Origin of the sequence: Actinoplanes sp. NPDC049265, assembly GCF_043197135.1 — a bacterium.
GTDB lineage: Bacteria > Actinomycetota > Actinomycetes > Mycobacteriales > Micromonosporaceae > Actinoplanes.
In genome coordinates, this window is sequence record NZ_JBICSP010000002.1 from 297,364 (window position 1) to 354,069 (window position 56,706).

Sequence of the window (56,706 nt, forward strand, 5' to 3'; positions counted from 1 at the left end):
GGCTGAAGTAGGCCCCGATCAGCGTCCGGGCGGCCGGCGACAGTTCGATCTCGGCCGGCACACGGTGGCTGACCAGCTCGTAGTGGTGGGCGAAGACGCCGGTGAGGTCGTGGTGGCGACCGGCGAACCGGGCCAGCACCTCTTCCAGCTGCCGGCCGATCTGGTCCTCGTCGAGCTGCAGGATGCGCTCGATCAGGCCGGACGCGCGGTTTTGCACCAGCTGCGCGTCCTCACCGGGCACGAACAGCTTGATCACCACGCGCCGGTCGTCTGGAGCCATGGTGAGGTCGAGCCGGGTGGCGTACTGAGGGGAAGTCATCGTTGCGGTCATGCTAATCCGCCTGAGGGTCGGGTGGCGCTCCTGCGGACGGCCAGAGCGCGGGCGTGCTGAAGGGTGGACAGCAGGGCCAGGGTCGATTCGGCCCCCTGGTTCAGATTAGGACCATCCGGGGTCAATCCGTCATAACCTCCACCGGTTTGGGGGTCGTACATCACCGTGCCGGTGTCGTTGTCGCCCAGAAACCATGCGATCGCCTGGAACAGCCGGCTGTCCCAGCCCTCGTCGCCGGTCACCGCCGAGGCGGTGGCGCAGGCGTCGGCGGTCGCCGCGACCTCGATCGCCTGCTGGTCGAACCGATGCTTGGGTACGCCGGGCCGCCAGCCGCCGACCGGAACCACCGACAGGTGCCCGTCGTTGTCCTGCTCGGCGCACAGCCAGGCGAGCATGCGCAGACCCTCGGTCAGCAGGTGCTCGTCGCCGAGCAGGTCCCCGGCCGCGATCACCACCTCGGCCAGCGCCGGGTTGGCGTAGGTCAGCTCCGGCTCGGGCCAGGCCCACTCCCCGCGCGCCGGCACGCCGATCACGGTGGCCGCGTCGGCCAGCAGGGCGGCGGCCTCGGTCCGGCGCGGGTCGGCCCGCAGCACCTCGGCCGCGCCCAGCCCGGCGAAGGCCATCGCCCGCGACCACGGCGACCGCTGCCGGACCCCGATCAGGAAGGCTGCCATCGCCTCGCGGCGGATCCACGGCACCGTGCTGCGGGCGGCGGCCGTGCCCAGGCCCCACAGCGCGCGGCCCCACCAGTCCCCGGTGGACGGTTCGTCGATCCAGCGCCGGTCGTAGCCGAACCGGTTGCGGCACCGGCCGTCGAGGCCCAGGGCGTGCGTGCAGAAGGCCAGGTAACGCTCGGCCAGCGTGACCACGGCACCGGTGGGCTGCCGCTCCCGGCAGGCCACGAGCAGGCCGCGGGCCACGTCGTCGACACAGTAGCCGTGTTCGCGCCGGGGTGTGGCGTTGCGGGCGTGTTCGAGCAGGCCGACGTCGTCGGACAGCCGGGCGATCTGGGCCCAGCTGGGTGCGGGCGCGTCGGTGAGCCGGGGAGGCGGCGGAACCAGCCGCAGAGTCTGTGTCATGCCGGGACACTCGCCGCCGCAGCGGCGGGGGTGCGCGTGGTCAGCAGTTTGGCCGCCAGGGCCTGGTAACGGGCGGCGACCGCGGGCCAGCGCAGCGTCGGGCCGCCGGCCAGCCCGGTCAGCCGGCTGGTGACATCCGGATCGGCCAGCAGCCGCCGGACCGCCGCCGCCATCGCCGCCGGATCCTGGTGCGGCACCAGCAGTCCCGGACCGTCGGCGAGCAGCTCGACGGCGTGCGGGAACTCGGTCGCCACCACCGGCACTCCGGCCCCGACGGCCTCGATCAGCACGCCCGAGGTGACCTGCTCGGTCGAATCGTAGGGCAACACGACCACGTCGGCCGACCGGATCAGCGCGCTCAGCTCGGCCTGGTCGAGGTACTTGTCCTCCCAGCGCACGACGGCGGCCACGCCGAGGTCGGCGGCGAGCTTCTTGAGCCCGTCGCGGTAGACGTCGCCGCTGTGTTCCAGAACCTTGGGATGGGTACGCCCGGCCACGGTGTACTGCGGGCGCGGTTCGTCCAGCTCGGCCAGTGCCCGCAGCGCCCACTCGATGCCCTTGCCCGGCCCGAGCAGTCCCCAGGTCAGCAGGTGCGGCACCTCGGTGCGGCCGCGCACTCCGGTGCTGGGACTGTTGGTGCTGTGGCTGTTGGCGCCGTGCGGGATCACCGAGATCTTGCGCGGGTCGACCTGGTAGCACTCGGCCAGCCGGCGGCGGGCGGTGTCGGTCATCGTGACCACCGCGTCGGCCACCGCCACGATGCGTTCCAGCACCACGCGTTGCATCGCGTCGGGGTTGGCCAGCACCGTGTGCAGCACCACGATCTTGGGCTTCTTCAACGCCCGCAGCAGCGGCAGCACCTCGTCACCGGCGTCACCGGGATAGATGCCGTACTCGTGCTGCACGATGACCACGTCGTAACGGTTCAGCGCGTTGGCCGCCGCGGCCCAGCCGCCGGGCTGGTCGGTCGGCCACGTGTGCACCACCCGGGGCGCCGCCTTGTCCACCGCGAGCCCGCCCTGGTCGTCGCCGGCCACCAGCCGCACCACGCCGTTACCCAGGTGACCGTTCAGATGGGTGGCGAGGGCCGCATTGAACGTCGCCAAACCGCATTGGGTCGGCGGATAGGTGCTGAGAAAGCCGTAGGACGCGGGCATGACGGGCCCTTTCTGGACTCGAGGCTGCCTCCCCGCAGCAGAATTTGTGTCCGATTTGAGCTGATTTTCAGCGTACCAAAATAGTTTGTTAGCGGATTACTTTTCGATAAACGCGCAGGTAATCGTCGACCATGCGATCAGCACCGAAACGCTCCCGCGCCCGCACCCGGCATCCGCCCCGGTCAATCGCCTCGATCCCGTTCACCGCGGCCACCGCCTCGTCCACCCCGCCCACCAGCCGTCCCGTGACACCCTCGTCGACCACCTCGGGCATCGACCCCAGCGGGTACGCGACCACCGGCGTCCCGCAGGCCATCGACTCCACCACCGACAGCCCGAACGGCTCGGCGAACGCGATCGGATGCAGCAGCGCGGCACTGCCGCCGAGGATCCGCCCGCGGTCGGACGGCCCGACCGACCCCAGGTAGACCACCTGCTCACCGTCGATGTGCGGCTCGACCAGCTCCCGGAAGTACGCCTCGTCGTGCACGATCCCGCACAGCGTCAGCCTGCGGCCGGAGCGCCGGGCGATCTCGATCGCCGCGTGCGTGCCCTTGTCCGGATGGATCCGGCCGAAGCAGACCAGCCCGTCGCCACCGTCCGGGTCGAACGGCAGCGCCTCCAGGTCCACGCCGTGATAGACGGTGGCCACGTAGTCCAGGTCGGGCGAACGGTCGCTGTCCGAGATGGAGACGTACGAGCTCTCCGCCTTGCGGTAGGCGGGCAGGATGTGGCTGCCCGAGAAGCCGTGGATCGTGGTGATCATCGGGGCGGCGCAGTGCTGCGAGAAGGCCAGCGGCAGCCAGTCCAGGTGGTTGTGGACCAGGTCGAAGGAACCCGACCGGCGCAGCGCGTGGGCCACGTGCATGGCCTCCCAGACGCGGCCGTCCAGGTCGTCGCTCTCGGCGTACCCGGAGGGGCAGACACCGTCCAGGGTGGCCTTGGTGTGCGAGTCCAGGGTGGCGAACAGCGTCACGTCGACCCCGCGGGCGGCCAGGCCCTCGGCGAGCAGGCTGGTGATCAGCTCCCACGGGCCGTAGTGCAGCGGCGGCGTACGCCACGCGATCGGCCCGAGCAGGGCAATCTTCATCTCGCCTCCCTAAGCGGCTTAAAACACCCAGCCAGTATGTGACGCCACGATCTTGTTACGAGGGGCTTTCGCCGACTTGCTGTGTTATCGAAGAGGCATGACGTGGTGGAAGAACGCGGTCGTTTACCAGATCTATCCGCGCAGCTTCGCGGACTCCGACGGCGACGGCATGGGTGACCTGCGCGGGATCATCCAGCATCTGGACTACCTGGCCGGGCTGGGCGTGGACGTGCTGTGGCTGTCCCCGATCTATCCGTCGCCACAGGACGACAACGGCTACGACATCAGCGACTACCAGGACATCGACCCGCTCTTCGGCACCCTGACCGACTTCGACGAGCTGCTGGCCGGGGTGCACGAGCGCGGCATGAAACTGGTCATGGACCTGGTGGTCAACCACAGCTCGGACGAGCACGCCTGGTTCCGCGACCCGGCCAAACGGGACTGGTACTGGTGGCGGCCGGCCCGCGAAGGCATGGAACCCGGGACGCCCGGGGCCGAACCCAACAACTGGGGCTCGGTCTTCGGCGGCTCGGCCTGGGAGTACGACCCGGCCTCGGGCGAGTACTACCTGCACATCTTCAGCCGCAAGCAGCCCGACCTGAACTGGGAGAACCCGGCCGTCCGGGAAGCCGTGTACGAGATGATGCGCTGGTGGCTCGACCGGGGCGTGGACGGGTTCCGGATGGACGTCATCGACCACATCTCCAAGGACCCGGCGCTGCCCGACGCCGAGGTGTCGGTCGGATCGTCGTACGCCAACGGGGCCCCGCACTACCTGAACGGGCCGCGCAACCACGAGTTCCTGCACGAGATGCACGAGAGGGTGTTCGCCGGACGGGACTCGCTGCTGACCGTCGGTGAGACGCCCGGGGCCACCGTCGAGGAGGCCAAGCTCTACACCGACCCGGCCCGGCGCGAGGTCGACATGGTGTTCCAGTTCGACCACGTGTGGATCGACCGCGGTGCGGACCCGTGGCGGCTAGTACCCTTCGAGCTCACCAAGCTGAAGGCGATCTTCGGGCGGTGGCAGGCCGGGCTGGCCGAGGTGGGCTGGAACAGCCTCTACTGGAACAACCACGACCAGCCGCGGGTGGTGTCCCGCTTCGGCGACGACGGCGCCTTCCGGGTCGAGTCGGCCAAGATGCTCGGCACGATCCTGCACCTGCACCGCGGCACGCCCTACGTCTACCAGGGCGAAGAGATCGGCATGACCAACGCGCCGTGGGACAGCATCGCCGACTTCCGGGACATCGAGGCCATCGGTGGGTACGCGCAGGCGGTCGAGAAGGAGGGCCGGTCGCCGGAGGACGTGCTGACGGTGCTGCGGGCGCGGGGGCGGGACAACGCGCGTACCCCGATGCAGTGGGATTCCTCGCCGCAGGCGGGCTTCACCACGGGCACGCCCTGGCTCCGGGTCAACCCCAACCACACGAAGGTCAACGCCGCGCTGGCCGTGGCCGACAAGGACTCGGTCTACCACCACTACCGGAAGCTGATCGAACTGCGGCACACCGAACCGGCCGTGGTCGAGGGCGACTTCACCATGCTGGTCCCCCACGACGAGCAGGTGTACGCCTTCACCCGGCGCACGTCGGCCACCGAGCTGCTCGTGGCCGGCAACTTCGGCGGCACACCGGCCGCCCTGCCCGACCTGACCGGCTGGGACGGGGCCGAGCTAGTGCTCAACAACACCGCCCAGCCACCGTCCGACGGCATCCTCGGCCCGTGGCAGGCCGTGGTCTATCGGCGCGCCGTCAGCCGGTGATCGTGTCCCAGCTGTACCCGAGCAACGCGAAGGCGGCGCCGAGCAGCGCCAGGGACACGCCCCGGGTGCCGATGGGCAGCGCGGCGAGCACCAGCAGAATGACCGCGATCAGGTAAAAGACGCCTTGAATGGCCATGGAGACTCCTCGATCGGTGGGGTAGCGGCGCGTCAATACCCCACCGTCGAGGAGTGCCAAACCCCGCCCGGCCGCTGTGATCGCCCACCACGATTCCCGGGCGTCTAGGGTTTGCGGTATGGCAATCGTGGAGCTTGCGGACGGGCGGTCGCTGGAGTACTTCGTGGCCGGGCCCGAGGGTGGGACGCCACTGGTGTTGCACTCGGGGACGCCGTCGGCGGCGGTGATCTTCGAGCCGCTGGCCGCGGCGGTCGGGCGGCACGGGTTGCGGCTGGTGGTGTACAGCCGGCCGGGGTATGCCGGGTCGACTCCGCAGCCGGGGCGGACCGTGGCGTCGGCCGCGGCGGATGTCGCGGCGGTGCTGGACGAGGTGGGGGCCGAGCGGTTCTACGCGGTGGGGTGGTCGGGTGGCGGGCCGCACGCACTCGCCTGTGCCGCCCTCCTGCCGGGGCGTTGCCTCGCCGCCGCCTCGATCGCCGGAGTCGCGCCGTACACCGCGGACGGGCTCGACTGGGCCGCGGGCATGGGGCCGGAGAACGTCGAGGAGTTCGGCGCGGCGGTGCGAGGGACCGAGGCGCTGACGCCCTACCTGGAGGCGCAGGAGGCGGAACTCGCGGCGGTGCGGGGCGAGCAGGTGGCCGCGGCGCTGGGTGGGCTGGTCTCGGAGGTGGACCAGGCCGCCCTCACGGGGGAGTACGCGGACTACGTGGCCGAGTCGTTCCGGGCCGCCGTCTCCACCGGGATCGCGGGGTGGCTGGACGACGATCTGGCGTTCGTGCAGGAATGGGGATTCGACCTCGAGGGGGCCGCGGCGCCGGTGTCGATCTGGCAGGGCGGCGAGGACCGGATGGTTCCGTACGCGCACGGCGAATGGCTGGCCGCGCGGGTGCCCCAGGCCGCGGTGCATCTGCATCCGGGCGAGGGGCACCTGTCACTGATGTTCAACCACCTCGACGACATCGTCACCGAGCTGATCGCGCGGGGCGGCTAGCTGCCCGGCTGGGTGTCGCCGGCGCCGGTGCGCTGCTGAGCCGCGTCGACGCCCTTGTCGATCTGGTCCGAGTGCTTGGTGCCGGTGCGCTGGTCGACCTGGTCGCCGGCCTTCTCGAGGCCCTGATCGACCTGCTCGTCGTGCTTGTCGGCGAAGTCCTTGGCCTTGTCCGCGAAACCCATGTGAATCCCTTCCTGAAACTACTGGCTGCTCACTGCTGTGCGGCCTGCTTGGTCTGCCGGGCGGCGTCCTGCGCGGACGACTGCGCCTGGCTCTTGGTGGTCTGCGCCGCATCCTGGGCGGTCTCCTTGAGCTGGGCGGCGGCGTCCTGGGCGGTGCCCTTGAGGTCGTCACCGAGCTCGCTGGCGGCATCCTTGACCCGGTCGGTCAGCTCGCCCGAATTGTCGCGGATCTGCTGACCGGCACGCTGTTCGGCGTCGGTGACCGGGATCAGCGTGGCGGCCAGCAGCCCGACACCGAAGGCGATGACGCCCGCGGCGATCGGGTTGCCCTGGGCCTGCTGGGCCACGGCGTGGGGCGCGTTGCGTACCGCCTCGGTGGCCGTTCCCGCCGCGTCCTTGACCGAATCGGCGGCCGACCCAGCGGTGTCCTTGACCGATCCGGCCTTTTCCTTGACCGATCCGGCCGCCGAACCGGCGCTGTCGCGGGTCGTGTCGGTCACGCCCATCACCTTCTCCCGTACGGTGGTCCATCGGCGCCGCGCGATCTGCCGTGGGCTCGCCTTCTCGGCCAGCAGGTCCACGTCCCGGGTGAGCTGGCCACGGGTGCCCTCGATGTCCCGCCTCAGCCGGTCGGGTTCTTCAGCCATTGCGCATCCTCCTTGATCGTGTCGACCGTGCGTCGCGGAACCGGATCAACGGTCTTGAGTCGTTTGCGGCCGTTGGCGTACAGGACGCCGCCGACGATGGCCCACAGCGCGGCCACGATGAGCGCCGCCCAGCCCGGGTCGATGACGTTGGACAACCCGAAGACCAGGGCGAAGCTGAGCAGTACGACGGCCAGGTAGCCGGCGAACGCGGCACCGCCGAGCATGCCGCCCGCCTTGCCGGCCTTGGTGGCCTCCTGCCGGATCTCCGTCTTGGCCAGCTCCACCTCTTGGCGGAACAGCTGCGACAGGTCGTTGCTGATGTTTCCGATCAGTTCACCGATCGACACGTCGGCCGGGTCCGGGCGGGTGGTGTCGGGGTAGGGCGCGCTCACAGCGGGCCGCCCGGGCGGGTGGTTGTCGGCGGCACGATGACCTCGGGGGTCCCGGTGCCGGTGGCGGCGTACTCGGTGGCGATGCCCTCGCCGTAAGAGGTGGGCGGGGTGGCGACCGGGGGCGCCTCGTGGGAGACGTAGGCGTCGGACGCGGGTTTGGGCGTGCCGGCCGAACCGTCGGCCTTGGCCACGCTCTTGCCCAGCCGGCCGACGACGAATCCGGCGGCCAGCGCGGTCGCCAGGAACGCGCCGGGGCGACGCCGGGCGAAGTCCTGCACCTCGCGCAGCACGCCGTCCGGGCCGTGCCGGTCCAGGTAGTCGGCGACCTGGCGGCCGCCCTCGGCGACCCGGGACACCACCGCGGCGGCGGGGCCGTCGGCACGGTCGCCGCGCATCTCGTCGAGCTGGTCGGCGGTCTGCCGGATGGTGCCGACGAGCTTGTCGTTCTGGCTGCGCGCCTGCTCGCCGACCCGGTCACGGACGTCCGAGGCGAGGTTGCGGGCCTGCGTACCGGCCTCGTGGAGGACACGCTGGGTCTGCTCCTGGGCGGTCTCCTTGACCTCGCCGGCGGCGTGGGCGGCGGACTGCGTGCCCTCGTGGGCGACCTGCTTGGCCCGGTCGCCGGCGGACGGGGAGCCGCCGGTCGAGGATGAGGGGTCGGCATAGGACCCGGATGCGGCGTACGGATCCGGCGGCGCGTCGAGACGGGCGCCGGGCGGGACGTCACTCATGGTGCCCCTCCAGGGGAATCGAAGTGCTGTGACGCACGTCGGCTACCCGGCCGCGGTCGGCGCATTCCCGATGTGCCAAGGATTTAATGCGTCGTTCGGGTACGAATGACCAGGGCTTTTCCGGGTACGGGCCGGCCCCGGGGCACCACCGACTCACTTACGACATCTGGTTTCGGAAGAGGATTGACGGCATGAGCGTGATCGTGGTTTCGGGGGCGACCGGACGGCTGGGTGGGCGGGTCGCGCGGGCGCTGTCCGAGCGGGGTGTGGAACAGCGCCTGCTGGTACGCGACGCGGCGCGGGCGCCCCGGCTGGAGAGAGCTCAGGTCGCCGTGGCCGATTACGCCGACCGGGAGGCCGTGCGGCGGGCGCTGGACGGGGCTGAGACCGTACTCATGGTGTCGGCGGCCGAGAGTGCCGACCGGATGGACCACCACCGGGCCTTCATCGACGCGGCCGCCGACGCCGGCGTGGGGCACGTCGTCTACACGTCGTTCTACAACGCGGCGGCGGACGCGACCTTCACGCTGGCCCGGGACCACTGGGCGACCGAGGAATACCTGCGGGCGAAGGGCCTGACCCGCACCAGCCTGCGCGACAACCTGTACGCGGACTTCCTGCCGATGTTGGTCGGCGACGACGGGGTGATCCGCGGACCCGGTGGCGACGGCCGGGTGTCCGTGGTGGCTCAGGACGACATCGTCGACGCCGCGGTCGCGGTACTGGTTGATCCGGCGGGCCACGCGGGGCGGGTCTACGACCTGACCGGGCCCGAGGAGTTGTCGTTCGCTGAGATGGCCGCGGTGATCACCCGGGTGACGGGACGCGCGGTGCGGTTCCACGACGAGACCCTGGACGAGGCGTACGCGTCCCGCGCGGGCTACGGCGCCCCGGGCTGGCAGGTGGACGCGTGGGTGAGCACCTACACCGCGGTGGCGGCGGGCGAGCTGGCCGGCGTATCGGCGGATGTCGAAATACTCACCGGGCGCCCGGCCACGTCGCTCGAAGCCGTCCTGAAATCGACGTGATCAATTATCCGACAGTTACCTTGCGCTGATCCCAAAGGCGACTCTTGAGAAGAATCTTCAAATCTGGGGTTACGCGGAGTAATGATCAGTGGGAGACTGAGCGTCACCGGAAATCGGGTAGCGCGTAGGTATTTCACCCGTGTCCACTGGAGAGCGCGCGGCCCATAGTGGTAGCCGGAAAGGAGTGATCATGTGCGAGCACCTGCCGCCCTGCCCCCAGGCGGCCGAGCCCGGCCACGATGCGGCCCGGGTCGTGGCTGCTCACCCTGAGCAGGGCTGGAGCCTGCTGTGTAACGGTGTGGTGACCTTCGATGACACCGGCGAGCTGATGCCGGACGGTAGTTCCGTGGCACCGCACCCACCCAAGATCAAACTAACGAGCGCCGTACCCGCGTGATTCCAGCCATCCCGGACGGGGTGCGCACCCACTAACGTGCTCTCCTATGAGCACTGCCACGACCGCGCGTGGTTCCCTCGGCAACCTGCCCGCCGAGGTGACCAGTTTCGTCGGCCGTCGGCAGGAGGTCACCGGGATCCGCCGGCTCCTCTCCACCAGCCGCCTGGTCACGCTGACCGGCGGCGGCGGGGTCGGCAAGACCCGCCTCGCGCAACGCGTCGGCGCCGAGATGCGCCGGGCCTTCCCGGACGGCGTCTGGTTCGTCGAGCTGGCCGAGTTGCGCGACCCCGACCTGGTGGCCGTGACCGTCGCCGAGGCCCTCGGCATCCGCGAGGAATCGATCAGCGCCGACGCCCCCGGTCTGGCCGAGTTCCTGTCCGACCAGCAGGCCCTGATCATCCTGGACAACTGCGAGCAGCTGGTCGCCGCCTGCGCCGACCTGGCCGCGCTGCTGCTACGCACCTGCCCGGAGGTGCGCATCCTGGCCACCAGCAGGCAGGCGCTGCGGGTGGCGGGCGAGGCGACGCTGGCCGTGCAACCGCTCTCCGTCCCCGACCCGGAAGTGCCCGCCACCCCGGCCGAACTGGCCCGGAACGAGTCGGCCAGCCTGCTGGTCGAGCGGGCCACGGCCGTGCTACCGGACTTCGCGGTGACCGAGGAAAATTCGGCCACCGTCGCCCGGCTGTGCCAGGCGCTGGAGGGTCTGCCCCTGGCGATCGAGCTCGCGGTGGCCCGGCTGCGGGTGCTGTCGCTCGATCAGATCCTGGAACGCCTCACCGACCGTTACCGGCTGCTGACGAGTGGAACACGGAACGCACCCGCGCGGCAGCAGACGCTGCGTGCCCTGATCGACTGGAGCTGGGACCTCTGCTCGGACGCGGAGCGCACCCTCTGGGCCCGGGTCTCGGTCTTCTCCGGCGGGCTCGAACTCGACGCCGCCGAGCACATCTGCGCCGACGACCAGCTGCCGGCCGAACAGATCCTCGACCTGATCGCCTCGCTGGTCGACAAGTCGGTGCTCAACCGGATCGGCGACGGGCCCCGGGCGCGGTACCGGATGCTCGAGGTGGTCCGCGAGTACGGCGCACTGCACCTGGCCGAGGCGGGCGAGGTCGACCAGATCGCCCAGCGCCACCTCGACTGGTTCGCCAAGCTGGCCACCTACGGCGACCGCAACTGGGTCAGCCCGCACCAGGCCGCCGTCATGCAGCGGCTCAAGGACGAGAAGGCCAACCTGCGGGTCGCCCTCGAGTACGCGGTCTCGCACCAGCTCACCAACGTCGCCTGCCGGCTCGCCGCCGACCTGGAGAACCACTGGTTCGTCCGCGGCTTCCTCTCCGAGGGGCGGCACTGGCTGGAACGGGCGCTGGCCCTGCCGCCGCAGAAGCACTGGACCCGGGTCAAAGCGCTGCGGGTGGACGCGTTCATCGCCACCGTGCAGAACGACTACGTCCGGGGCGAACGCCTGCTGGACGAGGCGCGCACCCTGGTGCGGGAGTTGCCGCCGTCCATCGAGCTGGCCTACGTGCCGCTGATGGAGGGCCAGATCGCCATGTTCAGCGGCGACCACGCGCGGGCCCTGGAACTGTTCGGGCGCTCGCTGGTCACCTTCGAAGAGTTCGGCGCGACCAGCGGGGTGATGTGGACGCTGTCGTGCCTGGGCCTCATCAAGGGACTCTCCGGAAAACCCTCCGACGGGTACGCCGACCTGCTGGCCTGCCGCGACCTCAGCACCGAGAGCGGCGAGGTGTGGTGGCGCTCGTTCGCGCTGTGGGCGTTGAGCGTGCTGCGCTGGCTGGACGGCGACAACGCGGGCGCGGCGGCCGCGGCCAAGGAGGGTCTCGAGGTCCGCAACCTGGTCGAGGACGAGCAGTTCGGGGTCGGCCTGTCGCTCGAGTCGCTGGCCTGGGTGGCCGGGGTCGAGCGGCGGGACCAGCGGGCGGCCCGGCTGCTCGGCGCCTCGCAGCGGCTGTGGCACGCCATGCACACGTCGCTGGCGTCGTTCCGCCGGCTCGGCGACTTCCACGATCAGATCGTGTCGGACGTGCGTACCCGGATGGGTGGTCGCTCCTTCGACGTGCAGTTCCAGCGGGGCCTGACGATGAGCGCGGCCGACGCGGTGGCGTTCGCTCTGGAGCGTACGGTCGCACCCGCCCCGCGGCCCGCCGCCGAGGAACCGGCCGGGCTGACCAACCTGACCAAACGCGAACGCGAGGTGGCCGCCCTGATCGCCGAGGGGCTGAGCAACCGCGACATCGCCGCGCGGCTGGTGGTCGCCCAGCGCACCGCCGAGGGCCATGTGGAAAACATCCTCAGCAAGCTCGGCTTCACGTCCCGCGCCCAGGTGGCCGGCTGGCTGGCGGCGCAATCCTCCGAATCCTGACGTTCCCTGTCAGCTTCTCGTAGCAGTCTGTCTCTCGACAGAAGGGATCTGACATGTCTGGATTCGCCAAGCTGGCGATGCTCAACCTCGACGCCGAGGACCCGGCGCGGCTGGCCGAGTTCTACGGCAAAGTGCTGGGCTGGGAGGTTCTGCACAGCGCGGACGAGTACGCGATGATCGGCGACGGCTCGGTCAGCATCGGCTGGGGCAAGGTGCCCGGCCATTCGGCCCCCGGCTGGCCCGACGAGGCCACGCCCAAGCGCTACCACCTCGACCTCTACGTCGAGGACCTGGACAAGGCCGAGACGGCGGCGCTGGAACTGGGCGCGACCAGGCCGGACACCCAGCCACAGCCCGGCCGGTGGCGGGTGCTGCTCGACCCCGGCGGCCAACCGTTCGACCTCTGCCTCAAGAGCTAGCTTTTTTACTCTCCAGGAACGCGCGCTCGGTGTCGTTGCCGGCCAGGCTGATCGCCGCGTCGTACTCCGCGCGCGCCTCCTCGGTGCGGCCCAGGCGGGCCAGCAGGTCCGCCCGGGTCGCCGGGAGCAGGTGGTAGCCCGGCAGGTCGATGCCCTCCAGCGCGGCCAGCGCCATCGCCGGCCCGTGCACCTCGGCCACCGCCACCGCCCGGTTCAGCGCCACCACCGGTGTCGGGGTCACGACCAGCAGCTGGTCATAGAGGGCCAGCACCTGGGGCCAGTCGGTGGCCGGCCCGTCGGTGTGCACGGCGTTGATCGCGGCCTGGATCTGGTACGGGCCCGGCTGGTTGCGCCGCAGGCATCGGCGGACCAGCGCGTGCCCCTCGGCGATCAGCTCCCCGTTCCAGAGCGACCGGTCCTGCTCGGCCAGCGTCACCAGCTCGCCGTTCCGGCCGACCCGAGCCGGCCGCCGCGCCTCGATCAGCACCAGCAGCGCGAGCAGGCCGAGCACCTCCGGTTCGTCCGGCATCAGCGCGGCGAGCTCGCGGGCCAGGCGTACCGCCTCCACGCACAGGTCGGTCCGCACCAGCGTGCCCGTGGTCGACGCGTACCCCTCATTGAAAATCAGGTAGAGCACGGTCAGCACCGGCTTGAGCCGCGCCGGCAGTTCCGCCGCACCCGGCACCCGATAGGGGATGCCGGCGTCGCGGATCTTCTTCTTGGCGCGCACGATGCGCTGGGCGATCGTTGCTTCGGGTACGAGGTACGCCCGCGCGATCTCCGGCACCTCCAGCCCACCCAGCAGCCGCAGCGTGAGTGCCGTCTGCGCGAGCGGTGCCAGCGCCGGGTGGCAGCAGGTGAAGATCAGCCGCAGTTCGTCGTCGCGCACCGGACCCACCTCCCGGGGTTCGTCGGCCTGGTTGAGCAGCATGGCCTGGGCGTGCCGGGCCTCGCGGGTGGACTCCCGCCGCAGCCGGTCGATGGCCCGGTTGCGGGCGGTGGTCACGATCCACGCCCCCGGATTCGGCGGCGTCGTCTCCCACTTGGTCAGCGCCTGCGCGAACGCGTCCTGCACGGCCTCCTCGGCGAGGCTGATGTCACCGAGGAGGCGGGTCAGCGTGGCGACGCAGCGGCCGTATTCCGCGCGATAGATGCCGTCCAGGGCCGTCCTTTCGTCCGCGCTCGGCATTCCCTGGGCCGCCCTTCCGTCCGCACTCCGCATTCCCCTAGCCGCCCTTCCACCCGCGCTCGGCATTCCCTGGCCGCCCTTCCGTCCATGCTCGGCGTTTTGTGGTCGGTCGGCACCGGGCTCAGGCCTCGGGCTCGTCCTCGAACGGCCGCACCTCGATCGGCCCGCGGCACGCCTCGGCGCACTTCTCCGCCCAGGCCAGCGCCTCGTCCAGGTCGGCGCACCGCAGCACCCAGAACCCGCCGATGGTTTCCTTGGTCTCCGCGTACGGCCCGTCGGTCATCGTGGTGGCCCCGTCGACCACCCGCACGACGGTGGCGCTGTCCGGTCCGAGCATCCCGCCCCCGAACACCCACACGCCGGCCTTCTGAATCTCCTGATTGACCCGTTCCACGTCGGCGTACATCGTCTGCATCTGATCCTCGGGCGGCAGCGGTGCGCTGTAGTCGAACTGCACGGCCAGCATGTACTGCTTCATGATCGTTTCTCCCTCTGCGGTTCTGGGGTTTCCCAGGTGGATCTCGGGCTTCTTGTTGAGTTGGAGCTCGCTGTCACTCGGGCGGCCGCCGCGGGTTGCTCAGTTGTCGCCGCTTGTTGCTCGTGTGCTGCCGCCGGTTGCTCGTGCGGCCTCCACCGGTTCCTCTGGGAGCACCGCCGACCGCTCCGGGGCGCCGCCGGCCGCTCCAGGGCCGCCGCCAGTTGCTCAGGGGCCGCCGCCAGTTGCTCAGGGGCCGCCGCCAGTTGCTCAGGCGGCCAAGCGGCGGGCGACGACCGGGATGACGATGGCCGCGGCCACCAGGTGGGTGACCATCAGCAGCACCTTGGTACCAGAAGCGGCGTCGGCCAGAACGTCCGGCACGAGCGACAGCGCGGTCAGCACCACGGTGGTCCGCACGAACGCGACCCGCGGCCGCCGGGCGAACCGGGCCAGCCCCGCCGCGAGCACCAGCCCGGCCACCGAGAAGATCGCCGTCAGCGTGGCGAACCCGGTGACCGGAATCGGCGCCCCGGCCACATCGAGGCTGATCCCGGCGGCGTGCCCGGCCGCCGCGATGGCCGATGTGGCCACGCTCGCACCGAGGGCGGCCAGCAGCCCATGCCCGAGCATCCGGCGAATCGAGGCGGCCGGGGCGACGGAACGGGTAACAGTGGTGGTCATCGCAATCTCCCGATGGCGCGGCGACCGGCCCTGTGCCGGTCTTTCACCAGGGCTACGAACTCCCCCGCCCCCAATCGACACCCGGCCCAACTTTTATTTTCCCGCCCGCCAGAGCGTCGTGACCGCGCTGCCTGGCCAACCCAGCCAGCCCCGCGGCCAGCGGGAGCCCTCCTTGAAGGGCCGGGAACGCCCAAGGAGGGGTCAGGAGCAGGGGTTGTTGTCGATCTGGCAGCCGGCGGGAGCACCGTTGAGCAAGGTGGCGCCGCGGACGTCGAAGCCGATCGTGACCGACTTGCCCGCCGGGACGCGGGACGTGGTCTTGTCGGGCGTGAAAGTCCAGGTCGAGCCGGACTGGCTGGCGGTCGCCCCGGAGACCGCGGCCACCGCCAGGGTCGGGCGGGGCAGGGTCACGACCAGGTGCCAGCCGTCGCGGGCCTTGCTGCCGGGGTTGGTCACGGTGGCTGTCACGCGGTAGCCGAGCAGGCCGACCAGCAGGGACGACGTTCCGTAGTGGGCGGTCAAGGGCGGGGCGCCGGCCTGCGACGACGGCGGGCGGCCGGCACCACCGGGCAGTGTGAAAGCGGGGCCGGACGCCGTCGGGGACGTCGAGGTGACCGACGGGAGGGGCGGCATCGACGGGTTGGCGAGGTGTTCGGGGGTGTCCGTCGGGGACTGGACGACGACCGTGCCGGGCGGGGGTGACGGCGGGCCGGGCAGACCGGCGGCGGCCTCCGGATGCAGTGGGGTCGTCTCGGGCGTACGGACCAGGGCGGTGATCAGCATGGCCGTGCCGGCCATGGCGGCGGCCACCCCTATGGCCAGCAGGGAGCGCCACAGGCGGGAGCGGGCCGAGAGCGGGGTACGCACGCGCGGCTGCGGGGTCGGACCGGCCTGCAGGCGGGTGCCGAGACTGAGCAGCGCGTCGAGGACGACGACCGTGATCGTACGGCGGGCCATGAGTTGCCTCCGGATCCTCAGAGCGAGCGCAGCCCGGCGAGCAACTGCTGCAGGACATCGGGGGACGAGTCGCCGTCCTGGGACGGGCGCCGGACGATTATCAGGCCGGCGTCGGTGAGGCCGCCGAGCAGGCCGCGCATCTCGCCGATCGGCAGGTCGAGGCTGGCGGCGATCTCGGACAGGGACACCGGGCGGCTGGACAGCCGCAGGATCGCCGACTCGGTCGAGGACAGGCCGGCCGGCACGACTTCGTCCGGGATGCGGCTGACCAGCGCGTTCAGCTCCAGGTCGTCGCCGACGACGGTGCGCCCGCCGATCCGGGCGTAGCGGCGGACCAGCGGGCCGCTCTCCTCGTCGTACCAGGTCTCGGTCCAGAGCGTCATGACAAGGTCACCATCTCCCCGGTCGGCTCGTCGAGGACGGCCTCGGCGGCGAGCAGCTCGGCCGGCACCGTGACCGAGGCCAGCAGTCCGCCACCGGGTGCGTTGTGCAGCTGGATGCCGATGCCGAGCTGGTCGGCGAACCGGCCGGCCGAATACAGGCCCCACCACGTGCCGCCGGGCCGGGGCGCCGGGTCGGTCAGCACGGCGTGTGCGGTGGCCAGGTCGTCGTCGGTCATCCCGGGTCCGACGTCGGCGATGGTGATCTCGTAGCCGGCGGGCGCGCGTTCGCCGGAGACCCGGACCCGGGTCTGGGCCGGCGCGAAGGTGGTGGCGTTCTCGATGAGCTCGGCCAGCAGGTGCATGGTGCCGGTGACGGCCTCACCGGCCAGGTGCACCGGCTCGATGCGGGAGGTGGACACCCGCTCGTACTCGGGCACCTCGGACGCGGCGGCGCGGACGACGTCGGCCAGCGCGACCGGGCGCCTCCAGCGGCGGCCGGGCAGGTCGCCGCCGAGCATGACGGCCTTCTCGAGGTTGCGGCGCATCCGGTTGGCGAGGTGGTCGGCCCGGAACAGGTCGCCGAGCCGCTCGTCGTCGGTCTCGTGCCGGGCCAGCCCGTCGAGCTGGCGCAGCAGCCGGTGCACGAGGCTCTGGTTGCGGCGTTCGAGGTCGCGGAAGAGGGCGTCCAGGCCGCCGGTAGGCGGGGACTCGCCGGCGGTCGGCGCGGTCCGCACACCGGCCGGGCCCGGCTCGCGGCGGGAACCGCGTCGGGCCAGCATCAGCACGGCCACGAAGGCGATCAGGCCGCCTCCCGCGATCAGCGCGGCCCAGGTCACCAGGGCAACCGCGTACGGCGTACCCGTCAATCTGCGGTTCTGCTCGGCACTTGTCTCGCGTTCCCACAGCGCGCTGTTGACCTGGTTGAACGCGGCCGACCAGCCGTCCGGCACCGCGCCCGGGCGAAGGATCAGCGTGTCTTCCATGGTGCGCAGCCGGGACTCGCCGGGAACGGTGGTGCCGGTGCCGGCGAGCAGGGTGCGGCGGGCGCCGGCCAGCTCGGCCAGCCGGGCGCGGTCGTCGTCGGCCATCCGGGCGGTGCCGGCCACGGTCGCCAGCAGCGCGTCCTCCTCGGACAGGAGCTCGCGGGACCGGCTCAGCGCTCCACGTCCGTCGCCGGTGCTTTCGATGATCCGGGTGTACGCGGCCAGCACGTCGTGGCGGTCCATGCGCGCGCCGTCGACCGCCGCGCGGATCGCACCGAGCCCGCTCATCCGTTGCACCAGCGCGTCCGCTTCGCGGGTGGTGCCGGTCTCTCGGAGCCGGTCGAGCAGCCCGTCGCCGGCCTCGCGGAGCAGCCGCCCGGCCTGGTCGGTGCGGGTCCGCTGGGCCGCGAGCCCGGCCGGGGACGCACTCTTCCCCGGCCGGGCGGTCTCGGCCACCGACAGCCGGCGTTCCGCCTCGAGGGCCAGGACGGCCCGCCCGAGCAACGGTTCGAGCCGGTCGGCGGAGGCGCGGTCAGACATCACCCAGACCGCGGCTCCCACAGCGGGCACGGCCGCCGCCACCCACAGCACCGCGAGCAACGCCACCACGGCCCGCCAGCGCCCGCGACTCACGACCGCCTCCCCGACGCACCCAGCACCCGGCCAGTACGAGCCCGTCCGCCGACCGAGCGCGCGACCGGCCCGACCCCAGCACCACCGCCGACCGGCCCGAACCCAGCGCCACCGCGGGTCGAGCGCGAGGGCAGCCCGGCGAGAGCGCCGCAGCCGGATAAGCGCGCGGCGCGGGCGCGGATCACGGCCGGGTCCCGGGTGGCGGGGTGGATGCCGGCTCGGCCGCGCCGCCGATCAGGGAGCGCAGGCGGGCGAGCAGTTCCTGGCGGTCGGTGCAGCCCAGGCGCTGGCGGATTCGGGCCATGTGATGCTCCACGGTCTTGGCCGAGAGGTAGAGGCGCTCGGCCACCTGCTTGTAGGTGAGTCCCTCGAGGACCAGGGCGGCGACCTCGTGCTCGCGCTCGCTGAGCAGGTGCTGCCCGGCGTCGGCGGCCCGGGTGCGGGTGCCGGCGCCGCCGGAGTCGGGAGTGCCGCGGACCTCGGTGGGCGCCTGGAGCGTACGCGCGCAGTCGAGCAGCACGGTCATCGCCTTGCGGTCGGGCGTGCGGATCGCGGCCTGCCCGGCCAGCCGGGTCGCGTCCCAGGTGAGGCCGAGGGCGCCGAGCCGGCGAGCCGCCTCGATCACCGGGTCCGGTTCGATCCGCCCGGTCATCACCTGCTGCCAGGCCGCGCCCGCGGCGGCGACGGCTGCGGCGTACGGGCTGAAGTCGCGATTGCGGTCGAGCGCCTCGGCATGCCGCTCGACCGACGCGTGGTCCTCGGCCAGGATCGCCGCGTGCAGCCGGCTCCAGTGCAGGGGCGTGCTCCACAGCGCCGGGTCGCCGAGCGATGTCAGCAGCTGGTCGGCCTGGTCGAGGTGGTCGGCGACCCGCTGCTGCTCGCCCAGCCGGGCCGCGGCCACGGTCAGCTCGGCCAGGGGCAGCAGCCCGAACAGGTCGACCGGCTGGCCGATCAGGGCCTGGCAGGCGTCGGGCCAGCTGGCCCGGAGGGCGACCAGATCGCTGTTGCGACGGGCCAGGCCGGCCCGGAGCGCAGCGCCGAGGAGGACGTCGCGGCCGTGCTGCCCGGCCGGGGCGTCGCCGGCCACCAGCGCCGGCACGTGCTGTTCGGCGGCGACGGGCCGGCCGCGCAGCATGAGGATCCAGGCCTGGAGCAGGCGGTGCCGGGGTTGCAGCAGGGCGCCGCCGGTGCCGGAGCGGACCGCGCGGGCCAGCAGCGTGTCGGCGGTGTCGAGCTCGGCGCCCTGGACGGCGATGATCGCGCCGAGGGCGGCGGGGCTGTCGGCCAGCAGCACCCCGGGGCCGGCCGGTTCGATCAGGGCCGACGCCTGGACCAGCGCGGACAGGGCGGCGGTGGGCGAGGCGGTGACCGAGTCGTGCACGCCCCGGGCCATCAGCGAGGCGGTGGCGCTCAGCGAGGTCGGCGGTTCGCCGGTGGCGCCGCCGGGTGCGGTGCGCTGCTCGGCCTCGGCCAGGCGGCCGGTGGCGATCAGCCCGATGGCGCCGAAGCCGGGGGCGGCGCCGTGCCGGGACCAGTCGTACAGGGCCACGGCCTGGGCCGGCTGACCGCGGTGGGTGAGCACGACGGCGGACACGTACGCCGCCTCGGACCGTTGCTCGGCCGTGCCCGCCACCAGGGCCTGGTCGGCCAGCCGGGACGCCTGGTCGAGGTCGCCGGAGAGTGCCGTGGCCAGCGCGCGCCGGGCCGCCGTGGTGCGGCCCGCGCCGGCCGCCGCCGCGAACAGCCGCGCCGCCAGCGCCGGGTCGTCGCCGAGGGCTTCCTCGCCGGCCGCCTCGTAGACCGGACCGAGGTCGTTGCCGGCCGCGCCGGGGACCAGGCCGGCGCCGGACGAGCTGCCGAGCAGCGGCCGCACCAGGGGCAGCACAGGGCCGCCGCGGGCCAGCTGCGACGCCGCCAGCCGCTGCCGCACGTCGATCCGCTGGGCCAGGGTGCCGAGCGCGGCTATGGCCAGCCGGGCCAGCGGGACCAGGGTGCCGTCGGCGGCCAGCATGCCGGTGGCCCGGCCGGCGTCGACCAGGTCGGCGACCCGCCCGGCGTCCTGCCCGAGCAGCGACGCGATCAGGTCGTAGGACAGGCCGGCGCCGGCCTCCACGGCCAGCAGCAGGGTGCGCAGGTCGGCCGGCAGGTCGTCGAGGTCGGCGGCGAAGGGTGCGAGGGCGGTTGCGGGAACGCGTGGCGGCAGCGCGGGATCTGCCGCACTCAGGCCGGCCGCCACGCGTTCCACGTATCGGGGTATGCCCTGGGTCTGCGCCGCCACGAAGCTCGCCAGCTCCGCGGTGGGCACCAGGGCCCGGATCTGTTCGGGGGTGAGCGCGGTCAGGGTGACCGGCGGGTGCGCCCGGCGCAGCGAGTCGAGCAGGCGCAGCAGCGGCGCCGGTCGGGGCCAGGGGCGGTGGGCCACGACGAGGCGGGCGTCGGGGCGTTCGGCGTACGCGCAGAGCTCGTCCAGCCGTGCCTCGTCGAGCTGGTGGGCGTCGTCGACCAGCAGCAGCTCGGCGTCGGCGAGCGGGCGCCAGGGTGCCGCCACGCTCAGGCCGGCCCGGCGACCGGCCTCGTCGAGCTGGTGGAGCAGGGTGGTCTTGCCGTACCCGCCGGGGGCGACGACGGCGACCCGTAGCGGTGCGTGTGGGTCGGCCACCAGCCGGGACAGCAGGTCGAGACCGGAGGCGCTGAGCATCCGCGGGTCGGTCAGCACGGGCGCGCTCATGACGCCTCCGCCCGCACCGGGCCGACCCGGACCGCTGGGCGCGGTGGTCGTTCCGGGAGCACGCGGACGCCGCCGGCCTGTTCCGGCCAGGACGGGGTGGCGCCGACGACTGCGGGAGCCGCGGCGGCCGGCGGCTCCTGCGGTGACGGGGGCGGCACGGTGCGCGACTGGGGCCGGCCGGCCAGGGCCGCGCCGCCGGCCACGGTCAGCTGGGGGTCGTGGTCGACCAGCACCGGGACGGCGAAGGCGGCGCCGAGGAGTTCGGTCACGACCGGGAGTACGGGTGCGGAGCCCCCGGCGATCAGCACCGCGGCCAACTCGGCCGGCACTCCCCCGCAGCCGCGGACGGTGTGCTCGGCCAGGTCCACGGTGGACCGCAGGACGGCGCGCATGTGCTCGGGGGTCACGTCGTCCAGCTCGTACCCGCTGATCTCGTCGAGCTCGGCGCTGCCGAGCAGCTCGAGCCGGCCGGGGCCGTGCGGCAGGACCACCGACACCTCGACGCCGGCCTCGCCGAGGCGGTAGACCAGGAGCATCCCACCGGAGGGGGCGACCCGGCCGGCGACCTGGAAGCTCTCGACCACGGCGCGGGCCCGGGTCACCAGCAGCGTGCCGGCCAGGTCGGCCTCGGTGAGAGCGGCGTGCACCAGGCGTAGCCGGCCCGGGCCCCAGCCGGTCGGGCAGGCCAGCGCGACCCGTTCGGGCGGCTCGTCGAGAAGCTCCCAGGCCTGGTTGACGACCCAGCGGGCCATGGCCGCGACCAGGCCGTGGGCCGGGTAGTAGGCCTGGCCGACGAGCATCGGGAGGCTGTCGCCGACGCGGGCCAGATAACCACTCACCGCGGCCGAGGTGTCACGGTGCGCCTCGGCCGGCGCCACGGCGCCTTCCGGCGTCGTCGCCAGGGCCGACGGCACCGTGCGGGAGCGGACGCCCAGCGACACCGGCTCCCACAGCGGGCCACGCGCGTCGCGGGCCGCGGCCGGCCGGGCGACGGCGGCCTTCGTGGTGCCGGAACCGATGTCGATCCCCAGGAGGTAGGGCACGTCAGCCTCTCTTCTCGGCCGAATTGGGACACCCTTTCGTACCAGAAGAAGCAGCCCGGACCGCCCCCATGAAATCGGGCCCCCGATCCCCTAATCCCCTAACCGGAACCGCGTCGCCGAGTACCGTACGCCGTCCGCAGTTAGGGGGCTCGGCCCCGATGCCCGGACCTTCCCCCCGACCGTACGGTTTCCACGGTGCCGATCACCGGTGCCTCGTGGCCCACCAATGTGGAGGAAATCTCGATGGACGCGTCGCCGACGTTGCATGACTTCGTGCTCAACCTGCTCTACGACACCGCTGCCCGGCAGGCCTTCGAACTCGACCCGGAGGCGACGCTGCAGCACGCGGGCCTCGGCGACGTCACCGCGGTCGACGTGCAGCAGGTCATCCCGATGGTGGTCGACTACGCGCCGGTCGCGGGCGTGACCGACATCGCCGGCGTCGACGACATCACCACCGGGGTCGCCAACCTCGACGTCGCCGGTGCGGTCGCCCAGCTCCAGGCGATCACCTCGCACGCCGCCCTGGCCCCGGCCCAGGGTGTCGTCCAGGACCTCAACCTCACGGTCTCGGGCGTGCACACCACCGTCGTCGGCGTGGCCGGCGAGGACCTGCTGTCCGGCTCGGTGCTGTCCGGCGGCGCGCTGAACCTGGACGGTATCGGCTCGGTCACCACCGGTACTGTGGCCGATCTCTCCGTCGACCACGACCCGGCCCTCGACCTCGACTCGGGCGTCGCGGTGCAGGGCACGGTCAACACGGTCGTCCCGGGCGCCGGCGACCTGCTCCCCGAGACCGACCTGCGGCCGATCGAGACCCTGGACAACGTCACCCACGTCGTCAACGTGCCGGCCACGGTCGACCTCGGCCACTCCACGGGCCTTGACGTCTCGGGCGTTGAGGGGGCAACCTCTTCGGTCGTGTCGTCTGTGGTCAAGACGGACCTCACCGACGATGTGACGCACAGCGTGCACAGCACCGTCACGGGCACGGTCCACGGCACCGTCGACACGGTGCACGGCGTCACCGGCAACCTGCTGGGCGGCCACCAGGCCGACACGGACACCGACAGCACGCACGGCGGCGCCCTCGGCGGCCTCACCGACCTGCACCTGTAGGACGGAAGAAGCCCGACCGGCGGACGGAGAGCGGCAGTACAGCCGGAAGGGCAGGATTGGCGAGGATGGTTAGCTGGGAGGCCGGACCCACGGCGTATGCGGGTCCGACCTCCCTCATCCCGCTGAACCGGGCGTTGCCCGACCCGCTGCGGGCGGCTGACGCCCCGCTGACCTGGCTCGACGTCATGGACGCGACCATCCGCTCGTGCTCCGCGCACGGTCGCACGGAGATTGCGAACTGGCTCACCCGCCGCCGCACCCGCATGCTCGAACCGCAACTACGGGTGATGGTGGCCGGTGCCGCCAAGCAGGGCAAGAGCCAGCTTATCAACGCGTTGATCAACGCAACCGTGTGCGGCGTGCCGGAACACGGCGGAACCACGGTGCCCGCGGTCGTCCGGCACGCCGACGCACCGGTGGCCGAGCTGATCCGGCGCGACTCTCTCAACGCCGACTGGACCGCCGACGCCGGGCTGCGCGACCGCATCCCGCTCGCGCTGGAACGACTCGACACGGCGGTCACGCAGACCGCGGCGAGCCTCCCGGCGGCCACCCCGCTGCACGCCGACATCGGCGTTCCCCGCGCTCTGCTGGCCGGCGGCCTGGTGCTGATCGACACGCCCCCGTTGAGCGGGCTGCCCGGCAGCGGCACGGACGCGGTGGCCGAGGCCCGCGACCTGACCACCGGGGCCGGCGCCGACCTGGTGCTGTTCACCTGCGAGGCCGGTCGCGACCTGAGCGACGCCGAGCTCACCGTGCTGACCGATCTGACCCGCTTGTTCCCCACCGTGACGGTGGTGCTGACCAAGGCCGACTACACGCCGGACTGGCGGCAGCAGCTGGCCCGCAGCAAAGAGGTGCTGAGCGGCGCCGGGGTGCCCGCGACGGTGGCGGCGGTGTCCGCGTCGCTGCGGCTGCACGCGGTCAAGGCCGGCGATCCGGCGCTGAACACCGAGTCCGGCTTCCCCGACCTGATCAATCACCTGCAGCGGCTGCTCGCCGCCAAACCGGACCAGCTGGCCCGGGCCACGGCGGCGGTGCTCAGCCGGACGGTGCTGGAACGGCTGGCCAAGCCGCTGCACGCACAGCTCACCACCGACCAGGCGACCGAGGCGACCGAGGCGGTGGCCCGGCTGCACGCCACCCAGCGCCGGCTCGACGACCTGCGCAAGTGCTCGGCCCGCTGGCAGAACCGGCTCGCCGACGAGGTCGGTGACCTGATGTCGGACATCGAGCACGACCTGCGGGAACGCACCCGGGCGGTGCTGTCCGAGACGGACGAGTTCTTCGCCACGGCCGATCCGGCGAAGGCCTGGGACGAGTTCGAGCCGTGGCTGCGCGAGTCGCTCGAGGAGCTGACCCGGACCAGCCTGACCTGGCTGGTGGAGCGGGCCGAGTGGATGGCCCGCAAGGTCGCCGACGAGTTCCCACCCGACGCCGGCGACGTGCTGCCGGCCCAGATGTTCCAGATGCCGGCCGGCTTCGGCGACTCCACCACGGGGCTGGACGCGCCGCCGGTGGCCACGTTCAGTCCCGGCCAGAAACTGTTCATCGGGCTCCGCGGCTCGTACGGCGGCGTGATCATGTTCGGCCTGGTCACCAGCCTCACCGGCATGTCGCTGATCAACCCGATCTCGATCGGCGGCGGCGCGCTGTTCGGCGGCAAGAGCATCCGCGACGAGAGCAAGGCGCTGCTCAAGCGCCGTCAGGCCGAGGCCCGGACAGCGGTGCAAAGGCACGTCGACGAGATCTTCGTACGCCTGACCAAGGACGCCCGCGATTCGGTCCGCCGGATCCAGCGCTCGCTGCGTGACCACTTCACCGCGGTGACCGAGGACCTACAGGAAGCGGTCATGGAGTCGCTGCGCAGCGCCAAGTCCGCGGCCGACCGTGAGGTCGCCGCGCGTGAGCAGCGCACCCGCGGCCTCCAGCACGAGCTGGCCCAGCTGTCGGCGTTGTCGCAGCAGGCCCGGGCTCTGCAGGCCGGTCCGAAGCGGCCGGCGATCCCGCGGCAGCGCAGCGCGTCGTGATCGACGACGAGGACCTCGAGCAGCGCGTGCAGCGCCTGCTCAGCCAGGCGATGCACGCCTACCGCGGCAACGGCCGGGCCGGCTCGCTGCTCGAGGAGGCCTCGGTCCGGCTGGCCGAGCCGCTGCGCCTGGCCGTCGCCGGCCCGCCCGGCACCGGCAAGTCGACACTGGTCAATGCCCTGATCGGCGACGATGTGGCCCCGGCGGTCCCGGCCGGCGGTGCGGTCACCTTCGCCTCCTATCAGGACGGTCCCGAGCCGCGGGCCTGGTGGTACGCCGACGGCCGCAACGTGCACGAGGTCGCGATGGTCCGCACCACACCCGGACTGCGGCTGAGCACCTCGTCGGGGGATGACGACCGTGCCGACGGGGTACGCCGGGCCGTGGTCGAGTGGCCCAGCCGCGCGCTGCGGCGGACCCGGATCGTCGACACCCTGGGCCGCCTGGCCGAGGGCGGCGGTGGCGCCGCCGCGCAGAGGGTCTTCCGTGAGGCCGACGCCGTCCTCTACCTGACCACCCACCTGGACGAGTCCGACCTGAATTTCCTCTGGGCGGGCCGGGGCCTGCGTGGCCCGTCGGTGTTCCCGGTGCACACGATCGTCGTCCTGGCCCGGTCCGACGCCACGTCCGGCGGCCGGGCCGACGCCATGATCACCGCCCGGCAGGTGGCCCGGCGCCGCCGCCGCGACCCCCGGGTCGGCGCCCTCTGCCAGGACGTGGTGGCCACGTCCCCGCTGATCGGGCAGGCCGCCCGCACGCTGCGCGAGGAGGAGTTCCGCGCGCTGTCCAACCTGGCGGCGTGGCCGCGGGGCGACCTCGACCCCTACCTTCTGTCGGCCGACCGGTTCACCTCGGCCGACGCCCGGCTGGGTGTGCCCGCGGAGCAACGCGACCACCTGCTGCGCCGGCTCGGCCTGGGCGGCGTCCGGCTGGCCGTCACGCTGGTCCGCACCGGGTGTTCCGGCCGGGGCGAGTTGTCCGAGCGCCTGCAGGAGTACAGCGGGCTCAAGGAGCTGCAGACCTCGGTGGCCGAGTTCTTCACGGCCCGGCGCGCCACTCTCAAGGCCCGGTCCACGCTGACCGTTCTCGATCAGCTGCTGCGGACCGAGCCGCCGCCCGGCCGGGGCGAGCACCTGGCCGAGATCGAGCTGCTGATGGCCGAGGTGCACCCGTTCCGCGAGCTGCGGTTGCTGTCGGCGCTGCGGGCCGGCCGGGTGGATCTGCCGCAGGAGACCGCAGCCGAGGCCCGGCGGCTGCTGGGCGGGGCCGGGACGAGTGTCGGCGAGCGGCTGGGCCTGCCGCCGGAGGCGTCACCGGACGACATCTGGTCCGAGGCGTACGCGGCGGCCGAACGCTGGCGCCGGCAGCGCCCGGGTGCCACCGCGGCCGAGCGCCGGGCGGCCGAGGTGGTGCTCCGCAGCTGCGACATGATCCTGGCCTGGATGACCGAGTCGGCCCACTTGCAGTAGCGCGTCAGAGGGCCCGGGCGGTGGCCAACGAGCCGGCGAAGCGGGCCGGGTCGAGGTCGAGTCCGCCGGGTATCCAGCTCGGCGGCAGGGTCGCGGCCGACGGGCTCATCGCGGTGAGGATCTCGGCCGGGGTCAGGCCGGCCTGCTGCAGGGCACGGATCTCGCGGGGGTTGATGCCGGGTACGAGCGGCCCGTTGCCCAGGTCGGTGCCGTAGCGGACGGTTCCGCCGCGGGCCAGGAAGCGCCGGAGGTTGCCGAGCGCGACGTCGAGGTCGGCGGTGGGCGCGCCCCACCCGTGGATGTCCAGGGTGCTGATCCACGTGGTCTGCCCGGCGGCGGCGCGGATCACCCCCTCGTCCAGGGCTTCCGTCCACGGCGTGTGGGCGAGCAGATCGGCACCCGCGTCGAGGGCCGTTTCCACGGTTCCGGGGCCTTCGGCGTGCACGATCAGCGGGAGGCCGGCCGCGTGCGCGGCGTCGGCGATCGCGGCCAGTGTGGCGAGGGACAGGATCGGGCCGCCGGTGTTGAGGGTCGCCTTGATGAACGATGCCCCGGTCTGGGCGGAGACCGCGTCGGCGGCCTCACCCGGTGATCCGACCTCGCGCCAGCTGCCGGCCGGGGCCCACGCGCGATCGCTCGGGTAGCCGCCGGGCGCGGTCAGGAACTGCCCGGCGTAGCGGATGCCGGGCTGCCGCCGCACGAATTCGAGGGTGCCGCCCAGGTCCCAGACCTCGGCGATGCCGCCGGCCCGGATCGTCGGAAGATCGGCCAGCCCGAGGTGCACGTGGGCGTCGGTCAGGCCGGGCAGCAGCGTGCCGGGAAGACGAACAGTGCCGGGCGGGACCTGGGCCACGACCTCGGAGCCGTGCAGGGCCTTCCCCTGGTGGAAGCGGCCGTCCCACCACAGCGTGCCGGCCTGCCGGTAGGTCATCCGACGAGCCGGTCGCGGAGCCGGGACAGTCCCTGGTGGACCTCGGTGAAGCTGGTGCTCAGCGGGGCCAGGCCGATCCGCAGCCCGTCCGGGCGACGATAGTCCGGAATCACCCCTTCGTCCCACAGCGGCTGGAGCAGGTCGCCGAAGCCGGGCCGGGTCAGCGTCACGTGCCCGCCGCGCCGGGCCGGGTCGCGCGGGGACGCCACTGTCACGCCCAGCGGGGCCAGCAGCTCGTCGGCGAAGTCGAGCGCGTACCCCGTGAGCAGCGTCGACTTCTCACGGACGGCCTCGACGCCGACCTCGGCCAGCAGGTCCAGGCTGACGTCCAGCGGGACCATCGCGAGGATCGGCGGGGTGCCGCTGAGCAGGGCGCGGATGCCGGGCGCGTACTCGTGGCCGGGGCCCATCTCGAACGCCGCCCGGTGACCCATCCAGCCGCGGATCGGCTGGCGCAGCTCGGCCTGCAGGCCGCCGCGGAGGTAGGCGAAGGCCGGCCCGCCGGGGCCGCCGTTGAGGTATTTGTACGAGCACCCGACGGCCAGGTCGACCCCCCACTCGTCGAGCCAGGTCGGCACCGAGCCGGCCGAGTGGCACAGGTCCCACATCGCCAGCGCCCCGGCCTCGTGCGCGACGCGGGTGATCTCGCCGACGTCGGCGATCCAGCCCGAGCGGTAGGCGACGTGGCTGAACAGCACCAGCGCGGTGTCCGGACCCACCATCTCGGCCACCTGCGAAGGGTGCACACCGGTGGCCGGGTCGGTCTCGATCCAGCGCAGGGTCAGGCCGCGTTCGGCGGCGATGCCCTCCAGCACGTACCGGTCGGTGGGGAAGTTGTCGGTGTCGAGCACGACCTCGGTGCGGCCGGGCCGGGCGTCGACGGCGGCCCGGGCCAGCTTGTAGATCAGCACGGTGGTGGAGTCGGCGACGATCGTCTGGCCGGGCGCCGCGCCCAGGGCGAGCGCCCCGATCCGGTCGCCGATCCGCTCCGGCCAGTCCAGCCATTCGTCGTCCCAGCCGCGGATCAAATTCTGGCCCCATTGGGTACGGATGAACGCGTCCATCCGCGCGGCGGTCTCGATCAGCGGCTTACCCAGCGAGTTGCCGTCCAGGTAGGCGACCACGCCGGGGGCGGGCAGGAACCGGTCGCGGTGAGCGGCGAGGGGGTCGGCGGCGTCCAGGGCCACCGCGCGGGCGGCAAGGTCGTCGGTCACTGGCCGGGCGCTCCGATCTCGGTCCGGACGGCGTAGAGCTCGGGGAAGAAGGTCAGGTCGAGGGCCTTGCGCAGGAAGTCGACGCCGCTGGACCCGCCGGTGCCGCGCTTGAAGCCGATCGTGCGCTCGACGGTCTTGAGGTGCCGGAACCGCCACAGCTGGAAGTTCTCCTCCAGGTCGACGAATTCCTCGCAGGCCTCGTACGCCTCCCAGAACTCGTCCTTGCGCTCGTAGATCCGCACGAAGACCGGCACCAGGTCGGCGTTGTAGCGATAGGGCAACGTGACGTCGCGCTGGAGGATCTCGACCGGCACGTCGTGCCCGAGCCGGTGCAGGTAGCGCAGGAACTCGTCGTACACGCTGGGCGACTCGAGCGCAGCGGTGAGCATCTCCTTGGCCCCGGGGTCGTCGTCGAAGATCGGCAGCATCCGGGCGTCCTTGTTGCCCAGGGTGAACTCGACCGCGCGGTACTGGTAGCTCTGGAAGCCGGAGGACGTGCCGAGGAAGCTGCGGAACTCGGCGTACTCGCTCGGGGTGAGGGTGGCCAGCACCGACCACTGCTCGGTGAGCTGGCGCTGGATGTGCTTGACCCGGGCCAGGCCCTTGAGCGCGGGCCGCAGGTCGTCGGCGGCCAGCTGGCGCAGCACGGCCCGCAGCTCGTGCAGGATCAGCTTGAGCCACAGCTCGGACGTCTGGTGCTGGAGGATGAAGAGCAGCTCGTCGTGGTGTTCGGGCCGGCTGACCGGGTGCTGGGCGTTGAGGATCTCGTCCAGGTGCAGGTAGCGCCCGTACGACAGGTTGACCTTGAAGTCCCGGACGATGCCGTCCTCGAGCGGTCGTTGATCCATACCGTCGAGGCTAACGGCAATTCAGGTTCAAGAGCTCGATGTCGTGGCTGGGTGGGTGGTGCTGACCGCTGCTCCCGCCGAGGGTCGCTCCGCTCCACCTGCGTAAATGGTCACCCTCCGGCGCTGCGCGCCAAACCCGCTACGCCCGCTGACGTATGCGGTGATACGTCGCTGCCGGGACGCTCCGCGCGCCGGGGACGAGAAGGTTGTAAGGCATGAAACCGCCTGTGCGAAAGCTGATCCTCACCGTCCATGTGATCACCGCGGTCGGCTGGCTGGGAGTCGACCTCGCGATGCTGACGTTCGGCGTCGCGGGACTGTCCGGGGCCGACCCGAACGTCGTCTACCCGGCGCAGAGCCTGATCGGCCGGTTCCTGTTCGTCCCGCTGACCGGCCTCGTCTGGCTGGTCGGGGTGACCAACGCGCTGTCCACCCCGTGGGGCCTGTTCAGGCACTGGTGGGTCGTGGTCAAGCTGGGCGTGACCACGCTGATGCTCTTCCTGGTCACGTTCCTGCTCTACCCACAGCTGGCGAGCGGCGTGATCCCGGAGGGGCCGGACCGGGTCAACCTGGTGGTGGCGCCGGCGATGTCGACGAGCCTGATGATTTTCGCGACAGTGCTGTCCACTTACAAGCCCTGGGGTCGGATTTTGCAGCGACGGGCGAAGAGAAGTTCAGTTCTTGCAGGAAGCTGACGTAGGCTTCCGTACGTGACCAAACGACTGGCCGAGGTGGCCAAGAAAGCCGGGGTCAGCGAGGCGACCGTCAGCCGGGTGCTCAACGGGCGCAGCGGCGTCTCCGAAGCGACCCGCGCGTCCGTGCTGACCGCGCTGGACGTGCTCGGCTACGAGCGACCGACCAAGCTGCGCGGCGAGCGGGGCCGGCTGGTCGGGCTGGTGCTCCCCGAGCTGCAGAACCCGATCTTTCCCGCGCTGGCCGAGGTGGTCACGGCCAGTCTCGCCCAGCGCGGGTTCACGCCGGCCCTGTGCGCCCGGACGATCGGCGGCGTGCCGGAGAGCGACTACATCGAGATGCTGCTCGACCACCAGGTGTCCGGCGTGGTGTTCGCCGGCGGGTCGTACGCGCTGGCCGAGGCCGATCACGACCACTACCGCCAGCTGCTCGACCGCCGCATGCCGGTGGTGATGGTCAACGCCGGGGTGGACGGGCTGGGCTTCCCGCACATCTCGACCGACGACGCGGTGGCGGTCGAGCAGGCCTACGGGCATCTGCGCTCCCTCGGCCACGAGAAGATCGGCCTGGTCCTGGGCCCGGAGGACCACATGCCGTCGCGCCGCAAGCTGGCCGCGGTGGCCCGGCTGGCCGGCTGGGAGCGGCCGGAGGACCGGGTCGAGCGCACCAACTTCTCGATGGAGAGCGCGCGTCTGGCCGCGAGCCGGCTGATCCAGCGCGGCATCACCGGGATGATCTGCGTGTCCGACGTGGTCGCGCTGGGCTCGATCCGGGCCGCCCGGCGGCTCGGCCTGGACGTGCCGGCCGACGTGTCGGTGGTCGGCTACGACGACTCGGCCCTGATGACCTGCACCGATCCGCCGCTGACGACGGTGCGGCAGCCGATCGAGATGATGGGTCAGGCGGCCGTCGACCTGCTCGTGAACCAGATCGAGGGGTCGGGCGTGCAGCCGGACGAGTTGCTGTTCGAGCCCGAGCTGGTGGTCCGCGGCAGCACCGGGCCGGCAAAGGCGGACTGAGCAGCACATTCGCAAGCTTCGACGGGCGGACCCACCGGGTCCGCCCGTCTTTTTGTGCGCTGGGCCACGAAAGTCGCGTTCTTTCGTAAGAGAGTGAAGTTCTTGCGTAACAAGAAGAGACCAATTACCGTCACCGCTACGAAACATGAGAGCACGCTCGCGACATAGAGGAAGGTTCCCCATGCTGAGAAAGAGGCTGCTGGGCGCGCTGCTGATCGCGGGGCTCACCCTGTCCGCGGCCGCCTGCGGCAACGACGACGATGCCGGCGGCGAGCAGGCCGACGGGCCGGTCACGCTGGTCATCAACGGACTTCCGCCGGCCACCGAGAAGGCCACCCACGACCGGTTCCTGGCCAACGTGGCGGCGTTCGAGAAGGCCAACCCGACCATCAAGCTCGACGTCCGCGAGGGCAAGATGGACCCGCAGACGTTCCCGGCCAAGCTCGCCGGCGGCCAGCTCGAAGACGTCTTCTACGTCTACTTCACCGACCCGGCCAACCTGATCGCCAAGCGTCAGGTCTCCGACGTCAGCAAATACCTCAAGGACTTCCCGGTCACCGCGCAGCTCAAGCCCGAGGTGCTCAGGGTCTTCCAGGACGACAAGGGCGGCACGTACGGGCTGCCGTACAAGAACTACTCGATGGGCCTGCTCTACAACCGGGACCTGTTCACCAAGGCGGGGTTGAACCCGGACCAGCCGCCGGCCACCTGGGCCGAGGTGCGCGACGCCGCCAAGAAGATCACCGCCCTGGGCAACGACACCATGGGCTACGGCGACTACAGCAAGAGCAACACCGGCGGCTGGCACTTCACCGCCGAGCTCTACTCGCTGGGCGGCGACATCGCGACCAACCAGAACGGCACCTGGAAGGCCGCGTTCAACAACGAGAAGGGCAAGCAGGTCCTGCAGCAGCTCGCGGACATGCGCTGGACCGACAACTCGATGGGCCAGAAGCAGCTGTTGGAGTGGGCCGACCTGCTCAACCAGATGGGCTCGGGCAAGCTCGGCATGTACATCGCCACCGCCGACAACCTGCCGACCATCGTCAACCAGTACAAGGGCAAGTACGAGACGTACGGGCTGGCCCCGATCCCGGACGGCCAGGGCACCCTGGGCGGCGGCGAGGGCTACATGTTCAAGGCCGGCCTCAGCCCGGCCAAGATCAAGGCCGGCCTGAAGTGGCTGACCTTCTGGTTCACCTCGGCCGACAAGTTCGCCGAGGAGAACAAGTGGGCCAGCGAGACCAAGCAGCCGGTCGGCCTGCCCGAGCCGGCCATCTTCACCGGCGCGGCGGCGCAGACCCAGGCGGCCGCGGACAAGCAGTACGCGAACGTCCCGCAGGCCAACTACGCGCCGTTCGTGGCCGGCATGGGCAAGGTCCCGGTCAAGCTCGAGCCGCCGAACGCCCAGCAGATCTACGCCGTGCTCGACGTGGCCATGCAGAAGGTGCTGACCGATAAGAACGCCGACCCGGCCAAGCTGCTCGCCGACGCCGAGACGCAGGTCAACCAGATCCTCCAGTCCGTCAAGTAGCGATCCGGCCGCCGGCCCCCGGGCCGGCGGCCCCCACCAGAAAGGCTCGGCACGGTGGCGGTGATAACGGCGGCGCGGGTGCGCCGGCGGGTGGCGGACAATCTCCTCGGGTACGCGTTCCTCGCGGCCGGTCTGCTCTGCTTCGGCTTCTTCTCCTGGTACCCGCTGGTCAAGGGCTTCATCCTGAGCTTCCAGCAGGACAACTTCGTGATCCCGCCGTACTGGGTCGGGCTCGACAACTATCGCGCGGTGTTCGACGACCCGCTGTTCTGGACGGCCTGGAAGAACACCGTCACGTTCACCGGCCTGGCCCTGGTCTTCGGGTACGCGCTGCCGTTCGTGATCGCCGTCCTGCTCAACGAGTTCCGGCACCTGACCGGCCTGTTCCGGGTCCTGGTGTACCTGCCGGTGATGCTCCCGCCGGCGGTGGCCGTGCTGCTCTGGCGCGACTTCTACGACCCCGGCAACGGCCTGTTCAACACGTGGCTGTCCGGCGCCGGCCTGCCCACCTCGCAGTGGACCCAGGGGTCGTCGTCGGCCATGATCTCGCTGGTCCTGGTGTCGACCTGGGCCAACATGGGCGGCGCGACGCTGATGTACCTGGCCGCGCTGCAGGGCATTCCGGGCGAGCTGTACGAGGCGGCCGAGCTCGACGGCGCGAGTGTCTGGCAGCGGATCCGGCACGTGACAGTCCCGCACATGCGCTTCATCATGCTCGTCCTGCTGCTGCTGCAGATCATCGCCACCATGCAGGTGTTCATCGAGCCGTTCCTGCTCACCGGCACCTCCAGCCCGGACACGGTCACCGTGCTGGTGCTGGTCTACCGGTACGCCTTCAAGGTGCAGAACGACTTCGGCATGGCCGCCGCGATGAGCGTGCTGATCTTCGTCGTGCTGGGTGTCTTCTCCGCGCTCTACCTGCGCCTGACCCGGTCCGCGGACTGAGGGGAACGTCATGACACTGACCGCACCGCCCCAGCCGGCCGTGCCCGGGGCGGCCACCCCGCCGCCCGCCCCGCAACGCGTGCGCCGAAGTCGGGAAACGCGGGCGGAGACCCGTACCCTCATCTCCGCCATTGATCTGAAACGCCATCGGGTCGCCTATCTGGTCGCGGTGACCGTCACCATGGTCCTGTTCGCGGCGGCCTTCCTCTATCCACTGTGGTGGATGGCGGCGAGCGCGCTGCAGACCCCGGCCGAGTTCGCCGAGGGCAAGGCGTTCCTGCTGCCGCGGTCGTGGCACCTGGACAACTACGCCACCGCGTGGACGAACATGCGGATCGGCCGGTACTTCCTGAACACCGCCTTCTACGCCGTCGGCGGCTGGCTGATCCAGCTGGCGGTCGACGTGACCGCCGCGTACGCACTGAGCAAGCTCCGGCCGATCTTCGGGCGCATCGTGCTCGGCCTGATGCTGGCCAGCCTGATGCTGCCGGCCACGGCGCTGATCGTGCCGTCCTACCTGACCGTCACCGACCTGCCGATCCTGGGCTGGAACCTGCTCAACACCCCGTGGGCACTGTGGCTGCCGGCCGCCGCCAACGCGTTCAACGTGTACGTGCTCAAACGGTTCTTCGACCAGATCCCGGACGACCTGCTGGACGCCGCGGCGATCGACGGCGCCGGCCGGCTGCGGGTGCTGTGGTCGATTGTGCTGCCGCTGTCCCGTCCGGTCCTCGGTGTCGTGTCGATCTTCGCGATCATCGGCATCTGGAAGGACTTCCTCTGGCCGCTGCTGGTGTTGCAGGACACCGAGAAACAGACGCTGAGCGTGGCGCTGGCCCGGCTGGCCAACACCAGTCAGGTGCCGCAGACCGAGTTCATGGCCGGGCTGGTCATCGCGTCCGTACCCATGATCGTCATCTTCCTGATCTTCCAGCGCAGCATCATCGGCGGGCTCTCCGCGGGTTCCATCAAGGGCTGACCTTCAGAAAGAGGTAACAGTGACCAATCAAGATCCGTGGTGGCGCGATGCGGTGATCTACCAGATCTACCCGCGCAGCTTCGCCGACGCCGACGGCGATGGCATCGGTGACATCGATGGCATCCGCGCTCGCCTGGGCCACCTGCGGGATCTCGGGGTGGACGCCATCTGGATGAGCCCGTGGTACCCCTCGCCGATGGCCGACGCCGGCTACGACGTGGCCGACTTCCGCGACATCGACCCGGTCTTCGGCAGTCTGAAGAAGGCCGAGGCGCTGATCACCGAGGCCCACGCGGCCGGGCTCCGGATGATCGTCGACATCGTCCCGAACCACATCTCCAGCGAGCACCCGTGGTTCAAGGCGGCGCTCGCCTCGCCGGACGCACCGGAGCGGGAGTATTTCTGGTTCCGGTCCCAGCCGACCAACTGGATCGGCGAGTTCGGCGGCGACACGTGGACCCGAACCCCGGACGGCATGTGGTACCTGCACCTGTTCACGCCGGAGCAGCCGGACCTGAACTGGGAGCACCCGGACGTGCGGGCCGAGTTCGAGGACATCCTGCGGTTCTGGTTCGACCGGGGCGTCGACGGCATCCGGATCGACTCGGCGGCGCTGCTGCTCAAGGACACGTCCTTTCCCGAGGTGGCGCCGGACAAGCCGCATCCCTTCCACGACCTGGACGGCGTGCACGAGGTCTACCGCGCGTGGCGGCGGGTGGCGGATTCCTATCCCGACCGCGCGCTGATCGGCGAGGTGTGGATGCCGGAGGTCGACCGCTTCGCGCGCTACCTGCGACCGGACGAGTTGCACGCCGCGTTCAACTTCGACTTCCTCGGCTGCGCCTGGGATCCGAAGCTGATGCGCGAGTGCATCGACCGGACCCTGGCCGCGCACGAGACGATCGGTGCACCGGCCACCTGGGTGCTGTCCAACCACGACGTCACGCGACATGTCACCCGGTACGGCCGCACCAAGACCACGTTCAGCTTCGAGGAGAACCTGGACGGGACGCCGGTCGACCTGGAACTGGGCACCCGGCGGGCCCGGGCGGCCGCGCTGCTGTCGCTGTCCCTGCCCGGCGCCGCCTACGTCTACCAGGGCGAAGAGCTCGGCCTGTGGGAGAACGAGAGCATTCCACCGGCCCAGTTCCAGGATCCGATGTGGGGGCGCCGCGGGCACTCGCGGGACGGCTGCCGCGTCCCGCTGCCCTGGTCCGGTGACGAGCCGCCGTTCGGCTTCACCACCGGCACCCCGTGGCTGCCCCAACCCGCCGAGTGGAAGGACCGCACGGTCCAGGCCCAGACCGGCGACCCGAACTCGATGCTCGAGCTCTACCGCACGGCGATCCACCTGCGCCGGGCCGAAGAGGGACTGCATCGGGGCACGATGGCGTGGCTCGACACCGCGCCCGGAGTGCTCGCCTACACCCGCGGATCCACGTTCGCGTGTGTGCTCAACATGTCCGGCGTCTCCGTCCCCCTGCCGGACCACCACTCCTGCCTGCTGGCCAGCGGCCCGCTCGACGGCACCCTGCTGCCGCCGGACACCGCCGTCTGGCTCCGCCTCCACCCCGGAAAGTAGGTACCCCATGTTCCGCTCCCTGGTCGCGGCCACGGTCGCGGCCGCCGCCGTCCTCCTCGTCCCCTCCCCCGCGAACGCCGCCGGCACCAACCTGGCCGCCGGCAAGACCTTCACCGCCAGCAGCTCGGTCGACGTCTACCAGCCGGGCAACGCCGGCGACGGCAACACCTCGTCCTACTGGGAGAGCACCAGCAACGCCTTCCCGCAGTGGATCCAGGTCGACCTCGGCTCGTCGGCCGGCCTCGATCAGGCGGTCCTGAAGCTTCCGCCGGCGTCTGCGTGGGCCACCCGCACGCAGACGCTGACCGTCCAGGGCAGCACCGACGGTTCCTCCTTCTCGGTCCTCAAATCCAGCGCGAGCTACACCTTCAATCCATCCACCGGCAACAGCGTGACACTCAGCCTTTCGTCTACTGCCCGGTTTGTCCGTTTGACCTTCACCGCCAACACCGGCTGGCCGGCCGGGCAACTCTCCGAACTGGAGCTGTACGGTCCCGGTGGCCAGGATCCGCCACCGCCGACCGGCAGCAACCTGGCCGCGGGCAAGCCCATCGAGGCCTCGTCGGTGACCCAGAACTTCGTCGCCACCAACGCCAACGACGACAACACCGGCACCTACTGGGAGGGCGGCGCGTACCCGGCGACCCTGACCGTCAAGCTCGGCGCCAACGTCGGCACGTCGTCGGTCGTCGTCAAGCTCAACCCGGACCCGGTCTGGGGGCAGCGCACGCAGACCTTCTCGGTACTCGGGCGCGAGCAGAGCGCATCGGCCTTCACCACACTGGTCGGCTCGGCCACGTACACGTTCAACCCCTCGACCGGCAACAGCGTGACCATCCCGGTCAGCGCGACCGCCGCCGACCTGCGCCTCAGCTTCACCGGGAACTCCGGCGCACCCAGCGGGCAGGTCGCCGAGTTCCAGGTCTTCGGCACGCCGGCGCCCAACCCGGACCTGACCGTCACCGCGCTCACCGCGTCGCCGTCCGCGCCGGTCGAGACCGACACGATCACGCTGTCGGCCACGGTCCGCAACGCGGGTTCGGCCGCGTCACCGGCCAGCAACGTCAACTTCTACCTGGGTACGACCAAGGTCGGCACGACCGGCGTCGGCGCTCTCGCCGCCGGCGCCACGGCCACGGTCACCGCCAACATCGGGGCCCATAACGCCGGCACCTTCGACACCAGGGCCGTCGTCGACGAGGCGAACACCGTCGTGGAACAGAACGACGCCAACAACGCCTTCCAAGGGACCCTGACCATCTCCCCCGTGCCGAGTTCGGACCTGGTGGCCTCGGTGGTCAACTGGTCGCCGAGCAACCCGTCGGCCGGGCAGAGCGTCGCGTTCAGCGTGACCATCAAGAACCAGGGCACGACGGCCTCGGCCGGAGGCGCCCACGGTGTGACGCTCACGCTGCTCAACGACGCGGGTACGACGGTCAGCACGCTCACCGGCTCCTACACCGGCACGCTGGCGCCCGGCGCGTCGTCCCCGGCTCTGGCGCTCGGCACCTGGACCGCGGCCAACGGCAAGTACACGGTCCGCGTGGTGCTGGCCAACGACGCCAACGAACTGCCGGTCAAGCAGGCCAACAACACGTCGGAACGGTCCTTCTTCGTCGGGCGCGGCGCCAACATGCCGTACGACATGTACGAGGCCGAGGACGGTCAGACCGGCGGCGGCGCACAGGTGCTGGCGGCCAACCGGCGCGTCGGCGACCTGGCCGGCGAGGCGTCCGGGCGGCGCGCGGTGACCCTGCCCAGCACCGGTTCGTACGTGCAGTGGACCAGCAAGGCGGCCACCAACACGCTGGTCACCCGGTTCTCCATCCCGGACGGCACCACCAGCTCGATCAACATCTACGTCAACGGCGCGCTCAACAAGACGCTGCCGCTGACCTCCAAGTACGCGTGGCTCTACGGTCCCGAGGCACAGCCGCAGAACTCGGGCACCGGGCCCCGGCACATCTACGACGAGGCCAACACCCTGCTGACCGGGTCGTTCCCGGCCGGCAGCACGATCAAGCTGCAGAAGGACGGCGGCAACCCGGGCACGATCACCATCGACTTCATCAACCTGGAGCAGGCCACCGCGATCGCCAACCCGAACCCGGCCACCTACGTCGTGCCGACCGGCTTCGACCAGCAGGCGGTGCAGAACGCCCTGGACACCGCCCGGCAGGACACCTCCAAGGCCGGCGTCTACCTGCCCGCCGGCGACTACCAGACCCAGAGCAAGTTCAGCGTGTACGGCCGGGCCATCCAGGTCGTCGGGGCCGGCCCCTGGTACACCCGGTTCTTCACCCCCTCCGGCCAGACCGAGACCGACGGCGGGTTCCGGGCCGAGTCCTCGGCCAACGGCTCGACGTTCAAGAACTTCGGGTTCTTCGGCAACTGGACCATCCGGCAGGACGGGCCGGGCAAGGTGTTCGACTTCAACAACGTGGCCAACATGACCGTCGACAACGTCTGGACCGAGCACCAGATGTGCCTGTTCTGGGGGGCCAACGTCGACAACATGGTGGTCCGGAACTCCCGGATCCGGAACATGTTCGCCGACGGCATCAACATGACCAACGGCAGCACCGGCAACCTGATCGACAACGTCGACGCCCGGGCCACCGGTGACGACAGCTTCGCGCTGTTCGCGGCGATCGACTCCAACAACCAGCAGGAGACCGGCAACGTCTTCCAGAACCTGTCCAGCACGCTGACCTGGCGGGCGGCCGGCCTGGCGGTCTACGGCGGCCAGGGCAACACGTTCAAGAACATCTACATCGCCGACACGCTCGTCTACTCCGGCGTCACCATCGCGTCGATCGACTTCGGCATCCCGATGCTCGGCTTCGGGGCGTCGCCGACGACGAACCTCGACAACATCTCGATCGTCCGGGCCGGCGGGCACTTCTGGGGCGCGCAGACCTTCCCCGGTCTGTGGCTGCTCAGCGGCGAGAAGGAGTTCCGGGGCATCCGGATCAGCAACGTCGACATCGTCGACCCGACCTACCACGGCATCATGTTCCAGACCAAGTACAACCCGCAGGCGCTGCAACCGATCACCGACACCGTGTTCACCAACGTCTCGGTCAGCGGCGCGCAGAAGAGCGGCGACGAGTACGACGCCAAGTCCGGCTTCGGCGTGTGGGTCAACCCGATGCCCGAATCCGGTCAGGGACCGGCCGTGGGCTCGGCCACCTTCACCGGGCTGCGCCTGTCCAACAACTGGCGGGACATCGAGAACACCACGTCCACGTTCACCATCAACCGCAACTGATCCTTTATGTCGGGGGTGGCCTCGGCCACCCCCGATTTCCCATGTGATCGGTAGGGTGATCACATGCGTCGATACTTTCTTTCCGCGGCCGCCGTGGCGGTCCTGCTGATCCCGGCCGGCTGCGCCAAGAAGGACACCAGCGGCGAGTCCGGTGGCGTGACCCTGATCAAGGCCGGGACGATCACCACCTGCACCCACCTGCCCTATGCCCCGTTCCAGTCCAAGGACGCCTCAGGCAAGGTCGTCGGCTTCGACGTCGCCCTGGTCGACCTGGTGGCCAAGAAGCTCGGCGTGACGCAGGCGATCGTCGACACCCCGTTCGAGGGCATCAAGTCCGGGCAGGACCTGAACACCGGCAAATGCGACATCGCCGCGGCCGGCATGACGATCACCGACGAGCGCAAGAAGGTGCTCAACTTCTCCGACCCCTACTTCGACGCCACCCAGGCGCTGGTGGTGCTCACCGGCAAACCGTACAAATCGCTGGCCGATTTGAAGGGCAAGCGGCTCGGGGTGCAGGGCGACACGACCGGCGAGGCGTACGTCAAGGAGCAGGTCTCCAAAGACAGCCTGGACGTCGAGGTGGTGTCCTACCGCGACCTCGCCTCCGAGCAGCAGGCGCTGGTCACCGGCCAGATCGAGGCGGCCGTGGGCGACCTGCCGGTGTGGAACGAATACCTCAAGAAGAACCCCGGCAAGGTCGAGGTGCCGACCGGTTTCGACACCGGCGAACAGTACGGGTTCGCGCTCAAGAAGACCGGCGACCCCGACCTGCTCAAGACCGTGAACGAGGTGCTGGCCGCGTCCCGCACCGACGGCGCCTACGACGCGATCTACGCCCAGTGGATCGGCCCGAAGCCGACGGGCAAGTGAAGGTCCGGGCCCGACGGCGGCTGACCCGCGGCATCGCGTACGCGGTCTTCGTCGCCGTCCTGCTCGCTGTCGTCCTGGCCGCCGACTGGGGCCGGCTGGCCGAGTCGTTCCTGCGCCCCGACGTGGCCCGGTCCATGTTCCCCGGCGTGGTCACCACGGCCCTGGTCAACACGCTCGTCTACACCGTGCTGGCGTTCGTGTTCGGGCTGCTGGTGGGCCTCGCCCTGGCGCTGGCGCGGCTGTCCTCGGTGGCACCGTACCGCTGGTTCGCCACCGCCTACGTGGAGATCTTCCGCGGCCTGCCCGCCCTGCTCGTGCTGTTCCTGGTCGGCTACGGCATCCCGCTGGCCTTCCCCGACCGCGAGATCCCCGGCGGCCTGTACGGCTCGGTGACCGTCGGGCTGGGCGCGACCGCGGCGGCGTACACCGCGGAAACCCTGCGCGCGGGCATCCAGGCCGTCCCCCGCGGCCAGACCGAGGCCGCCCGTTCCCTGGGCATGTCCGCGTCCCGCGCGATGATCTCGATCATCCTGCCGCAGGCGCTACGCATCGTCCTGCCGCCGCTGACCAACGAGTTCGTCTCCCTGACCAAGGACACCAGCCTGGTGTACGTCCTGGGCGTCACCGCCGGCACCATCGAACTGACCAAGTACGCCGGCGACGCCCTCAACCAGCAGGTCAACGCCACTCCCCTGCTGGTCGCCGGCCTGCTCTACCTGCTGATCACGCTGCCCCTGTCGCAGCTGGTCCGGCTGCTCGAACGGAGGTCGGCCCGTGCCGTTCGTTGAGATCCGCGACCTGCACAAGTCCTTCGGCGACCACGAGGTCCTGCGCGGCATCGACTTCGACGTCGAGGCGGGCGAGGTGGTCTGCCTGGTCGGCCCGTCCGGCTCGGGCAAATCCACCCTGCTCCGGTGCGTCAACGCCCTGGAAGCGGCCACCTCCGGCTCGGTGACGGTCGACGGCGTCGAGCTGACCGACCCCGACACCGACGTGGACGCCGCCCGCCGCCACATCGGCATGGTCTTCCAGCACTTCAACCTCTTCCCCCACCTGACCGTCCTCGGCAACATCACCGTCGCCCAGCGCCGCGTCCTGCGCCGCTCGGCCTCGTCCGCCGCCGCCGAGGCCCGCACCCAGCTCTCCCGGGTGGGCCTGGCCGACCGCGAAAAGGCCTACCCGGGCCAGCTCTCCGGCGGCCAGCAGCAGCGCGTGGCCATCGCCCGGGCCCTGGCCATGAACCCGGGCCTGATGCTCTTCGACGAGCCCACCTCGGCCCTCGACCCAGAACTGGTCGGCGACGTCCTCGCGGTCATGCGCACCCTGGCCGGCGAGGGCATGACCATGATCGTGGTGACCCACGAGATGTCCTTCGCCCGCGACGTGGCCAACCGCGTCGTCTTCATGGACGACGGCCGCATCATCGAGACCGGCCCGCCCGCCGAGGTCCTCTCCCACCCCCGCCAGGACCGCACCCGCACCTTCCTGCAGCGCGTCCTGCAGCCCGGCGCCGCCGCTACGCCAGCAGACCGAGCCGCCGAAGGGTGACGTGGTCCCAGGGCAAAATCTCGGTCGCCGTGAACAGGGCGTGGTAGGCCCGGACGTCGTCGACCCCGGTCAGCGCCAGCGCCACCGGCGTCTCCAGGTCGGCCTGACTCAGCACGGTCAGCCCGCGGCCGGCCAGCAGGTCGAGCAGCCACCGCTCGTCCGGCGCCGGGTCCTCGGTGTCCGGAGTCAGGATCAGGTCCCAGGCCTGACTGATCCGGGCCAGGGCGGCGTACGGTCCCACCGCCGACACGTACAGCGCCCACCGCCGTCCGTCGGCGGCCAGGATCAGATGCCACCCGTGGTCCTCGTTCGGGTCGGTCACGTCGGCCACCTCGAACCGGTCGTACAGGGCCTCGACCAGACCCCCGTCCGGGCCACGGGCCAGCCGTCCGGCCACCGTGCCGAACGCCGGCCGGCTCAGGGAGCCGTACGCCCGCCGCAGGCCGTCCTCAACCTCGTCGATGTCCATAGCTCACCTTCAGAAGTGCAACTCGGGCCCGGACGGATACCCGTGGACATGGCCCTGTGAGTCCATGACCGCGGTGACCCGCGTCTGATAGCCGCCGTAGTACCCGGACCCGACCTTGTGGCCGAAGTCGAGTTCCCGGATGTTGGGGTTGCCGTTCACCGGCGTCCCCTTGTACCAGGCCTCATAGGTGTACAGGTTCGCCTCCCGTTCGGTCTCGAAGTACGAGGTCGGCTTCCCCTGCTGGATGCGCAGCTCGTACTGCGGCGTGCCGCGGATGTGCCCCTGCTGCTGCTGACTGATCCGCTCGATCGGCTGCGGTGGTGGATTGAACCCGCCGGGCGGCGGAGCGGCGGCCGCCTGCGCGAGTACGTCATCCGGGGTGGGCAGGCCGGTCCGGGCCAGGTCGGTGGCTTCCGGCCCAGCGTCGCCGCGCGCCTTGATCCGGGTCGCCATCGCCTGCAGGAAGTCGTTGATCAGCGTGGCGAATCCGTCGGCGACCTCCGGTTCGCTTCGAAAGACGGCGTCCCAGGACGGCAGGACCCGGACGATCTCGCCCTTGGCATAACCCACATCCTCGCCGTACGCCCGGGTGATCCGGGCCAGCCGCGCCATGCCGTCGGAGTCCTGCTCGACCCGCTGCCGCAACTCCCCGATCTTGGCGTCGAAGACCCGTCCCACCGAGTCCGGCCACGCCGTGTCGGGCAGGTCCTTGGTCGAGGAGGCGGCGTACCGGAACGAGGCGACCGCGTCGGCCCAGTCGTGCGCCAGCACCGCCGTGACATCCTCGTTCGCGGTGGGCCACCGGACCCGTCCCTGAACGGCCTGCCACAGTCGCGAGTCGACCGGCTCGGCGATCGCCATGGCCGCCCCCTCAGTTCGGGAATCCGTCGGCGGCGATGGTCTCGCCCCCGATGTAGATGTTCATGCCGGCCACCCCGGCCCCGGCCAGTTCCTCGTACAGCCCCGGGGTCTGGCCGGCGCTGGTCCGCACGATCCGGGCCGGGTCCTCATAGGTCTCCCGGAACGCCCCCGCGAGCACGTCCCCGGCGCCGATACCGGCCTGCCCACCCTGAATGGCCTGGCTGATCCCCGCCCAGTCCTCGCCGAGCCTCTGGCCGACCCTCCCGAGACTGTCGAGCGCCCCCGCCAGCGTAGGGGTGCTCATCCCCATCCAGTCCTCGTAACCCATACCCGCCACCCTCCTGGCCTTCCCGCGTCCACAGCGCCCCGTGGCCGCTTCCGGCCGCCCCGTCTCCCCTTCCCCTCCCCTTCCTTCCCCACCCCGCTACCCACCGTGACGCCACGCTGCCCGCCCCACCTCCTGCCCGGCCCCTTTGCTCTGCGTACCAATGGTTGCCCCCCTCTCCGACCTGCCCTTCCTCGCCGCGCTGCGAACAGCGGACCGATGAGGACGATCGCTCTACGTGAACAGCTACGGATCGCCGCAAGCACAGGCCCCTCGCCGGGCCCGAGGAAACCCCGCCTGGCCAGCGCTTTCTCTCGTCGCCAGCCCCGCCGCCGCCCAGATCGGCGGGCCTTTCGCGACTGCCTGCCCAGGTGCGGAGGTCGAGCCCGCGATCGATTTGGGGGGCGAGCATTGGTGCGCAGAGCAAAGGGCGCGCGAGGGGTTGTCCACAGGGGGCGGGCGGCGGGGAGGGAAGGTCTGTCAGCATCGGCGGCATGGCGGAAATGAGGCGGCGTTACGCGTTTCCTGCGGCCGGGTTGGTGCGGAGCGCGCGGCGGAAAGCGAGCTGCAGTCAGCGCGAGCTGGCGAAGCGGGCGGGTGTGTCACGGGCGGCGATCGGCAAGATCGAGGCCGGGACGATGATGCCCAGTCTGGGGCTGATGCTGTGGGTGCTGCGGACAGCGGGGTTCTGGCTGGTCGCGGTCGATGCCGGCGGGCGGCTCGTGCTGCCCATGGAGGACTGGGAGAACACCCGCGACGGGGCCGAGCGGCGCTATCCGAGCCATCTTGACACGATTCTCGATCCCGACCCGGGCGAGTGGTGGGGAGATCTCTACGGGCTGGCCCGGCCGCCGGAGACGTTTCATCGAGACCGGGAGTTGCGGGACGCCATCCGGGCGCGCAGTCAGTACGAGGTGCGGGCGTCCAAGTACCGATTCGGCCCGCCGCCACTTGATCCGGAGTACTGGTGGCGGTTGCGTCAGGGCTGGGACTGAACCGGGGAGGCGGCTGGTCGTCGTTCGGGAGGACGTCGTCTGAAGGAGTGCGGGTGGCACGGAAATTTCGGTTTGGACTGGCCGGGGCGCCGTTCGGGATCGGGACCGCGCGGTTCGGGTCGGTGCGGGAGTGGGCGGATGTCGCACGGCGGGCCGAGGGGCTCGGGTTCGACACGTTGCTGGTACCGGACGGGCCCAAACGGTTCTCGGCGTTCCAGGCGTTGGCGGTCGCCGCGGCGGTGACCGAGGATCTTCGGCTGGGGACGATGGTGGTGCCGGTGCCGCTGCGGGCGCCCGGGGTGGTCGCGTGGGAGACGGCCACGCTGGATCAGTTGTCGGGTGGGCGGTTCGAGCTGGGGCTGGGGTCAGGGCATCCGGCCAACGAGAGTGGTACGCGGTAGCTCGGCGAGTCGTACGGGACGGCGGGCCGGCGGGTGGCACTGGTCGGCGAAACGATCGCGGCGGTCGACCGGCTGGCCGCTGAGGCGCCGGTGCAGCCGGTGCAAAGGCCCCGGCCGCCGATCATGGTGGCGGGGAAGAGCGACCGGTTGCTGCACCTCGCGGCGCGGCGGGCCGACATCATTCATCTCGGCGTGGCCACCGAGGAGGAGCTGGGACGGAAGGTCGCGATTATCCGGGACGCCGCGGGGGATCGGTTCGACGAGCTGGAGCTCAGCGTCTCGATCTTTCACATCGGCGGTGGCGAGGAGCCGGCCTGGTTGCGAAACTACGGGATTCTGCCGGGGGTCGACCACGTCTCGGCGATTCGTACCGACGACACCGAGGCCGTGATCGACACCCTGCAGCGGTTGCGTGAGCAGTACGGGGTCTCGTATTTCCCGATCAGCCCGGCGGCGGTCGAGACGGCCACCCCGCTGGTCGCCCGGCTGGCCGGGAAGTGAGCCACGCTTCCCGGCCCGGCCGCGGGAAATGAGCCAGGCTTCCCGGCCCGGCCGCAGGAAATGAGCCAGGCTTCCCGGCCCGGCGGCGGGAAGTGAGTCAGGCTTCGACCGGGCGGCGCAGGCCCTCCTGTTCGTCCACTGTGTACATGCGAGTCTCGGCCAGGTCGAAGTAGAGGCCGGCCAGGCGCAGGCGTCCCTCGGCCACGGCCGCACCGACGCTGGGGTACGTGCGCAGGTTGCGCAGCTGCTGCACCACGTTGGCGGTGATGCAGCGCTCCTCGTCGTCGCCCTCGACCGCGGTGTGCGCCGTGGTCAGCCAGCGGCCCAGCGAGGTGTCGGACGGCGTGCCGCCGGACATCATCGCGCGGACGGCGCCGCAACCGGAATGGCCGCAGACGGTGATGACCGAGACGCCCAGGACGTCGACCGCGTACTCGACCGCGGCACCGACCGACGAGTCGGCGGCGCCGTGCGGCGGGACGATGTTGCCGACGTTGCGGACGCAGAAGAGGTCGCCGGGACCGCTGCCGGTGATCAGGTTGGGGACCACGCGGGAGTCGGCGCAGGTGATGAAGAGCTGCTCCGGTTGCTGGCCGGCGCGGGCCAGACCGGCCAGGTGAGGCCGGACCAGCGGGGCGACCGTACGCTCGAACTCGTCGATGCCGGCGGTCATGGCGTCCCGGCCGCCGCGGTCGTAGGCCTGCCAGCGCGACCACGACCCCAGCAAGCGTGGCGGGCCGCTGCGGGCCGAACCCAGGCGGCCGGCCGTCGCCCGGTGGAACCAGGAGTCGTGGACCTCGCGGATGGCCACCCGGCCGCCCGTCCGCTCGTACGCGTCGCGCCAATCTCTTATCGTTTCGAAAGCGCCGTGGTCGAGGTAGTCCAGATGCAGCTCGACCTCGACCGAGCCGGATTCGGGCAGCGCCGCCAGCTGACGGGACAGCCGGGCCGAGCCGACGAAGCACAGGGTGCCGCTGATGTTCACCAGCCAGTGGCCGGGGTGGGTCTCGGTGCTGCGGATGTCGCAGCGGGCCACCCGCCACAGCATCGACAGTGCCGCCACGGCCATACCCAGCACCACCCCGGTGAGCAGGTCGATAACGATCACGCCGGCCGCGGTGGCCAGGTATGTCGGCAGTTCGCGGTGCCGCACGTACTCGCGGATGTGGCTGAGGTCGACCAACCGTAGGCCGACCACCACCAGCACGGCCGCCAGCGCGGCGAGCGGGATCCGCTCGAGCAGGACCGCGCCGAGCAGCACGAAGGCGGCCACCCAGACGCCGTGCAGGATGGCCGAGGCGCGGGTCCGGGCGCCGGCCGCGACGTTGGCCGAACTGCGCACGATCACGCCGGTCACCGGCAGGCCGCCGAGCAGGCCGGACACGGTGTTGGCGGCGCCCTGGGCGATCAGCTCCCGGTTGAGCCGGGCGCGGCGGCCGTCGTGCAGCTTGTCCACGGCGACCGCGGACAGCAGCGACTCGACGCTGGCGACCAGGGCGACGGTGAGTGCGGCGACGGCGATGGCGCCGACCGGGGCGTCCGGCCACCGGGGCAGGACCATCGCGTCCAGTGGCTGGGCCGGCAGGTCGACGCGGGCCACGTCGAGGCCGGCCAGGGCGGCGGTCAGGGTGCTGGCGACCACGGCGATCAGGGCGGCGGGCAGCAGGGAGGTGCGTACGACGCGGGGCCAGAGCAGCATGATGGCCACGGCGAGCAGGCCGATCAGGACCGAGGGGGTGTGCGAGCCGGCGATCTGGCCGGGCAGGTCGCGCAGGTTGGCCGGGGCCGAGCTCTGCGACCGGCCGCCGAGGACCACGTGCAGCTGGCTGAGGGCGATCACCACGCCGATGCCGGCCAGCATGCCGTGCACGACGGCGGGTGACAGGGCCAGCGCGGCGCGGCCGAGGCGGGCCGCGCCCAGGCCGATCTGGACCAGGCCGGCCAGCGCGACCACGGCGGCCGTACCGGCCCAGCCGAGGTCGGCGACGACCCCGGCGACGATCACGGTGAGTCCGGCGGCGGGGCCGCTCACCTGTAGCGGGGCGCCGCTGAGGGCGCCGGCGACGATGCCACCGCAGACGGCGGCGATGAGTCCGGCCATCAGCGGCGCACCTGAGGCGGCCGCGATGCCGAGGGACAGGGGGATGGCGATGAGGAAGACCACCACGGAAGCGGGCAGGTCTCGTCGGAACAATTCCGGCATATCGGAAACCGTACGGCAGCCCGGTTAACCGCGCGTTACGCGTTCGGAGCACTCAGCAAAGACACAGGGTCAGTCGGCGAGGCTGTAACCCCAAGTGAGCCACTGTTCCCGCAGTGGCTGGGCGGGATCCGAGGACTTCTGGTCCCATGGCGTACGCATCGTCAGCACACCCGACCCGTCGGGCCGCGACTCACCGTCGTCCCACCAGAGGGCGGCGTACCACTTGTCGTCCTCGGCGGCCCGGTACGTGTACTCGATGTACTTCCCGCGCCGCTTGTCGGGACTGATCCCGGTCTGGCTCAGGCAGTCGCACTCCGAGTTCTTGTGCAGGTTTTGCACTAGCGCCCGTTCCGCGTTGCGGCGCCCGCTGTCCTTGTACAGCACGTACGTGACCTTCACGTCGCCGACCACGCAGCCGCGCCGGGCGAGTTGCTTCTCGTTCGGCGTGCCGGCGGTGCAACCGTCGAGCGGCTGCTTCCCGGCGAACGTCTGCAGTTCGACCAGCGCCGGATCGGGCCGGTTATCGCCGCCCGACGCGTCCGTGCCGTCGGACGTCGTGGTGTCGCGGCCCTGCGCGCGGTCCCACCACAGATAGCCGGAGACGCCGGCGCCGCCGAGGATCAGCAGCACCAGGACGAAGGTCAGCGCGATCTTGCCGCCGGTGCGGCGCGGCGGCCGCGGCGGATGACCCGGATAGGCGGGGTACGGCACGGCCGGACTCTGCGGCGCCGCCGACGGCAGCTCGCGCAGCGTCGGCTCGATCAGCTTTTGCGGTGGCACGAACGGCAGGGCCGCACCCGGCTGGTAGGCGATCGGCGCACCCGACGTCGGGCGCTGGTCCGGTGGCGCCGTCAACGCCGGGGCGCCGGAGGTCGGGCGACCCGACGGCGCCATCAGCGCCTGGCGTACCTGGCCCGCGGTCGGCCGTTGCCGCGGATCCTTGCGCAGGCAGGCCTGGACGAGCTCGGCCAGTTGCCCGGACAGCCCGTGCAGTCTCGGCTCGGCCTGGACCACGGCCACCCCGACCGCGACCGGGCTGGCGCCGGGGAACGCGTGCTTGCCGGTGGCCGCGAACACCATCGTCGACGCCCACGAGAACATGTCGACGGCCGGCCCGAGCGGCTGGTTCTCCACCTGCTCGGGCGCCATGAAGTGGGCGCTGCCGATGACCCGGCTGGCCGCCTGGTGCACCTGTTCCCAGGCCCGGGCGATGCCGAAGTCGATCACCTTGACGCCACTCGGCCCGAGGATGATGTTGGCCGGCTTGAAGTCGCAGTGCACCACGTTGGCGCCGTGGATGGCCTCCAGCGCGATGACGGTCTGGATGGCCAGGTCGTTGAGCCGGCTGCCGCGCAGCGGACCGCGCCCGGTGACCACGTCCTCCTGCAGGGTCGGCCCGTCGACGAACTCGGTGACGATGTACGGCGGGTCGGCGTCGAGGTCGAACGTGATAACGCCGGCGGTGACGAAGGCGGCGACCGACTGGGCGCTCTCCAACTCGCGGTTCAGCGTCGACTTGAGCCGGCCGGTGTCGTCGAAGTCGGTGTTGAGCACCTTGACCGCGACGCGTTCGTCGCCGTCGTCGGTGCCCAGATAGACAGTGCCCTGACCGCCCCCGCCCAGCTTCTTGAGCAGGCGGTAGGGGCCGACCTGGCGCGGGTCCCGCGCGCCCAGCTCCATCACACCCGACATGCAGGGAAGTGTCCCCTACCGGCGCCAGTCGCACAGCCCCAGGGTCGGTTCCTTGATCGCGAAATCTCAGCCCGAGAACCGGGCGCTGCGGGCCATCGCGCGGTAGGCGGCGAGCGCGTCACTCGACGTGTCGAATCGGAAGTTGTGCTTGGAGTCGTCCTGCACGTCGGTGTCGAACCAGACCACCGCGCCGATCGACGGCGTTGTCCGTACGTACGCGGACAGCTTCTTGATCCACGCCGCCTTGGTGCCGCGACCGAAGTCGATGGCCGCCGTCTCGGTCACGATGACCGGTTTGCGTTTCCCGTACGCGGAGACCACCGGCCGGAACAGCGTCGACGGTGACTCGGAGTAGAAGTTGTAGCCCGACACGCCGACCCAGTCCACATAGGCGTCACCGGGGTAGTAGCGGCTGATCGCGTTGGCCCGCGTGTTGGGCGAGGAGTTCCAGTTCGGGCTCCAGACGAAGGCGACGTTGTCCGCCCCGTTGGCCCGGAAGATCCGGTGGATCCGGCGGTACGCGGTCACGTACAGGCCCGGGTTGCCGCCGTTCTGCGGGCCGCCCCACTCGAACCAGTCGCCGTTCATCTCCCAGGCCCAGCGCAACAACATCGGTTTGCCGTACGCGGCCAGCTTCTTCGCCGCGGCCTCGATGACCGCGTCCTGCGCGCCACTGGCCACCGGGGCCAGCTTCATCCCGTGCCAGGACACCATCAGCGTCGACTTCCCGATCGACACGTCCGACGGCATCCGCTCGGACCACCCGTAGAAGAGGTGCACGATCTTCTGGTCGCGGCCGAGCTGGCGACGGCGCAGCGCGAGGCTCTCGGACAGCGACATTCCGCCCAGGGCCAGGTACGACCCGAGCATGGCCCGGTCGAGCGCCGGCACCGGCCCGCCCTTGCCGGTCTTCTTGGCGACCTCCTCGACCTTCGGCTCGTCGCCCTTTCGGGGAGCCTTCGTCGTCGCGGACGGGCTGGGTGCCGACGAGGGTGACGGAACGGTCAATTCCGGCGAAGTTGACATCGGAGTGAAGATCGTCCGCTCCGGAGGGGCCGCGGAAGGGGCGTTCCGGGAACAGGCGGCCATCGACGCGGTCAGCGCCGCCAGGGTCAGGACTCCACGGCGGCGCACACGTAAGCCGTCCTCAGCCCCACCGCCGCCCCTGACCGGCCTGAAGGCAGAGTTGGATTTCACGTGGCCTGACGCTACATGCCTCTGAGCTGCGGGAATACCCCCGGACGAGGACATTGACCGACGTCAGGAAGCTTGACGAACGCTGGAAATGGGCACGTCACATGCCTGGAACATGAAATGGCGAGGCTCCGGGGACGGTATCCGGAGGGACAGAGGCGGTGGCATGACGGAGTCACTCAAAGTCGCGGCGGACGACGGGATGGAGGGCACCGGTGACATCAGCGAACTCACCCTCGGCGTCGAGGAAGAGCTGCACGTCGTCGACCTGAAGACCCGGGAGCTCGTACCCCGGGCCCCCGATCTGCTCGAACGCCTCGACCCGGAACACTTCTCGGCCGAGCTGCACCGCTCCGTCGTCGAGACCAACACCCCGGTCGCCGCGACCCTGGACGACCTGCGCGACGGCATCGTCCGGCTGCGCCGCGAGGCCATCGGGGTCGCCGAGGCGCAGGGACTCGGGCTGGTCGCCGCGGGCACCGTCCCGCTCGTCGACCTGGACGCGCTGCCGGTCACACCGACCTCGCGCTATCGCCGGATGCTCGACGAATACCAGATGCTGGCCCGCGAGCAGCTCATCTGCGGAGCCCAGGTGCACGTCGGGATCCCCGACCGGGACGAGGCGGTGTCCGTCGCCCAGCGCGTCGCGCCCGCCCTGCCGGTGCTGCTGGCGCTGTCGGCCAGCTCGCCGTTCTGGATGGGCGAGGACTCCGGCTATGCCAGCGTCCGCTCGCTGGTCTGGCTGCGCTGGCCGACCGCGGGCGACAGCGGCGAGGTGACCTCGGCCGCCGACCACGACCAGCTGGTCGCCGACCTGATCGCGTCGGGCACGATCACCGACCCCAAGATGGTCTACTTCGACGTACGCCCGTCGGCCCACCTGCCCACCGTCGAGCTGCGGGTCACCGACGCCAGCCCCGACGCGGACACCGTGGTGCTGCTGGCCGGGCTGTTCCGGGGGCTGGTGCTGCGGGCCCGGCAGGAGTACGCGGCCGGCCGCCCGATCGAACGCATCCGCCCGCCGCTGCAACGGGCGGCGATGTGGCGCGCGGCCCGCTCCGGGCTCGAAGGCGACCTGCTCGACCTGCCCCGCTCCCCCGCGCCGGTGCCCGCGGCGGTGGCCGTCGAACGGCTGATCGGCGACCTGCGCCCGCAACTGGAAGAACTGGGCGACTGGGAGCAGGTGTTCGACCTGAGCGTGCAGGCGCTGAGCAAGGGCAGCTCGGCGTCCCGGCAGCGGCGGGCCATGCAGCGACGCGGGCGCCTCTCCGACGTGGTCGACCTGGTGGTGGCCGACACCCGGGGCGGTGCGACAGGCATCGGCCCGAGCGGCCAGACCGTGCCGGCCGGGCTGTTCCCGTACCGTGCCGAGGGCGACGAGGCCTTCCCGGGCGGCGACGTGGCTCACGCGTACACCGGGATCGTCAATGTTCTGACCGCCCTGGGCAGTGCCGGTCTGCGCCGGCGCGAGGACGCCCGCGACGACGAGCAGCGCGCCCGCGGCATCACGTTCTCGGTGGCCGGTGAGGCCTCGACCCGGCTGTTCCCGTTCGACCTGGTGCCGAGGCTGGTCCCGGCGGACGACTGGCGGCAGCTGCAGGAAGGCCTCAAGCAGCGGGTACGGGCCCTCGACGCGTTCGTCGGGGACGTCTACGGCGACCGGCTCGTGGTCAAGGACGGCGTGGTGCCCGAGTGGGTGATCGACGGATCGCCCGAGCTGCGGCCCAGCGGCGCCCTGATCGCCCGCCCCGGCGTCCGCGCCCAGGTCGCCGGGGTGGACCTGGTCCGTGACGGCGCCGGCCGATGGTGTGTGCTCGAGGACAACCTGCGGGTTCCGTCCGGCATCGGGTACGCGATGCAGAACCGCCGCCTCACCGAGAGCGTCCTGCCCGAACTGCCCCGCCCCGACGGCCTGCTCGGCGTCGAGGACACCCCCGCCCTGCTGCTGACCGCGCTGCGCGAGGCGGCGGGCCCGTCGGCCGGCGACGACCCCAACGTGGTGCTGCTCAGCCAGGGCCCCGACGACTCGGCCTGGTTCGAGCACCGGATGCTGGCCGAGGAGATGGGCATTCCCGTCGTCCGCAGCACCGAACTGTTCGTCGACGACGGCGTGGTGCACCGGATCCGGGACGGCAAACGGCACCGGGTCGACGTGATCTACCTGCGGACCGACGAGGACAGCCTGATGCACGCCCCCGGCGCCGACGGCATGCCGCTCGGGCCGAGCCTGGTCGCGGCCCTGCACGCGGACACCGTCGTGCTGGCCAACGCGCTCGGCAACGGCATCGGCGACGACAAGGCCGTGTACGCGTACGTGCCCAAGCTGATCGAGTACTACCTGGGCGAGAAGCCGCTGCTGGCCGACGTGCCGACGTACCTCTGCGGCATTCCCGAGCAGCGGGCCGAGGTGCTGGGCCGGCTCGACGAGCTGGTCTGCAAGCCGGTCGACGGGTACGGCGGCGACCGGATCCTGATCGGCCCGCACGCCCGGCCCGGTGAGCTGGACGCGGTCCGCAAGCAGATCAGGACCGCGCCGCACCGGTGGGTGGCCCAGGAGGTCGTGGACCTCTCCACGCACCCGACGTTCGACGGTCAGCAGCTCGAGCCCCGGCACGTCGACCTGCGGGCGTTCGTCTTCACCGGTCGCGAGTCGGTGGTGGCGGCGGCCGCTCTGACCCGGGTGGCCCCGGCCGGCTCCATGATCGTCAACTCGTCGCGCGGTGGCGGATCGAAGGACACTTGGCTGCTCAGCTGACCCGATGCCTATTTGTGCTCAGAACGCTCTGAGCACAAATAGGCATCACCCCCGACCCGATGCGTATTTGTGCTCAGAACGCTCTGAGCACGGATGCGCATCACCCACCCGACCCAGGAGGTTGCGAAACATGTGCGGCATTGCCGGAGAACTCCGCCTCGACGGGCGGCCCGCGGACGCCGAGGCGGTCCGCGCGATGCTGCCCTGCCTGGAGTCCCGTGGCCCGGACGGCGAGGGGCTGGTCGCCCGGGACGCGGTCGCCCTCGGCCATCGCCGCCTGAAGATCATCGACCTGTCCGAGGCCGGGCGGCAGCCGATGACCGACGACGAGCTCGGCCTCACCCTGGTCTTCAACGGCTGCGTCTACAACTACCAGCAGCTGCGGGACGAACTGCGCGGGTACGGCTACCGGTTCTTCTCCACCTCCGACACCGAGGTGATCATCAAGGCGTACCACCGCTGGGGCGCCGATTGTATCCGGCGGTTTCTGGGCATGTTCGCCTTCGCCATCGTCGAGCACGAGACCGGCACGGTGATGCTGGCCCGGGACCGGCTCGGGATCAAGCCGATGTACCTGGCCGAGACGCCGGGCCGGCTGCGCTTCGCCTCGACCCTGCCGGCCCTGCTCGCCGCGGGGGACGTCGACACCTCGCTCGACCGGGTGGCGCTGCAGCATTACATGACGTTCCACTCGGTCGTACCGGCCCCGCGGACGATCCTGGCGGGGGTGCGCAAGCTGCCGCCGGCCACGGTACGGGTGATCAAGGCGGACGGGACGAGCACCGAGCGGATCTACTGGGAGGCCGACTTCACCCGCGGCCGCGACCTCGGCCGGGACGAATGGGCGTACGAGATCGGGCAGAGGCTGCGGGTCGCGGTCGAGCGGCGGATGGTCGCCGACGTGCCGGTCGGGGTGCTGCTCTCCGGCGGGCTCGACTCCAGCCTGATCGTGGCCCTGCTGGCCGAGCAGGGGCAGCGGGGGCTGACCACGTTCAGCATCGGGTTCGAGGCGGCGGCCGGTGAGCAGGGCGACGAGTTCGCCTACTCCGACCTGATCGCCAAGGAGTTCGGCACCGAGCACCACCAGATCCGGATCGAGCGGGACCGGTTCCTGCCCGCGGTCGGCCGGACCGTGGCGGCGATGAGCGAGCCTATGGTCAGCCACGACTGTGTCGCCTTCAACCTGCTCTCCGAGGATGTCTCGCAGCACGTCAAGGTGGTGCAGTCGGGGCAGGGGGCGGACGAGATCCTGGCCGGGTACAGCTGGTATCCGCCGCTGGCGACCGTGCCCCGGGACGGCGCCGTCACGGCGTACGCGGCGGAATTCTTCGATCGTTCCCATGCCGAGCTCGCTCGGCAGCTGAGCCCGGAGTACCTCCTCGCGACCGATGTCAGCACCGAGTTCGTCGCCGCGCAGTTCGCCCGGCCCGGCGCCACCACCAGCGTGGACGCGGCGCTGCGGCTGGACTCGCAGGTGATGCTGGTCGACGATCCGGTCAAGCGGGTGGACAACATGACCATGGCCTGGGGGCTGGAGGCGCGGGTCCCGTTCCTGGACCACGAGCTGGTCGAGCTCGCGGCCACCTGCCCGCCCGAGCTGAAGCTCGCCTCGGGGGGAAAGGGCGTGCTCAAGGACGCCGCCCGGGGCGTGGTGCCCGACGAGGTGATCGACCGGACGAAGGGTTACTTCCCGGTTCCGGCCATCCGGCACCTCGAGGGACCCATGCTGGAGATGGTCCGGGACGCCCTGCACGCGCCCGCGGCCAGGACACGCGGATTGTTCCGCCCGGAGTACGTTGACGCGCTCCTCGCGGACCCGAATACTCCACGCACCACGCTCGGTGCGAACCAGCTGTGGCAGCTCGCCCTGCTCGAGATGTGGCTCCAGGACAAGGGGGTCGGATGACCGGTCAGCTCCACCGTCACGACGTCGCGGTACTCCCCGTCGGCTGGTCCGAGCGGAACTTACCGTCCGAGGCCGGCGGCACCTGGTCGCCGGCGCTGTCGCCGGATGGACGGCACACGGCGTACGTCTCCGACCGCGGCGGCGTGCCCCAGGCGTGGGTGCAGCCGGTCGGCAGTGAGCTGACCTTCCTGGTCGGCACCGGCGAGCACCCGGTGACGGCCGTGCAGTGGTCCACCGGCGGCGGATGGCTGGCCTGTCAGCTGGCGCCCGGCGGCGCGCCCCGGCACGAGGTGTGGCTGGTCCGGCCGGACGGCTCGGCGCTGCACCAGGTGGCCGGGTTCGGGGCCGACACCGCCGACAACATGCGCTGGCTGCCCGGCCGGTCGCTGCTCGCGGTCACCGAGAACCTGACCCGCGCCCTGGTCATCGACCCGGTCACCGGCGAGCGCCGGATTCTGTTCGAGGACGAGCTGGTCTCGCTGTTCGACGTGGACCCGGACTTCTCCCGGGCGCTGATCCGGCGCGGCCCGCGCGGCGCCCGGCACATCGCGGTGCGCGACCTGGCCACCGGCGTCGAGGAGTACGTGACCAGCGGCGAGGAGGCGGTGTTCGGGCCGGACGGGTCGATCTGGGCGCTCAGCGACGCCGGCGAGTTCCGGGTGCTGCTGCACGTCGTGGACGGCGTACCGGAGGTCGTGGCGTCGTCGCCCACCGCCGAGGTCGAGGCGTTCGCGCTGACCGCCGACGGCGGCCGCGCGGCGGTGCTGTGGAACGTGCGGGGCGGAACGTCGCGGGTCACGGTCCTGCCCGGCGAGACCGAGGTGCCGCTGCCGGGTTGGGTGGTGGGCGGTCTTTCCTGGAGTACGGACGGAAGCGCGCTGGCCTTCGCCGCCGAGGGCCCCGGGCAGCCCAACGGCACCTGGGTGTGGACCTCCTCCGCCGGCGTCGAACCGGTCTCGGCCGATCCCGCCGCCCCGGGCGCTGTCCGGCCCACCCTTGTCACGCTGCCGGCCCATGACGGGCTGACGCTGACCGGCTGGCTGTTCCGGCCGCCGGGCGCCGGCCCGCACCCGGCCGTGCTGTGGTTCCACGGGGGACCGGAGGCGCAGGAGCGGCCCGGGCACGGCCCGCTGTTCCAGTCGCTGGTCGACCGGGGCATCGCGGTCTTCGCGCCCAACGTGCGCGGGTCGTCCGGTTTCGGGCGCACCTTCGTCAACGCGGACAACGGCGTGCTGCGGTACGACGCGATCCGCGACGTCGAGTCCTGCGTCGACCACCTGGTCGCCACCGGCGTCACCGAGCCCGGCCGGGTCGGTGTCATGGGCCGCTCGTACGGCGGCTACCTGACCCTGGCCGCCCTGGTCACGTACCCGTCGCTGTTCGCCGTGGGCATCGATGTCTGCGGCATGTCCAACTTCGCGACCTTCTACGAGCACACCGAGCCGTGGATCGCGGCCGCCGCGGTCAGCAAGTACGGCGACCCGGTCACCGACGAGGCCCTGCTGCGCGACCTGTCCCCGATCACGCACATCGACCGCCTGCG

The 56,706-nt window shown here is 71.3% G+C and carries 48 protein-coding genes and 2 pseudogenes (2 of these 50 cut by a window edge); 24 read left to right on the forward strand and 26 right to left on the reverse strand.

Translation table 11 applies throughout. The annotated features are described in order from the left end of the window. The 4 genes from ACGFIO_RS07125 to ACGFIO_RS07140 form a co-directional block, all read right to left on the reverse strand. Positions 1-319, reverse strand: partial view of a glycoside hydrolase family 130 protein gene (locus ACGFIO_RS07125; protein ID WP_392823170.1) — the beginning only. Its footprint begins 1,163 nt before the window's first position; only the first 319 of its 1,482 coding nucleotides appear in the window; its start codon is at positions 317-319; its stop codon lies beyond the left edge, outside the window. A gap of 8 nt (positions 320-327) precedes the next feature. Beyond that, entirely contained in the window at positions 328-1,410 is a 1,083-nt protein-coding gene (locus ACGFIO_RS07130; protein ID WP_392823173.1) for a glycosyltransferase, read from the reverse strand. After that, positions 1,407-2,567 carry a glycosyltransferase gene (locus ACGFIO_RS07135; protein ID WP_392823176.1) on the reverse strand — a complete coding sequence of 387 codons (1,161 nt, stop codon included), beginning with the start codon at positions 2,565-2,567 and terminating at the stop codon, positions 1,407-1,409. The genes ACGFIO_RS07130 and ACGFIO_RS07135 overlap by 4 nt, the downstream gene beginning before the upstream one ends. Positions 2,568-2,655: 88 nt before the next feature. Then, entirely contained in the window at positions 2,656-3,657 is a 1,002-nt protein-coding gene (locus tag ACGFIO_RS07140; protein WP_392823179.1) for a glycosyltransferase family 4 protein, read from the reverse strand. Positions 3,658-3,754: 97 nt separating this feature from the next. Here ACGFIO_RS07140 and ACGFIO_RS07145 point away from each other — a divergent pair, with 97 nt between their 5' ends. Then, entirely contained in the window at positions 3,755-5,425 is a 1,671-nt protein-coding gene (locus tag ACGFIO_RS07145; protein WP_392823182.1) for an alpha-glucosidase, read from the forward strand. Here the strand turns inward: ACGFIO_RS07145 and ACGFIO_RS07150 are convergent. Beyond that, positions 5,415-5,561, reverse strand: a complete 147-nt coding sequence (locus ACGFIO_RS07150) for a hypothetical protein (protein ID WP_364316694.1) — start codon at positions 5,559-5,561, stop codon at positions 5,415-5,417. The two genes, ACGFIO_RS07145 and ACGFIO_RS07150, sit on opposite strands and share 11 nt — an antisense overlap. Before the next feature lie 118 nt (positions 5,562-5,679). Here ACGFIO_RS07150 and ACGFIO_RS07155 point away from each other — a divergent pair, with 118 nt between their 5' ends. Continuing rightward, positions 5,680-6,552 carry an alpha/beta fold hydrolase gene (locus ACGFIO_RS07155; protein WP_392823184.1) on the forward strand — a complete coding sequence of 291 codons (873 nt, stop codon included), beginning with the start codon at positions 5,680-5,682 and terminating at the stop codon, positions 6,550-6,552. On the opposite strand, the gene ACGFIO_RS07160 is transcribed toward ACGFIO_RS07155, so the two are convergent. From ACGFIO_RS07160 to ACGFIO_RS07175, 4 genes are read right to left on the reverse strand one after another with little or no spacing between them, the layout of a single operon-like run. Then, a complete protein-coding gene (locus ACGFIO_RS07160) occupies positions 6,549-6,734 on the reverse strand; it encodes an antitoxin (protein ID WP_392823187.1) in 186 nt (61 codons plus the stop codon). The two genes, ACGFIO_RS07155 and ACGFIO_RS07160, sit on opposite strands and share 4 nt — an antisense overlap. A gap of 29 nt (positions 6,735-6,763) precedes the next feature. Beyond that, positions 6,764-7,381 (reverse strand): DUF3618 domain-containing protein, encoded by a 618-nt coding sequence (locus tag ACGFIO_RS07165; protein ID WP_392823190.1) that lies wholly within the window; start codon positions 7,379-7,381, stop codon positions 6,764-6,766. Beyond that, positions 7,357-7,773 carry a phage holin family protein gene (locus tag ACGFIO_RS07170; RefSeq protein ID WP_392823192.1) on the reverse strand — a complete coding sequence of 139 codons (417 nt, stop codon included), beginning with the start codon at positions 7,771-7,773 and terminating at the stop codon, positions 7,357-7,359. Before ACGFIO_RS07170 ends, ACGFIO_RS07165 begins: the two co-directional genes overlap by 25 nt. Further along, positions 7,770-8,504 (reverse strand): hypothetical protein, encoded by a 735-nt coding sequence (locus ACGFIO_RS07175; protein WP_392823194.1) that lies wholly within the window; start codon positions 8,502-8,504, stop codon positions 7,770-7,772. The genes ACGFIO_RS07170 and ACGFIO_RS07175 overlap by 4 nt, the downstream gene beginning before the upstream one ends. Before the next feature lie 191 nt (positions 8,505-8,695). Here ACGFIO_RS07175 and ACGFIO_RS07180 point away from each other — a divergent pair, with 191 nt between their 5' ends. The 4 genes from ACGFIO_RS07180 (at position 8,696) to ACGFIO_RS07195 (ending at position 12,731) form a co-directional block, all read left to right on the forward strand. After that, a complete protein-coding gene (locus ACGFIO_RS07180; RefSeq protein ID WP_392823195.1) occupies positions 8,696-9,532 on the forward strand; it encodes an SDR family oxidoreductase in 837 nt (278 codons plus the stop codon). Positions 9,533-9,722: 190 nt separating this feature from the next. Beyond that, positions 9,723-9,929, forward strand: coding sequence for a DUF5999 family protein (locus tag ACGFIO_RS07185; RefSeq protein WP_392823198.1), 207 nt, complete (start codon positions 9,723-9,725; stop codon positions 9,927-9,929). A 46-nt stretch (positions 9,930-9,975) separates the two neighbouring features. Continuing rightward, on the forward strand, positions 9,976-12,312 hold the full coding sequence (locus ACGFIO_RS07190; RefSeq protein WP_392823199.1) for an ATP-binding protein: 2,337 nt from the start codon (positions 9,976-9,978) through the stop codon (positions 12,310-12,312). Positions 12,313-12,365: 53 nt separating this feature from the next. After that, complete coding sequence (locus ACGFIO_RS07195) at positions 12,366-12,731, forward strand: VOC family protein (protein ID WP_392823201.1); 366 nt, start codon at positions 12,366-12,368, stop codon at positions 12,729-12,731. Here the strand turns inward: ACGFIO_RS07195 and ACGFIO_RS07200 are convergent. From ACGFIO_RS07200 to ACGFIO_RS07235, 8 genes are all read right to left on the reverse strand, one after another. After that, complete coding sequence (locus ACGFIO_RS07200) at positions 12,721-13,920, reverse strand: RNA polymerase sigma factor (protein WP_392823204.1); 1,200 nt, start codon at positions 13,918-13,920, stop codon at positions 12,721-12,723. The two genes, ACGFIO_RS07195 and ACGFIO_RS07200, sit on opposite strands and share 11 nt — an antisense overlap. A gap of 121 nt (positions 13,921-14,041) precedes the next feature. Then, entirely contained in the window at positions 14,042-14,398 is a 357-nt protein-coding gene (locus ACGFIO_RS07205; RefSeq protein WP_392823206.1) for a YciI family protein, read from the reverse strand. Positions 14,399-14,665: 267 nt separating this feature from the next. Beyond that, positions 14,666-15,079 (reverse strand): DUF6069 family protein, encoded by a 414-nt coding sequence (locus ACGFIO_RS07210; protein ID WP_392823208.1) that lies wholly within the window; start codon positions 15,077-15,079, stop codon positions 14,666-14,668. Between the two features lie 201 nt (positions 15,080-15,280). Beyond that, the gene (locus tag ACGFIO_RS07215; RefSeq protein WP_392823211.1) at positions 15,281-16,036 is read right to left on the reverse strand and encodes a cellulose binding domain-containing protein; all 756 of its coding nucleotides are present in this window, start codon (positions 16,034-16,036) and stop codon (positions 15,281-15,283) included. A gap of 17 nt (positions 16,037-16,053) precedes the next feature. After that, positions 16,054-16,419 (reverse strand): DUF742 domain-containing protein, encoded by a 366-nt coding sequence (locus ACGFIO_RS07220; protein WP_392823213.1) that lies wholly within the window; start codon positions 16,417-16,419, stop codon positions 16,054-16,056. After that, positions 16,416-18,035: a nitrate- and nitrite sensing domain-containing protein gene (locus ACGFIO_RS07225; protein ID WP_392823216.1), complete on the reverse strand. Its 1,620-nt coding sequence runs from the start codon at positions 18,033-18,035 to the stop codon at positions 16,416-16,418. Before ACGFIO_RS07225 ends, ACGFIO_RS07220 begins: the two co-directional genes overlap by 4 nt. Before the next feature lie 181 nt (positions 18,036-18,216). Then, positions 18,217-20,763, reverse strand: coding sequence for a LuxR C-terminal-related transcriptional regulator (locus tag ACGFIO_RS07230; RefSeq protein ID WP_392823219.1), 2,547 nt, complete (start codon positions 20,761-20,763; stop codon positions 18,217-18,219). Then, the gene (locus tag ACGFIO_RS07235) at positions 20,760-21,806 is read right to left on the reverse strand and encodes a hypothetical protein (protein WP_392823222.1); all 1,047 of its coding nucleotides are present in this window, start codon (positions 21,804-21,806) and stop codon (positions 20,760-20,762) included. The genes ACGFIO_RS07230 and ACGFIO_RS07235 overlap by 4 nt, the downstream gene beginning before the upstream one ends. 195 nt (positions 21,807-22,001) lie before the next feature. On the opposite strand from ACGFIO_RS07235, the gene ACGFIO_RS07240 reads away from it, so the two are divergent. The 3 genes from ACGFIO_RS07240 (at position 22,002) to ACGFIO_RS07250 (ending at position 26,424) form a co-directional block, all read left to right on the forward strand. Continuing rightward, positions 22,002-22,925: an IniB N-terminal domain-containing protein gene (locus tag ACGFIO_RS07240; RefSeq protein WP_392823224.1), complete on the forward strand. Its 924-nt coding sequence runs from the start codon at positions 22,002-22,004 to the stop codon at positions 22,923-22,925. Between the two features lie 65 nt (positions 22,926-22,990). Continuing rightward, positions 22,991-24,955, forward strand: a complete 1,965-nt coding sequence (locus ACGFIO_RS07245) for a GTP-binding protein (protein ID WP_392823227.1) — start codon at positions 22,991-22,993, stop codon at positions 24,953-24,955. Beyond that, the gene (locus tag ACGFIO_RS07250) at positions 24,952-26,424 is read left to right on the forward strand and encodes a hypothetical protein (RefSeq protein ID WP_392823230.1); all 1,473 of its coding nucleotides are present in this window, start codon (positions 24,952-24,954) and stop codon (positions 26,422-26,424) included. The genes ACGFIO_RS07245 and ACGFIO_RS07250 overlap by 4 nt, the downstream gene beginning before the upstream one ends. A 4-nt stretch (positions 26,425-26,428) precedes the next feature. Here the strand turns inward: ACGFIO_RS07250 and ACGFIO_RS07255 are convergent, their stop codons facing one another. Genes ACGFIO_RS07255 through ACGFIO_RS07265 form a run of 3 tightly spaced genes read right to left on the reverse strand, consistent with a single transcriptional unit; the run spans position 26,429 to position 29,417 of the window. Further along, positions 26,429-27,355: an amidohydrolase family protein gene (locus ACGFIO_RS07255; RefSeq protein WP_392823232.1), complete on the reverse strand. Its 927-nt coding sequence runs from the start codon at positions 27,353-27,355 to the stop codon at positions 26,429-26,431. Further along, positions 27,352-28,569, reverse strand: a complete 1,218-nt coding sequence (locus ACGFIO_RS07260; protein ID WP_392823235.1) for a kynureninase — start codon at positions 28,567-28,569, stop codon at positions 27,352-27,354. Before ACGFIO_RS07260 ends, ACGFIO_RS07255 begins: the two co-directional genes overlap by 4 nt. After that, positions 28,566-29,417: a tryptophan 2,3-dioxygenase gene (locus ACGFIO_RS07265; RefSeq protein ID WP_392823237.1), complete on the reverse strand. Its 852-nt coding sequence runs from the start codon at positions 29,415-29,417 to the stop codon at positions 28,566-28,568. The genes ACGFIO_RS07260 and ACGFIO_RS07265 overlap by 4 nt, the downstream gene beginning before the upstream one ends. A 215-nt stretch (positions 29,418-29,632) precedes the next feature. On the opposite strand from ACGFIO_RS07265, the gene ACGFIO_RS07270 reads away from it, so the two are divergent. The 10 genes from ACGFIO_RS07270 to ACGFIO_RS07315 all read left to right on the forward strand — a co-directional run bounded on the left by ACGFIO_RS07270 (position 29,633) and on the right by ACGFIO_RS07315 (position 41,861). After that, complete coding sequence (locus ACGFIO_RS07270) at positions 29,633-30,112, forward strand: hypothetical protein (RefSeq protein ID WP_392823240.1); 480 nt, start codon at positions 29,633-29,635, stop codon at positions 30,110-30,112. A 15-nt stretch (positions 30,113-30,127) separates the two neighbouring features. Next, entirely contained in the window at positions 30,128-31,129 is a 1,002-nt protein-coding gene (locus tag ACGFIO_RS07275) for a LacI family DNA-binding transcriptional regulator (RefSeq protein WP_392823241.1), read from the forward strand. A gap of 181 nt (positions 31,130-31,310) precedes the next feature. Beyond that, positions 31,311-32,663: an extracellular solute-binding protein gene (locus ACGFIO_RS07280; protein ID WP_392823243.1), complete on the forward strand. Its 1,353-nt coding sequence runs from the start codon at positions 31,311-31,313 to the stop codon at positions 32,661-32,663. Positions 32,664-32,717: 54 nt separating this feature from the next. After that, positions 32,718-33,608, forward strand: coding sequence for a carbohydrate ABC transporter permease (locus ACGFIO_RS07285; RefSeq protein WP_392823246.1), 891 nt, complete (start codon positions 32,718-32,720; stop codon positions 33,606-33,608). Positions 33,609-33,618: 10 nt separating this feature from the next. Beyond that, a complete protein-coding gene (locus ACGFIO_RS07290; RefSeq protein WP_392823249.1) occupies positions 33,619-34,587 on the forward strand; it encodes a carbohydrate ABC transporter permease in 969 nt (322 codons plus the stop codon). A 19-nt stretch (positions 34,588-34,606) separates the two neighbouring features. Next, positions 34,607-36,169, forward strand: coding sequence for a glycoside hydrolase family 13 protein (locus tag ACGFIO_RS07295; RefSeq protein WP_392823252.1), 1,563 nt, complete (start codon positions 34,607-34,609; stop codon positions 36,167-36,169). Positions 36,170-36,176: 7 nt separating this feature from the next. After that, positions 36,177-39,440, forward strand: a complete 3,264-nt coding sequence (locus ACGFIO_RS07300; RefSeq protein WP_392823253.1) for a CARDB domain-containing protein — start codon at positions 36,177-36,179, stop codon at positions 39,438-39,440. Between the two features lie 63 nt (positions 39,441-39,503). Beyond that, a complete protein-coding gene (locus ACGFIO_RS07305) occupies positions 39,504-40,313 on the forward strand; it encodes a transporter substrate-binding domain-containing protein (RefSeq protein ID WP_392823254.1) in 810 nt (269 codons plus the stop codon). Further along, positions 40,283-41,101: an amino acid ABC transporter permease gene (locus ACGFIO_RS07310; RefSeq protein ID WP_392823256.1), complete on the forward strand. Its 819-nt coding sequence runs from the start codon at positions 40,283-40,285 to the stop codon at positions 41,099-41,101. The genes ACGFIO_RS07305 and ACGFIO_RS07310 overlap by 31 nt, the downstream gene beginning before the upstream one ends. Further along, the gene (locus ACGFIO_RS07315) at positions 41,088-41,861 is read left to right on the forward strand and encodes an amino acid ABC transporter ATP-binding protein (protein WP_392823258.1); all 774 of its coding nucleotides are present in this window, start codon (positions 41,088-41,090) and stop codon (positions 41,859-41,861) included. The genes ACGFIO_RS07310 and ACGFIO_RS07315 overlap by 14 nt, the downstream gene beginning before the upstream one ends. Here ACGFIO_RS07315 and ACGFIO_RS07320 read toward each other — a convergent pair. From ACGFIO_RS07320 to ACGFIO_RS07330, 3 genes are read right to left on the reverse strand one after another with little or no spacing between them, the layout of a single operon-like run. After that, entirely contained in the window at positions 41,830-42,330 is a 501-nt protein-coding gene (locus ACGFIO_RS07320; protein ID WP_392823261.1) for a hypothetical protein, read from the reverse strand. The two genes, ACGFIO_RS07315 and ACGFIO_RS07320, sit on opposite strands and share 32 nt — an antisense overlap. Before the next feature lie 9 nt (positions 42,331-42,339). Next, on the reverse strand, positions 42,340-43,191 hold the full coding sequence (locus tag ACGFIO_RS07325) for a hypothetical protein (protein WP_392823262.1): 852 nt from the start codon (positions 43,189-43,191) through the stop codon (positions 42,340-42,342). 10 nt (positions 43,192-43,201) lie between these two features. Continuing rightward, a complete protein-coding gene (locus ACGFIO_RS07330) occupies positions 43,202-43,519 on the reverse strand; it encodes a hypothetical protein (protein WP_392823265.1) in 318 nt (105 codons plus the stop codon). A gap of 491 nt (positions 43,520-44,010) precedes the next feature. Here ACGFIO_RS07330 and ACGFIO_RS07335 point away from each other — a divergent pair, with 491 nt between their 5' ends. Together ACGFIO_RS07335 and ACGFIO_RS07340 are read left to right on the forward strand one after the other, a co-directional pair. Further along, on the forward strand, positions 44,011-44,511 hold the full coding sequence (locus tag ACGFIO_RS07335; RefSeq protein ID WP_392823266.1) for a helix-turn-helix transcriptional regulator: 501 nt from the start codon (positions 44,011-44,013) through the stop codon (positions 44,509-44,511). A gap of 122 nt (positions 44,512-44,633) precedes the next feature. Next, a pseudogene (locus ACGFIO_RS07340) lies at positions 44,634-45,413 on the forward strand (LLM class flavin-dependent oxidoreductase). A 97-nt stretch (positions 45,414-45,510) separates the two neighbouring features. On the opposite strand, the gene ACGFIO_RS07345 reads toward ACGFIO_RS07340, so the two are convergent. From ACGFIO_RS07345 to ACGFIO_RS07355, 3 genes and pseudogenes are all read right to left on the reverse strand, one after another. Continuing rightward, entirely contained in the window at positions 45,511-47,616 is a 2,106-nt protein-coding gene (locus ACGFIO_RS07345) for a SulP family inorganic anion transporter (RefSeq protein ID WP_392823268.1), read from the reverse strand. A gap of 69 nt (positions 47,617-47,685) precedes the next feature. Continuing rightward, the gene (locus ACGFIO_RS07350) at positions 47,686-49,308 is read right to left on the reverse strand and encodes a protein kinase (RefSeq protein ID WP_392823271.1); all 1,623 of its coding nucleotides are present in this window, start codon (positions 49,306-49,308) and stop codon (positions 47,686-47,688) included. A gap of 321 nt (positions 49,309-49,629) precedes the next feature. Further along, positions 49,630-50,559: pseudogene (locus ACGFIO_RS07355) on the reverse strand (glycoside hydrolase family 26 protein); the annotation flags it as partial. A 109-nt stretch (positions 50,560-50,668) separates the two neighbouring features. On the opposite strand from ACGFIO_RS07355, the gene ACGFIO_RS07360 reads away from it, so the two are divergent. The 3 genes from ACGFIO_RS07360 to ACGFIO_RS07370 all read left to right on the forward strand — a co-directional run. Further along, the gene (locus ACGFIO_RS07360) at positions 50,669-53,257 is read left to right on the forward strand and encodes a glutamate--cysteine ligase (RefSeq protein ID WP_392823273.1); all 2,589 of its coding nucleotides are present in this window, start codon (positions 50,669-50,671) and stop codon (positions 53,255-53,257) included. 130 nt (positions 53,258-53,387) lie between these two features. After that, entirely contained in the window at positions 53,388-55,163 is a 1,776-nt protein-coding gene (locus ACGFIO_RS07365; RefSeq protein WP_392823276.1) for an N-acetylglutaminylglutamine amidotransferase, read from the forward strand. Then, positions 55,160-56,706 carry the 5' portion of a prolyl oligopeptidase family serine peptidase gene (locus ACGFIO_RS07370; protein ID WP_392823278.1) on the forward strand. Its footprint extends 208 nt past the window's final position, so the window shows 1,547 of its 1,755 coding nt (coding positions 1-1,547); the start codon lies at positions 55,160-55,162; its stop codon lies off the right edge, out of view. The genes ACGFIO_RS07365 and ACGFIO_RS07370 overlap by 4 nt, the downstream gene beginning before the upstream one ends.

Coding starts and splice junctions, on each gene's coding strand:
- ACGFIO_RS07130 (WP_392823173.1), bottom strand. CDS start 1,410: ATGACACAGACTCTGCGGCTGGTTCCGCCGCCTCCCCGGCTCACCGAC.
- ACGFIO_RS07135 (WP_392823176.1), bottom strand. CDS start 2,567: ATGCCCGCGTCCTACGGCTTTCTCAGCACCTATCCGCCGACCCAATGC.
- ACGFIO_RS07140 (WP_392823179.1), bottom strand. CDS start 3,657: ATGAAGATTGCCCTGCTCGGGCCGATCGCGTGGCGTACGCCGCCGCTG.
- ACGFIO_RS07145 (WP_392823182.1), top strand. CDS start 3,755: ATGACGTGGTGGAAGAACGCGGTCGTTTACCAGATCTATCCGCGCAGC.
- ACGFIO_RS07150 (WP_364316694.1), bottom strand. CDS start 5,561: ATGGCCATTCAAGGCGTCTTTTACCTGATCGCGGTCATTCTGCTGGTG.
- ACGFIO_RS07155 (WP_392823184.1), top strand. CDS start 5,680: ATGGCAATCGTGGAGCTTGCGGACGGGCGGTCGCTGGAGTACTTCGTG.
- ACGFIO_RS07160 (WP_392823187.1), bottom strand. CDS start 6,734: ATGGGTTTCGCGGACAAGGCCAAGGACTTCGCCGACAAGCACGACGAG.
- ACGFIO_RS07165 (WP_392823190.1), bottom strand. CDS start 7,381: ATGGCTGAAGAACCCGACCGGCTGAGGCGGGACATCGAGGGCACCCGT.
- ACGFIO_RS07175 (WP_392823194.1), bottom strand. CDS start 8,504: ATGAGTGACGTCCCGCCCGGCGCCCGTCTCGACGCGCCGCCGGATCCG.
- ACGFIO_RS07180 (WP_392823195.1), top strand. CDS start 8,696: ATGAGCGTGATCGTGGTTTCGGGGGCGACCGGACGGCTGGGTGGGCGG.
- ACGFIO_RS07185 (WP_392823198.1), top strand. CDS start 9,723: ATGTGCGAGCACCTGCCGCCCTGCCCCCAGGCGGCCGAGCCCGGCCAC.
- ACGFIO_RS07190 (WP_392823199.1), top strand. CDS start 9,976: ATGAGCACTGCCACGACCGCGCGTGGTTCCCTCGGCAACCTGCCCGCC.
- ACGFIO_RS07195 (WP_392823201.1), top strand. CDS start 12,366: ATGTCTGGATTCGCCAAGCTGGCGATGCTCAACCTCGACGCCGAGGAC.
- ACGFIO_RS07200 (WP_392823204.1), bottom strand. CDS start 13,920: ATGCCGAGCGCGGACGAAAGGACGGCCCTGGACGGCATCTATCGCGCG.
- ACGFIO_RS07205 (WP_392823206.1), bottom strand. CDS start 14,398: ATGAAGCAGTACATGCTGGCCGTGCAGTTCGACTACAGCGCACCGCTG.
- ACGFIO_RS07210 (WP_392823208.1), bottom strand. CDS start 15,079: ATGACCACCACTGTTACCCGTTCCGTCGCCCCGGCCGCCTCGATTCGC.
- ACGFIO_RS07215 (WP_392823211.1), bottom strand. CDS start 16,036: ATGGCCCGCCGTACGATCACGGTCGTCGTCCTCGACGCGCTGCTCAGT.
- ACGFIO_RS07220 (WP_392823213.1), bottom strand. CDS start 16,419: ATGACGCTCTGGACCGAGACCTGGTACGACGAGGAGAGCGGCCCGCTG.
- ACGFIO_RS07230 (WP_392823219.1), bottom strand. CDS start 20,763: ATGAGCGCGCCCGTGCTGACCGACCCGCGGATGCTCAGCGCCTCCGGT.
- ACGFIO_RS07245 (WP_392823227.1), top strand. CDS start 22,991: ATGGTTAGCTGGGAGGCCGGACCCACGGCGTATGCGGGTCCGACCTCC.
- ACGFIO_RS07255 (WP_392823232.1), bottom strand. CDS start 27,355: ATGACCTACCGGCAGGCCGGCACGCTGTGGTGGGACGGCCGCTTCCAC.
- ACGFIO_RS07265 (WP_392823237.1), bottom strand. CDS start 29,417: ATGGATCAACGACCGCTCGAGGACGGCATCGTCCGGGACTTCAAGGTC.
- ACGFIO_RS07270 (WP_392823240.1), top strand. CDS start 29,633: ATGAAACCGCCTGTGCGAAAGCTGATCCTCACCGTCCATGTGATCACC.
- ACGFIO_RS07280 (WP_392823243.1), top strand. CDS start 31,311: ATGCTGAGAAAGAGGCTGCTGGGCGCGCTGCTGATCGCGGGGCTCACC.
- ACGFIO_RS07290 (WP_392823249.1), top strand. CDS start 33,619: ATGACACTGACCGCACCGCCCCAGCCGGCCGTGCCCGGGGCGGCCACC.
- ACGFIO_RS07300 (WP_392823253.1), top strand. CDS start 36,177: ATGTTCCGCTCCCTGGTCGCGGCCACGGTCGCGGCCGCCGCCGTCCTC.
- ACGFIO_RS07305 (WP_392823254.1), top strand. CDS start 39,504: ATGCGTCGATACTTTCTTTCCGCGGCCGCCGTGGCGGTCCTGCTGATC.
- ACGFIO_RS07320 (WP_392823261.1), bottom strand. CDS start 42,330: ATGGACATCGACGAGGTTGAGGACGGCCTGCGGCGGGCGTACGGCTCC.
- ACGFIO_RS07325 (WP_392823262.1), bottom strand. CDS start 43,191: ATGGCGATCGCCGAGCCGGTCGACTCGCGACTGTGGCAGGCCGTTCAG.
- ACGFIO_RS07330 (WP_392823265.1), bottom strand. CDS start 43,519: ATGGGTTACGAGGACTGGATGGGGATGAGCACCCCTACGCTGGCGGGG.
- ACGFIO_RS07335 (WP_392823266.1), top strand. CDS start 44,011: ATGGCGGAAATGAGGCGGCGTTACGCGTTTCCTGCGGCCGGGTTGGTG.
- ACGFIO_RS07345 (WP_392823268.1), bottom strand. CDS start 47,616: ATGCCGGAATTGTTCCGACGAGACCTGCCCGCTTCCGTGGTGGTCTTC.
- ACGFIO_RS07350 (WP_392823271.1), bottom strand. CDS start 49,308: ATGTCGGGTGTGATGGAGCTGGGCGCGCGGGACCCGCGCCAGGTCGGC.
- ACGFIO_RS07360 (WP_392823273.1), top strand. CDS start 50,669: ATGACGGAGTCACTCAAAGTCGCGGCGGACGACGGGATGGAGGGCACC.
- ACGFIO_RS07365 (WP_392823276.1), top strand. CDS start 53,388: ATGTGCGGCATTGCCGGAGAACTCCGCCTCGACGGGCGGCCCGCGGAC.